The following is a 42,724-nucleotide window of genomic DNA, read 5'->3' as shown; positions in this document are numbered from 1 at the left end:
CCCAGCGCACGCCGGCGTCGCGCAGCCAGTCGCGCAGCAGCGGCAGGTCTTCGGCCTCGATGCCGGCGCGCCGCGCGATGGCCGGTTGCTCCAGCCAGGCCAGCACGTCCTCAGCGGCGAAGCGGCTTTCCGGCAGCGCGAGCAGTTCGAGGAAGGCTTCCAGCAGCGGCAGCTCGGCGCGCAGGCTGCGGTCGGCGAGGCTGAACGGAATGCGCGGGGAGGCCTGCCGCGACGCGCCGGTGCGCGAGGCGAACACCGCCTCGACGTAGGGCGCGTAGCGTTCGATGTCCGGGGTCAGCACCACCACCTGGTCCGGCGTCAGGCCGGGGTCGGCGGCGAAGCGCGCGAGCAACTGGTCGTGGAGGATTTCCACTTCGCGCAGCGGCGAATGGGCGACGTGCAGCTCCAGCGAACGGTCGTCCGCGCGCAGCGCGATGCGCTCGTCGGCCTGGCGCGTACGCAGGCGCAGGATGTCGTGCTGCAAAGCGTGCAGCAGGCTGTCGTCGACGAGATCGGCGTCTTCCGAATAGAGCCCGGTCTCCTGGCTGCCGTCGGCCGACGCCAGGCTGAACAGGCTGTCGAAGAAGTCCCTCCCTTGCTTGCCGAGGCTGGCCAGCAGCGGGTGGCCGACATCCAGATACCATTCATCCGGGCTCAGCTCCGGCTGTTTCGCCAGCTCGCGGATGTCGCGGATATCGCCCCAGGCCTCGCGGCACGGGTTGAGGGCGAACAGCACCACCTCGGTGTGCCGGCCCAGGGCCTCGAGCACGCGCAGGTGATGCGGCGGCAGCGAACTGATGCCGAACACCAGCAGGCGCTCGGGCAGGTCGGCGAGGGGCGCGGGGTCGTACAGGCGTTGCAGCAGGTCGTCGAGCAGACGCGCACGGTGCGGGTGGCCGTCGGCGGTCAGCTCGCGCCAGAGCAGCGCCTGCCAGGCTTCGTCGGGGCCGAGGTCGCACAACGCGCCGCGCTCCCAGGCCGCCAGCCAGTCGTCGCGATAGAGCAGGTACTGGTCGAACACGTCGGCGATCTTCGCCGCCAGCGACAATCGCCGGCGTTCGTCGCCACCCTCGAGGTAACGCTGCAGGCGCTCGGCGCGCTGCAGGTTGGCCGGCTCGCAGAGCCAGTCGTAGAGACGCCAGGTCAGCGTCACCGTGGTGAACGCCGACTGTTCCGGCAACTGGCCGAGCACCTGGCGCGAGAGGTCCCAGACGAACGCCGCCGGCAGCTTTACCTCCAGTTGCATGGCGATGCCCTGCTCGCGCGCCAGTTGCAGCGTCAGCCAGCGCCCGATGCCCTGGCTCGGCACCACCACGCGCGCCGGCGCGAAGGGGTCGCGTTGCGGCTGGGCGAGCAGGCGCGTGGCCAGGGCGCCGAGGGTTTCCAGATCGGGAGCGTGGTAGAGGTTGAGCATGGATGCGCGGTCTGCCGGGGGAATGCCTAGGTTATCAGTTCACCGCCGGTTCACGTCGCCGCGAGCCGATCAGGCCTGCCGCTGCGCCAGCCGCTCCAGCAGTTCGATCTGCTGCGCCTGCATCGCCACCAGTTCGCGCCACTGGGTTTCGCGCAGGGCGTCGACCTTCTCGTGTAGCAGCATGATTTCCAGCTCGGCCTTGAGGTTGACCTCGTAGTCGTGCTCGGCGTTGATGCGGTCCTTCTCCGCCTGGCGGTTCTGCGACATCAGGATCAGCGGCGCCTGTATCGAGGCCAGCATCGACAGGAACAGGTTGAGCAGGATGTACGGATAGGCGTCGAAGGCAGCGTCGTAGCGGACCAGGATCAGCGAGTTGAGCCCGACCCAGACCACGATCAGCCCGATGAACGAGAGGATGAACGCCCAGGAACCGCCGAAACTGGCGATGGCATCCGCGGCGCGCTGGCCAAAGCTGGCGGCATCCTCCTCTTCCTGCGCGGTGTTGCGCGCGATCGGCGTGTGCCTGGCGAGGTGACGGGCAACGCGCTGGGCGTTTTCGTCGAGTTCGCCATAGGGCGCGCCGAGCAGGTTGCGGGCGACTTCTTCGTACTTGTGCTGCATGGTTTCCTCGCGGTGCAACGATGGGGGCGGTGCGGCGCCTGCGTCGAATTGCGCCGCGGCGTCACCTGCACGATCATGCGCCTCCGATCCCCGGAAGCGCAGCAGGAGCAACGACGAAATGGACGATCACAGCGCCCCAGACCACGAGATCCACACCCTGCTGCGCCAACTGGCCGAGCGCGGCGGCTCGGACATGTTCTTCAGCGTCGGCGCGCCGCCGCACCTGAAGGTCGACGGCAATTCCGTGGCGCTGGAAGCCCCGGTTCTTGGGCCCGGAGCGGTGCGCCAACTGGCCTACGCGCTGATGAATCCGGCGCAGGTCGCCGAGTTCGAGCGCGAGTTGGAGCTCAACCTGGCGGTGAGCGTGCCGCAGGTCGGGCGCTTCCGCGCCAACGTCTACCTGCAGCGCGGCGAGGTCGGCATGGTCGTGCGCCATGTGAAGAGCGATATCCCGGCGCTCGCCACGCTGGGCCTGCCTGCACCGCTGGAGCGCCTAGCGCTGTTCGACCGCGGCCTGATCCTGGTGGTCGGCGCGGCCGGTTCCGGCAAGTCGACCACTCTCGCCTCCCTGCTCGACCACCGCAACGCGCGCAAGGGCGGGCACATCCTCTGCATCGAGGACCCCATCGAGTTCATCCACTCGCACAAGCGCTCGCTGGTCGACCAGCGCGAGGTCGGACTGGACACCCACAGCTTCGCCGCCGCACTGCGCAACGTGCTGCGCGAAGCGCCGGACGTGATCATGCTCGGCGAGGTACGTGACGCCGAATGCATGCAGCACGCCCTGCATTACGCCGAGACCGGCCACCTGTGCGTCGCCACGCTGCACGCCACCAGCAGCCTCCAGGCGATCGAGCGGGTGGTGCACTTCTTCCCCGAGGGTGCGCGCAAGCAGGTCCTCGCCGACCTCTCGCAGAACCTCCTGGCGATCGTCGCCCAGCGCTTGATTCCTGGGCTGCGGCAGCGCCGCGTGCTGGCCGTGGAGCTGCTCCTGGCGACCCCGCACCTGCGCGACCTGATCAAGCGCGACGAACTGGGCGAACTCAGGGACGCCATCGGCAGCGCGCCGGAAAGCGGCCTGCAGACCTTCGACCAGCACCTCTTCGCGTTGCAGCAATCCGGGGCGATCAGTCTCGAACAGGCGCTGAAGAATGCCGAGTCGCGCACCGACCTTGCGCTGCGCATCCGCCTGGATGGCAACGCGCCGGACGCCGATGGACTCGGCGGCTGAGCCGGCACGGCATCCAACGCACTGAAACTTTCCTGTAATAATCGCCCCGCCGGCCGTGCCATGAAGCGAACCCGGGAGTCGTTATCCTGTCCACCCAAAGGTATCCGCCGCGCCTGCTCGCTCAGGCGACCCGGCATTTCCGACGCACATCGATCGCTAGGGAGGCCGTCTTATGCTGACCTTGCTCAATCTGCTTTCCGCCATCGCGTTGCTGGTGTGGGGCACGCACATCGTGCGTACCGGCATCCTGCGCGTGTTCGGCTCGCAGTTGCGGCGCATCCTCAGCCACAGCATCAACCGCCTTCCGCTGGCCTTCGCCGCCGGCATCGGCGTCACCGCATTGGTGCAGAGCAGCAACGCCACCGCCCTTCTGGCGACCTCGTTCGTCAGCCAGGGCCTGATGGCGCTGGCGCCGGCGCTGACCATCATGCTCGGCGCCGACGTCGGCACGGCGCTGATGGCCCGGGTACTGACCTTCGATCTGTCCTGGCTGTCGCCGCTGCTGATCTTCGCCGGTGTCCTGCTGTTCCTCTCGCGCAAGCAGACCCGGATCGGCCAGCTCGGCCGCGCCTTCATCGGCCTCGGCCTGATCATCCTGGCGCTGCAGCTGATCGTCGCCGCCGCCCTGCCGATCACCGAATCGCGCGGGATCAAGGTGCTGTTCGCCTCGCTCACCGGCGACCTGCTGCTGGACGCGATGGTCGGCGCGCTGCTGGCGATGGCCACCTACTCCAGCCTGGCCGCCGTTCTGCTTACCGCGACCCTGGCCAGCGCAGGCCTGATCAGCCTGCCGGTGGCGATCGGCCTGGTGATCGGCGCCAACATCGGCAGCGGCGTGCTGGCGTTCCTCAACAGCAGCATGCAATCCGCCGCCGGCCGCCGCGTGGCGCTGGGCAGCCTGCTCTACAAGCTGCTCGGCCTGCTGCTGGTGTCGCCGCTGCTGCACCCGCTGGTGAACTGGATGAACGAGCAGCAGACCTTCGAGGCGGCGAATCTGGTGATCGGTTTCCACCTGGTCTACAACACCCTGCGCTGCCTGCTGATGCTGCCCACGGTGCGCTGGATGGCGCGCCTGTGCACGCTGCTGCTGCCGGAAAAACACCTCGACAACGGCGTCGCCCGGCCGCGCCACCTGGACCGCAGCGCGCTGGAAACGCCGAGCCTGGCGCTGTCCAACGCGGTGCGCGAAACCCTGCGCATCGGCGACCTGGTGGACCACATGCTGGTCCGCCTGCAAGAGGTGCTGCAGCGTGACGAGCAGGCCTCGGGCCAGGAAATCCGCCGCCTCGACGACGACGTCGACGCCCTCTACAACGCAGTCAAGCTGTACCTGGCGCAGATCCCCCGCGAAGCCATGGCCGATGCGGACGCCCGGCGCTGGGCGGAAATCATCGAGCTGGCGGTGAACCTCGAACACGCCGGCGACACCATCGAGCATATGCTCGGCAAACTGCAGCATCACAAGACGGCGCGGCGCCATTCGTTCTCCGAAAAGGGCCTGGAAGAACTTAACGAGATGCACGAGCAGCTGCTGGCCAATCTGCGCCTGGGGCTTTCCGTGTTCCTCTCCGGCGACCGCCAGGGCGCCCGCCAACTGCTGCGCGAGAAGCGCCGCTTCCGCGTGCGCGAACGGCGCCTGGCCCACGCCCACGTCGAACGCCTGAGCCAGCAGGTGGTGCAGAGCATCGAAACCAGCTCGCTGCACCTGGAGCTGATCGCCGACATGAAGCGCCTCAACTCGTTCTTCTGCAGCAGCGCCTACGCGGTGCTCGAGGATGGCGAAACCGGCGCCCTGCCGAGCGAGGGGGCGGACCCGTTCAGCCCGCCGCATCCCACGCAGGACGCGGCCGACGCGGCCGATATCGAGCCCCCGAAGGCAGGCGGCGAGCGGGGCTGACCGGGGTCAACGGGCGGGCGTACTGGAGGGATATTCTGTAATGGCCCTTCGCTATGGTCGCTACCAATGCCATGCCAACCCGCTGCACCCGTCCTGCTCGTCTGCGCCCATCCGGAAACGGAGCAGCGCCTTCGTTTGCTCCTGCGCTCGATGGACCTGGATGGCGAAGTGGTCTGCTCGCCGGTGGATTGCAGTCAGGCGCCGCTCTGCCGCTGGTTCGGCGATGCGGGCCTGAACCCGAACGGCGAACTGCACGCTGCCCTTGCCGAAACCGTGGCCGTGCTCGAACGCACCCGGCATTCCTTCAAGTCCCGCGAGCTCGGCGAACTGCGCCGGCAGCTCACGCGACTGCTGGCCGAGTTGTCCGAGACGCATCGAGTAGGTTAAAAGGGCGCCCTTGGTTCCGCATGAGCGGGAATCGGCTTTGCCGGGCAGGACATTCAGGGCCTGAAAGACAGAGTGCCGCGATGGCCACCTTCGAAAGAGGGTGGCCATCGCGGCGCTTTTTTTTTTGGGGCTCGAGTTTCCAGGAGAGGATGAAATGAGGCCGGAACAGGAACTTCAAGGCTTATTGAAACGCATCGGCCTGGATCGGCAGGAGATCGAAAACCGCTGCCGCTTCCTTGGCTGGAACGAACAGGACGCGGAGCGTCTGAGCCGCTCGGCAGGCCTGATGGAGGAGCCCCACGCGGCCTTCGTCGAGGCGCTGTACGCGCACATGGTCAAGTTCGACCCGCTGCAGCGGATTCTAAACGACGCGGAAACCCTCAGGCGTCTCAAGCGCAGCCAGTTGAACTACTACCGGCGCCTGTGGATGGGGCCGTACGACCGAGACTACGTGCGCGAGCGGCTGCAGATCGGCCTGGTCCACGAGCGCGTCGGCGTCGAACTCAAGTGGTACATGGGCGCCTATCGCATGTATCTGGACGGCATGACCGACGCACTGTTCGCCGACAGCCCCAACGCGGCGCTCTACCAGAGCATGCTCAAGGCCGTATTCTTCGACATGACGCTGGCGATCGACACCTACACCGCGGCCCAGCGCCAGGCCCTGGAAGACAGCGAGGCGCGCTTCGCCCGCGCGCTGCGTGGCGCCAACGACGGGCTATGGGACTGGGACGTGGTGAACGACCGGCTGTACCTCTCGGAGCGCTGGGCGAGCATGCTCGGCTATGGCCGCGACAGTTTCAGCGAAAGCAGCCAGGGCTGGTTCAGCCGCGTGCACCCGGACGACCTGCCCTCGCTGCGCCAGGCCATCGACGCCCACCTGCGCGACGAAACCGCGTTCCTGCACATGGAATACCGGATTCGTCGCGCCGACGGCGAGTTCGCCTGGGTGCTGGTCCGCGGCGTGGCCGAGCGGGACCGCCAGGGCGGCCTGCGGATGGCTGGTTCGCAAACCGACGTCAGCCAGCGCAAGGCGGTCGACAGCCAGCTCCGCCACGCCGCCCGGCACGACCCGCTGACCGGCCTGGCCAACCGTACCCGGCTCGACGAATTGCTGCACCAGGCGCTGCAACGCCAGCGCAAGGCCGGCGCCCGCCAAGCCGCACTGATGTTCATCGACCTCGACCGCTTCAAGCTCATCAACGACAGCCTCGGGCATGCCGCCGGCGACCACGTGCTGATCGAGGTCGCCCACCGGCTGAAACGCTGCCTGCGCCCTGGCGACCACCTCATCCGCTTCGGCGGCGACGAATTCGTGGTGCTGCTCGACGACATGGCCCTGCAGGCCGACGCCGAACAGGTCGCCCAGCGCATGCTGGAAAGCCTCCAGCATCCGCTGCACCTGCGCGAACACGCACTGGTGGTCAGCGCCAGCATCGGCATCGCCCCGCTGCGCGACGAGGGCCGCACGCTGGATGCGTTGCAGGCAGCCGACCTGGCCCTGTACCGCGCCAAGGCCGCCGGCAAATCGCAGTTCGCCCGCTACAGCGAGGAGCTGCAGGTCGCCGCCCAACATCAGCTGGAGCTGGAGAGCGCGCTCTCGCAGTCGCTGGCCAAGGGTCAGTTCGAGGTGCACTACCAGCCGATCTGCCGCATCGACCATGGCCACCCCTACCTGCAGACCGTCGAGGCGCTGGTGCGCTGGCGGCACAAGGGACGCCTGGTCGGGCCGCTGGAGTTCGTCCCGGCGCTGGAGGAGTCCGGCGAGATCGTCCGCGTCGGCGAGTGGGTGCTGCGCGAGGCGTGTCGCCAGGTGCGCCGCTGGCAACTGGACGGGCAGGCACACCTGCGCTGTTCGGTGAACCTGTCGAGCCGGCAACTGGGGCAGATGGATTTCGCCGCGCGGGTCGCCGACATCCTCCGCGAAACCGGCCTGCCGGCGCCCAGCCTGATTCTCGAGATCACCGAAAGCCTGCTGATGGAAGACAGCGCGGAGACCCTCGCCAGCCTGCGCGAGCTGGCCAGCCTGGGTATCCGCCTGGCGCTGGACGACTTCGGCACCGGCTATTCGTCGCTGGGCTACCTGAAGCGCTTCCCGCTGCACATCCTCAAGGTCGACAAGAGCTTCATCAGCGGCACCCCGCACGATCCCGAGCTCACCGCGATCAGCCGGGCGATCATCGGCCTGGGCGCCAGCCTCGGCCTGCAGGTGGTCGCCGAGGGCGTGGAACTGCAGGAACACCTGGACTTCCTCGCCCGCGAAGGCTGCCGCTATGCCCAGGGTTACTGGTTCAGCCGGCCGCAGCCGCCGCAGGAACTGCAGCGGCTGTTCGACAGTGGCGATTGCTTCGAGGGGCGCTGGTCCCTGTTGCCGAGCCCGTCCCAGGCGGCGGGCACCGACCTGTACTGAGCACTCGCCCACGACCCGTGCATCGGCTCAGCCGAAGAACCAGTAGCAGACCAGGATCGCCGCGATGACCCCGGTCAGGTCCGCCAGCAGTGCGCAGCCTACAGTGTGCCGCGCGCGCTGGATGCCTACCGCGCCTAAGTACACGGCGAGCACATAGAAGGTGGTTTCGGTGCTGCCCTGCACCGTCGCCGCGATCAGCGCCGGGAAGCTGTCGACGCCCTGGCTCTGCATCGTCTCGATCAGCATCGCCCGCGCCGCGCTGCCGGAGAACGGCTTGACCAGCGCGGTCGGCAGCGCATCGACGAAACGCCCATCCAGCCCCAGCGCGCCGACCAGCCAGCGGATCCCGTCCAGGCCGATGTCCAGCGCACCGGACGCCCGCAGCACGCCCACCGCGCAGAGCATTGCCACCAGATAGGGCAGCAGGCTCCTGGCGACGTCGAAGCCTTCCTTCGCGCCCTCGACGAAGCTCTCGTAGACCGGCACCCGCTTCAGCGCGCCGAGCAGCAAAAACAGCATGATCAAGCCGAACAGACAGAGGTTGCCGAGCAACGACGACAGCGCTGCCAGCGCGGTGGCCGAGAGCGTGGCGAGCACGCCCATGAAGCCGCCGAGGATCAGCGCGCCCGGCACCAGGTAGGCGAGTACCACAGGGTCCCAGAGCTTCAGGCGCTGCATGAAGGCCACCGAGAACAGCCCCACCAGGGTCGAGGCACTGGTCGCCAGGAGGATCGGCAGGAACACCAGGGTCGGGTCGGGCGCCCCCTGCTGCGCGCGGTACATGAAGATGTTCACCGGCAGCAGGGTCAGCGACGAAGCGTTGAGCACGAGGAACAGAATCTGCGCGTTGCTCGCCACGGTCTGGCTCGGATTGAGCTCCTGCAGCGCGCGCATCGCCTTCAGGCCGATCGGCGTGGCGGCATTGTCCAGGCCGAGGCCGTTGGCGGCGAAATTGAGGGTGATCAGCCCCAGCGCCGGGTGGCCGGGCGGCACCTCCGGCATCAGCCGGCTGAACAGCGGCCCGAGCATTCGCGCCAGCCAGTCGACCAGCCCGGCCTGCTCGGCGATACGCAGGAAGCCCAGCCACAGCGTCAGCGTGCCGAACAGCAGGATCATCACCTCGACCGACAGTTTGGCCATGGCGAACAGGCTTTCCACCAGCGCGGCGAACACCTCCGCATCGCCGCCGAGCAGCCAGCGCCCCAGCGCGGAAACGGCCGCCACCACGAAAAAGCCCAGCCATAAGCCGTTGAGCATGCAGACCTCCGCACAAACAGGAGGCTGGATGATAGCGGCGCGACACTCCGCGGTCACGGCATGGTCTACCTTGCGTTCTGCTGTCATCCATCACGCGAGGAACCGAAAGATGAAGAAAATCCTGGTGCTCTACTACTCCATGTACGGCCACATCGAGCGGATGGCCGAAGCCGTCGCGCAGGGCGCGCGCAGTGTCGAAGGCGTCGAGGTGACGCTCAAGCGGGTGGCGGAAACCATGCCAGAGGACCTCGCCCGGCAGGCCGGTGCCAAACTCGACCAGGCTGCGCCTCTCGCCACGCCGCAGGAGCTGGCCGACTACGACGCCATCCTGTTCGGCAGCCCGACGCGGTTCGGCAACATGGCCGGTCAGATGCGTACCTTCCTCGACCAGACCGGGGGGCTTTGGGCGAAGGGTGCGCTAATCGGCAAGATCGGCAGTGTCTTTACCTCGACCGGCACGGGCGCCGGCACCGAGACCACCATCACCTCGTTCTGGAACACGCTGGCGCACCACGGCATGCTGATCGTCGGTCTGCCCTACAGCGCGCCGGAGCTTTCCGACATCAGTGAAGTGCGCAGCGGCTCGCCCTACGGCGCGGCCACCATCGCGGGGCCGGACGGCTCGCGCAAGCCGAGCGAGAAGGAGCTCAGCCTGGCGAAATTCCAGGGCGCGCACGTGGCGAAGCTGGCGGTGCGGTTGCACTAAGAAGCTGGAAGCGGCCGAACGGCCAATAAACATGATTGAGCTGCCCACCGGAGTCGATTGACGACTCCGGTGCAGCTTCGCCTGATCCGGCCCGCGAACGGGAGTACTCGCTGTACCCCTAGGTCGCTCCGAACTCAAACATCCAGAGCAACCCGGCCCCCTGATCACATCCGCTGTCGGATGAGTGACGGCTGAAGGCCAGCCGTTTCGCTGATCGATGAATTCCCTTTCGCTCAGCGGGCGACTCCTTCCATGAGTCGCGATTCTCTCGATTGCCCCACTCGGCCGGGCAATCGGGCATTCCAGGGCCCGCTTAGCGCGGTCCGCGCATGCGCCCGAAGATGAACGAAGCCACGAACAACACCAGGAACAGGATGAACAGAATCTTGGCGATTCCAGTGGCAGTGCCGGCAATACCACCGAAGCCGAGAACACCAGCGATGATGGCGATGATCAGGAAGGTTATGGCCCAGCTCAACATAGGATTTTCCTCTTTCTCGTTTTTGATGTTGCTAGCGCTCAGACGACCTCGGGGGTGTGTCCGGACGCGGTTACGGTTTCTTCGCGGTCATTGACGTAATGACTCTCCAACAGCGCCTGGCCGACCACGAGTGCACAACTCATCATCAATCCCAGGAACAGCAGGGCAGTGATCACAAAAGCAAGAATCCACATGTCCATCTCCTTTTCGCCGCTCTGCCAGCGATGTCCGTCGGTTAGAAAACGTAGCTTTCCTGCTTCGGCAGTTCGTTCCAGATCTGCTGGCTTTCGCGAGCAGAAGGCTGCGTGGCGGGCTGCAGCGATTCCCGGGTGTACTGCTGGGCAACCTGAGCCTGCACTTGGAGGGACGGTTGCAGACGCTGCACCTGACCCCACTGCGTCTCGACCATGGCCAGACCTGGGGCCTGGGCGGCGGCGGTCTGTGGTTTTTCGGTCACTTGGATCAACACCAACGCGGCTACGGCGAACAGTCCTTTGGAGAGGGGCGACTTGAGCAGTTGGTTGTTCATCCTGATTCCTCCGAGCGACTGGTTTCCAGCGCGTTTCAATTTCGTATGTGACTAACATTGCAGCCGCCGTGCCATCTGCAATTCGTTTTTTTATCCTTTAAAATCAATAACTTATTTGGAGTATTCAAAGGCTTTCGGTGGCAATCTGCACGATGGTCCATTTTCCCTTCGTGCGTTTTGCAAGGTCTTACGGGCTAGGGCATCCGTGCCCGACTGTCGCAGTCACGCGAGGCTCTTCTTCAGCGCGCTCATGCGCGCGTGACAGGCCCGGATCTTCGGCAGTTCGAGGCCCAGCAGCGCCTGGACGTCGACGTCCGCGTCCTTGAGCGCGTCTTCGTAGGCCGCGAGGATGCGGTCCTCGGTGGCCTCGAGTTGGCCGACATAGGTCGCGTCCTTGTCGGAGGCCATGCCGGCACGCGCGTCGGCGTAGGCTTCGCGGAACCTGCCGAACAACGTACCGCCCTGCGCTGGGTGCTCTTCATTGGCCGACACCTTCACCGCCAGCGCCTGGATGACGGCGTTCTTCACCTGCGCCATCTCCTCGAACACTTGGCGCAGTTCGGGACTTTTCACTTCGCTCAGGGCGCGGCAGTAGAAGCGCTCGCCATCACGGGTAATCTCGATGAGCTCGTTGAGGGTGTGGGTCTTGTCGTTCATGGCCGTTCTCCGGAGAAAGCGCCAGGCAGGCGCGGAACAGGCCCGGATCGTCATGGGTCGCCGCAGCGGGCAGAGGGCGTCGCGTGACCGGGCCAGGTTGAGCGAAGGATAAATAGCTCCATTCGGCCTTGTGGTCGCAATCGACATGCCACGCCCAGCCAATTAAATCCCTTTACTATTCAATGGCTTGGAAATACAGAGGAAGTTATCTTCATGCACGCTGCAGGATAAGGCACTATCGACCGTGCAACTTGCACGGCAATTACGGGACTAAGCAAACGCCGAGCTGCAGAAAACGAGAAAAAGGCAGCCGCTGCGATGCGCATCGAGCGCATCCGGGACATAGCCGAGCGCGTTGAACGGGGAGTATGAAAGTGGAAAACAAGATCGAGGCCAGCGGCCGCATTCTCCTGGTGGATGACGAGGCGGCCATCCTGCGCACCTTCCGTTACTGCCTGGAAGACGAGGGCTACACCGTGGCCACCGCCAACAGCGCGGCGCAGGCCGACTCGCTGTTGCAACGGCAGGTATTCGACCTGTGCTTCCTCGACCTGCGCCTGGGCGAGGACAACGGCCTCGACGTGCTGCAACAGATGAAGGTGCAGGCGCCGTGGATGCGCGTGGTGATCGTCACCGCCCACTCGGCGATCGATACCGCGGTGGACGCCATGCAGCTGGGCGCGGCGGATTACCTGGTCAAGCCGTGTAGCCCCGACCAGTTGCGCCTCGCCGCGGCCAAGCAACTGGAAGTCCGCCAGCTCGCCGCCCGCCTGGAAGCACTGGAAGGCGAAGTGCGCCAGCGCAGCAACGGTCTGGGCTCGAACAGCCCGGCGATGATGAAAGTGCTGGAAACCGCGCGCCAGGTAGCCGATACCGACGCCAACATCCTGATCCTCGGCGAATCCGGCACCGGCAAGGGTGAACTGGCCCGCGCCATTCACGGCTGGAGCCGCCGGGCGAAGAAGACCTGCGTGACCATCAACTGCCCGTCGCTGTCCGCCGACCTGATGGAAAGCGAGCTGTTCGGTCACAACCGCGGCGCCTTCACCGGCGCCACCGAGAACACCTTAGGCCGGGTCAGCCAGGCTGACGGCGGCACGCTGTTCCTCGACGAGATCGGCGACTTCCCGCTGATCCTCCAACCCAAGCTGCTGCGCTTCATCCAGGACAAGGAATACGAGCGCGTCGGCGACCCGGTGACCCGCCGCGCCGATGTGCGCATCCTCGCCGCGACCAACCTGAACCTCGAGGACATGGTCCGCGAGGGACGCTTCCGCGAAGACCTGCTTTACCGCCTCAACGTCATCACCCTGAACCTGCCGCCGCTGCGCGAGCGCCCGGAAGACGTGCTGCAGCTGGCGGAGAGCTTCCTCTCGCAATTCGTCAAGAGCTACGGCCGCCCGGCGCGCGCCTTCAGCGCCGAAGCCAGCGAGGCGTTGACCAGCTATTCGTGGCCAGGCAACGTGCGCGAACTGCGCAACGTGATCGAGCGCGCCAGCATCATCTGCCCGCAGGAATACGTCGAAGTCAGCCACCTCGGCATGAGCACCCACAGCGGCGGCAACAGCGCGCCGCGCGTCGGTGAATCGCTGAGCCTGGAACAGTTGGAGAAAGCCCACATCGCCGCGGTGATGGCCACCAGCGAGACCCTCGACCAGGCCGCCAGAACCCTCGGAATCGACGCCTCGACGCTGTATCGGAAGCGCAAACAGTACGGTCTATGAAAGCCATCATGAATCTGCGTGCCCGGCTGTTCCTGGGCATTTCCTCGTTGATGACCCTGGCCCTGCTCGGCCTGTGCCTGGGCGTGTTCAGCGTGATCCAGATGGCGCAGTCGCAGGACCATCTGATCCGCAGCAATTTTGCCGTCATCGAAGTCGCCCAGCAGCTTCGCCAGAACCTGGGCAACCAGCTGGCGCTGTTGCTGGAGCGGCCGGTGCAGACGCAGCGGCTGGAGCAGATCCGCGGCGATTTCCAGCGCACCCTCGACGATGCCATCAAGCACAACGCCAAGGGCCCGGATGTCGAGCAATTGCAGCTCGCGCGCGACGAGTTCGACGCCTACAACGCCTTCCTCGACCAGCCTGGGCAACCGCTCCCGCTCCAGGGCTTCACCGGCAATCCGGCGTTCAGCAAGGCCTACACCCAGCTGCGCGATCACCTGGTGAAGATGCAGCAGGACGCGCTGGGCGACATGCGCAGCGAAGGCGCACACGCACGCAACCGCTCGATCCTGATCGCCATCCTGCTCGGCCTGATCGGCCTGGCCGTTCTGGTGCTCGGCTACATCACCGCACACAGCTTCGCGCGACGTTTCAGCGCGCCGATCGAGGGCCTGTCGAAAGCCGCCGACCAGATTGGCCAGGGCGACTTCAATGTGGTCCTGCCGGTGTCGCCGATCGCCGAGATGTCCACCCTGATCCGCCGCTTCGGCCTGATGACCGAAGCGCTTCGCGAGCTCAAGGAAACCAACGTCGAGGCCCTGCTGCGCGGTCAGCAGCGCCTGCAGGCCCTGCTCGACAGCATTGACGACGGTCTTCTGATCATCGACCAGCGCGGTCAGATCGAACACGCCAACCCGGTCTCCCAGCGCCAGCTGGCCTGGAGCAACGAGCACATCGGCCTCAGCCTGGGCGAGGCACTCAACCAGCCGGCCCTGGACGATGCCGTGCACAAGGTGCTCGGCGACCAGCCGCTGGAGGCACCGCAGGACGACCTGGTGATCGAGGCCGGCGGCGAGACCCGTCTGCTCGCCTGGCGCCTGTCGAACATCAGCGATGCCCAGGGCCGCACGGTGGGCGCGGTGCTGATCCTGCGCGACGTGACCAGCCAGCGTGCCTTCGAGCGGGTGCGCAACGAGTTCGTCCTGCGCGCCTCGCACGAATTGCGCACCCCGGTCACCGGCATGCACATGGCCTTCGGCCTGCTTCGCGAGCGCCTGAAATTCGGCCCGGAGAGCCGCGAGAGCGACCTGATCCAGACGGTCGACGAGGAGATGCGCCGACTGGTCCGCCTGATCAACGACCTGCTGAACTTCTCGCGCTACCAGAGCGGACAGCAGAAGCTGGAGCTACGCCCCTGCGATGTTGGCGAGCTGCTGGAAAACGTCCGTCTGCGCTTCGCCGGCCAGGCCGCCGAGCAGCAGGTGTCGCTGGAGCTGGACATGCAGTTGCCGCTTCCCACCGTGCAGATCGATCGTCCGCAGATGGAACGGGTATTCGACAATCTGCTCGACAACGCCCTGCGCTATACGCCTGCCGGCGGCAGCATTCGCCTGCAGGCGCGGCGCCATGGGGAGCGGGTGATTCTCAGCGTGGAGGACACCGGCGAGGGCATTCCCTACAGCCAGCAATCGCGGATTTTCGAGCCTTTCGTGCAGATCGGTCGCAAGCAGGGCGGTGCCGGTCTCGGCCTGGCGCTGTGCAAGGAAATCGCGCGGCTGCACGGCGGCCGCCTCGGCGTGCACTCGCGCCTCGGCCAGGGCACGGTGTTCTATCTGGCGCTGCCGATCTGAGGCCACTCAGGGCCGCGCGGTCACCTGGTTCAGGCTGAGCAGCAGCGCGGCGGTCTGCGCGTCCGGCTCGCCGTCGAAGCGGGTCGGCCGGTACTTCATCTGGAACGCACCGATCACCTTGCGCGTGGGGCCGTCCAGCACCCCGTGCTGGGGCACTTCGTAGCCCTGCACGGCGAGCTGTTGCTGCCACCAGAGCACCGACGGCAACGCCTGCGCGAACTGGGCCTGATAGCGCGCCACCAGGCCCGCGTCCGGCCAGGGCACCAGCCCGGCATCGGCCAGGCGCTTCCAGGGAAACATGGGCCCCGGGTCGGTCTTGCGCTGCGGCGCGATATCGCTGTGGCCGATGATGCTGCCCGGCGGCAGATCATGGCGCTTGACGATGTCCTTGAGCAGCACGATCAGCGCATCGATCTGCGCATCGTCGTAGGGAATCCAGCGCAAGGTGCCGTCCGGCTGCTCCTCGAAGCCCGGGTTCACCAGCTCGATGCCGATGCTGCTGGCGTTGAGCCAGGTACGCCCCTGCCACTGGCTCACACCGGCGTGCCAGGCGCGGCGGTTCTCATCCACCAGGCGATAGGTTATCACCGGGCTGGTGCTGATCAGGTAATGCGCGCTGACCTCGCCCTGGGTCAGCATGGCCAGCGAGCGCGGCAGATCGACGGAGGTGTAGTGGACCACCACGTACTGGATGCGGCTGTTCTGCCCTATCGAGGTGAACGAGGTGTCGAGGCGCGGGCCGCTGCTGCAACCGGCGAGAAGGAAAAGGACAAGCAAAACGGCTGAACACTTCATGGCGAAATGACGGCGACAGTATAAAGAGTGGAACAGCATAACCACTCTAAGGCGCCCCGGCAGCTTTCCGGGCGAACGTCGAAACGGCATCCCCGGCAAAAACCTCGACCTTTTGGCATTTCCACGTGCCGCTCGGCGGATGCGGTTGTTTGCCGCGGAACACCAGGCTGTTATAGAAGCTCTATTTAAGCGAAGCGGCGTTTGCGACGAACTCGCGCGCTGATCAGCTAAGGACGACGAACGTATGCGCCGCGCATTGCTTTGGTTCAAACAGGATCTCAGGCTCGATGACCATCCGGCATTGTGGGCGGGTATGGAGGCGGACGAACTGATCCCGGTGTTCATCCTGGACCCCAAGTGGGTCAGGAGCGGACCGCTGGGCGCGCGTCGCCTGGGCGTTCATCGGGCCCGTTTTCTTCTCGAAAGCATTACCGCCCTGGACAACTCGCTGCGCGCGCTGGGATCGCGGTTGCTGTTGCTGCCCGGCCATCCCGAAGACGTGATTCCCGATCTGGTCCAGCGCCTGGATATCCAGGAAGTGCTGACGCTGGAAGAGATCGCACCGGAAGAGCTCACCCAGCTGGCGGAGGTCCGTTCGCGCCTGGGCCATGTGCGCCTGCGTGAATTCCAGGGCAATTCGCTGTTCCGCATGGAAGAGCTGCTCAAAGGCCTTGAGCAGATGCCGCAGGTCTACAGCGAGTTCTGTCGGGTCGTAGAGCAGCGCCTGCCGGTGTTCCAGCCGCGCCCGGTGCCGCGCAGCCTGCCGGTCTTCCCGCAGGCTGCGCAGGACATGCTGCTGCCGATGCCCACGCTGTCGCAACTGGGCCTGGGCGAACCGCTCAGCGTGCCGAACAGCGCCTTCCCCTTCGCCGGTGGCGAGCCGGCGGCGCAATCGCGACTGCGCGACTACCTCTGGGAACGCCAGGGTGTGCGCAACTACATCGAAAACCGCCACGGGCTGATCGGCACCGAGTACTCCTCGAAGCTCTCGCCCTGGCTGGCCAACGGCAGCCTGTCGCCGAGAAGGGTCGCGGCCGAACTGCGTCGCCACGAGTCGCGCTACGGCCGCAACGAGTCCACCCACTGCCTGTGGCAGAAGCTGCTCTGGCGCGAATTCTTCCGCCTGACCCTCGAGCGCCACGGCCAGGCGTTGTTCGAGCCCGGCGGCGTGAAAGCGACCGCTCGCGCGCCGGACAAGATCGACGAACGCTTCCAGCAGTGGTGCCAGGGACGCACCGGGATGCCGATCGTCGATGCCAACATGCGCGAACTGGCCGATACCGGGTTCATGTCCTACTGCGGCCGGCAGATCGTCGCCAGCTACCTGGTTCACGACCTGAAGCAGGACTGGCGCCACGGCGCCGCCTGGTTCGAGGAACACCAGCTCGATTACGACCCGGCGAGCAGCTGGGGCAACTGGGCCTACGTCGCCGGTTACGCCAGCGATCCGAAGCGCAGCGACACCTTCAACGCCTTGCGCAAGGCGCGCGATCTCGATCCGGAGGGCACCTACGTCAGCCTCTGGCTGCCGGAATTGCGCGTGGTTTCGCCGCAGCTGCGGCACACGCCGTTCCTGCTGCCCTTGCTGCAACTGGAGATGATCGACTATCCACGCCTGTCGAAAGTCCCGGAATCCTGGACCGACTACCTGCCCAATGCCGAGGAGCAGTTCTACGGCGTACCCAATGAGGACAAGGAGTCGTTGCAGGCGTCATAGCGCTCACTCTCGATACGATTGCGCCCGCCACGCTTGGCGCGATACAGCGCCTGGTCTGCGCGCTCGAAGACCTGTTCGGCCACCTCGCCCGGGTGATACGCGGCAAGACCGCCGGACAGCGTGATCGTTACCGGTTGCCCCTTGAAGTGGAACGGACAGGCCTCGATGGCCGTGCGCAGCACGTCGAGCAGCTTGAGCCCGCCTTCCATCGGCGTGGAAGGCATCAGCAGCACGAACTCCTCACCGCCGAAGCGCGCGATGAAATCGGTCACCCGCACCCGCTTGGCCAACTCGCCCGCGATGATCTTCAGCACCTTGTCACCGGCGAGGTGGCCATACTCGTCGTTGATCCGCTTGAAGTGGTCGATATCCAGCACCGCCATCAGCAGCTCGCCGCCATAGCGTTGCCAGCGCGCGCCCTCGATTTCCAGACGCTCGTTCCACGCCGCCCGGTTGGGTAGACCGGTGAGCGCGTCGACCAGCGCCTTCTGCCGCTGCTCCTCGAGGTTCTCGCGAAAGCCCTTGGCTTCCTGCGCCATGCTGGCGACCCGCTCGACCAGCGTCTGCAGCCGGCCGGCGATCTGCTCCTCGCGCTGGTCGCGCTGGCGCTGGTACTCGTCCATGGTATGGAGCAGCCCTTCGAGGCGGCTTTCGATCACCTGCTTAAGGCCGGACAGATCATTCGCTTCCTGCACGCTGCTGTGCAGCCCGGTGACCTGCTGGCGCAAGTCGCTGTCCAGCTCGCGCGCCGACGCCAGGCCATCGACGTAGCCCTCCTGGGCGTCCACCAGGCTGCCCTGGAAACTCGCCAGGCGCTCGTTGAGCTGTCGGAGATACACCTCGAACTCGTGCTGCCCGCTGCCGACCACGGCCTGCATCAGCACGGCCAGGTCCTCCAGCACCGGAACCAGCTCATACCAGTTTAGGCCGCCGCGAATCCGCTCGGCGAGCGCCGCGGACTGCGCGTGATGGCTCTCGGGCAACGGCAATTCGTCGAGCATGCCCAGCAGGATCGCCTCGACCCGGGCCGCGATGACGATGTAGGCCGGCTCGCTCTGCGCCGGCAGCGCATAGGCGGGATCGGCCGGCTCGAGTATCGCGGCGGCCATCGGCAGGCTGTCGAGGTGCATGCGCGGAAGGCCGACTCCCGCGGTCACTTTCGGCTGGGCCGGCAGCGCCTGGGCGACCGCCTCGGCATCCGGTTCGACCAGCGGCAAGGACTCTTCGGCAGGCGGCGCCGCAACGTCATCCGCGAGCGCCTCGCCCCCGGCGGAAATCGGCGGCGGCGCGACAGCGGCCTCGGCGGCAGGCTCGCCAAGAGCGCGCGGCGGACTCTCGACCGGCCCTTCATCGGTATCGGCCGCATCGACGGGGTCACGCGTGCCGAACAACCGCTGCAATAGGCCGGGACGCTCCTTCTCGTCGTTTTCCAGCTGGGTAAGCGCCTGGCGTTGCAGGTCGCTGAGCTCGATCATCAGCGCCGGCAATTCGCGTGTCTGCCCGGCGCGCTCTTCGATGCCGCGGGCGAACCGCTTCAACGCCTTGCGCACGTCGCGGGGCAACGGCAGCTGCTGCAACTGGGTGACCAGCGAGGCAAGCGCGCCGTTGAGCTGGCCGACGCGTTCCCCGCGGCGGCGCTCGGAATCGAGCACGGCCTTTTCCAGGCGTGGAATCAGCGCCGACAGGCTGGCGTCGAAGTCGTCGCGACGAACGATCTCGCGCAGCTCCTGCATGCACTGGTCGACGCCGCGGTCGCTGCCCTCGGCGGCGAGGCTGCTGCGCACCAGGCCGCGGCGCAGCAGATCGAGGCGAACCGCCCAGCGCTTCTCGAGCCGCTCCTGCTGCTCGAGGCTTTTCAGGTACTTGTCTTTCCAGCGCTGAAGATCGTCGCTCATGGCTCCACCGGTGTGAACGGGCGCGGCACCAGCGCAGAATCGCCACCGAGGCTGCTCGGCAGGCGGATTTCGACGGCGACCGGCAAGTGGTCGGAAATGGCCTGGCTCAGCACTTCCACTCGTTCGAGAGCGAGACCGGGGCTGAGCAGGATGTGGTCCAGGCAACGCACCGGGCGCCAGCTCGGGAAGGTCGCCTCCACCTGTGGCGCCAGCAGCCCGAGATCACGCAGCGGCGAATGTTCGATCAGGTCGGCGGCGAGGGTGTTCATGTCACCCATGAGGATCTGGTGGCGATAGCCGCCGATCAATTCGCGGATGTAGGCGAGTTGGCGGGATCGCGTCTTCGGCCCCAACGACAGGTGCATCATCACCACGACCAACGCGTCCTCGCCTTCGCCGAAGCGCATGAGAATCGCGCCGCGACCGGGCGGGCCGGGCAGCGGGTGGTCTTCGAGCTGGCTGGGGTTCAGCCGGCTGAGCAACCCGTTGCTGTGCTGGGCGAATCGTCCGAGGTTGCGGTTGAGCTGCTGGTACCAGTAGGGAAACTTGCCCAGCCGGGCCAGGTGTTCGACCTGGTTGACGTAGCCCGAGCGCAGGCTGCCGCCATCGACTTCCTGCAGGGCCACTAGGTCGTAACCGTCGAGCAGCGCGCCGATGCGCTGCAGGTTCAGCGACCGTCCGCCGTGCGGCAGCAGGTGCTGCCAGCTGCGGGTCAGGTAGTGGTGATAACGGGCGGTGCTGATTCCGACCTGGATATTGAAGCTGAGCAGGCGCAGGCGTCCGTCAGCCGGCAGGCCGTTGGACAAGAGAAAATGCGGGTTGACCTGCGCATTGCACAGGCTGACCGCGCGTTCAGAACTCCAGCGCCGCAACATGCCACGCTCCCGCGCGCGCCGCTCAACGTGCGGCACGCTCCTTCTCGATCAGGAAGTCGGCCAGTTTCAGCGTTTGCTCCGGGCCGCCGGCGGTGCCCAGGTCGAAACGGTACTTGCCATTCACGACCATGGTCGGCACACCGGTAATCTGGTAGGCCATGGCCAGCTTCTTGTCCTTCTCCATCTGGCTCTTCACGCCGAAGGAGTTGAAGGTCTTCAGGAAGGCTTCCTTGTCGACACCCTGGTCGGCGAGGAAGTCGGCCATCTCGTCTTCGTCGGCGAGCTTCTTGCCTTCCTTGTGGATCGCTGCGAAAACGGCGTCATGCACCTTGGCTTCCACGCCCATGGCTTCCAGGGTGATGAACAGCTGGCCGTGCACGTTCCACACGCCGCCGAACATGGCGGGTACACGAACGAAGTTCACGTCATCCGGCAGCTTCTTGGCCCACGGGGTGATCGTAGGCTCGAACTGGTAGCAGTGCGGGCAGCCGTACCAGAACAGCTCGACCACTTCGATCTTGCCGGGCTTGGATACCGGTACCGGGTTGCTCAGCTCGATGTACTGCTTGCCAGCCTCCGGATCGGCGGCCTGGGCGAGCCCGCCGATCAGACCCGCGGTGGCGAAAACGGCGCTGAGGATCAGGTTACGCATGCATGACTCCTTGGGTTTCATAGCCGCCCACGGCGGGCCTGGCTTCGACCGAGGCAAACGGTTCGGGTTCGAGCTATTGTAGCGGCGCCGGAAACGAAAAAGGGTGGCCATCGCCACCCTTTTTCCTACCCTTCGGCCGGCTTCAGTGCAGACCCTGGATGTAGCTGGATACCGCTTCGATATCCTTGTTGCTGAGCTTGGCGGCGATACCGCGCATGATCATGGTGTCGCCGTCGTTGGTGCGATTGCCTTCGCGGAAGTCGGTCAACTGCTTGGCGACGTAGGCGGCATGCTGGCCGCCGAGATGCGGGAAGCCGGCGGCGAAGTTGCCGCTGCCGTCGGGCGAATGGCAACCGGTGCAAGCTGGCATGCCGTCAGCTACCTTGCCACCCCGGAACAGCGCCTCGCCCTGCTTGACCAGCGCCGGATCGGCAGCGCCGATGGCGATTTTCTGGCTGGAGAAATAGGCGGCGATGTCGGCCAGATCCTGATCGTTGAAGCCCTCCAGCAACCCGGTCATCTCCAGCACCTTGCGGCCGGTACCCGGTTCGGCGGTCGGCGAGGTGCCGGCCTTGATGTCTTTCAACTGCTTCAGCAGGTAGCGCTCACCCTGGCCAGCCAGCTTCGGGAAGTTGGGCGCAGGGCTGTTGCCGTCCGCACCATGGCAGGCACCACAGACAGCGGCCTTGCCCTGGCCGGCAGCGGCATCACCCGCAGCGTGGGCCATACCGGTGATGCCCAGGGTCAACAGCAGACTCACGAGTACTTTGTTCATCAGCTAATCCAATTACGGCTAAGGTTGAAAGAGTTATGGACCGGGCTCATGGCGCACAAATGGGACCAGACAAGCCTCGGCTTTGCAGTCCATGCACAACCCGCGAGGCGGCATACAGCGAGACCGCCATGAGGTTCGCGTCTTGTCGCGCGAATCCATGGATCGACGTGAACTCACCCCCGTGCAACAGGATGAAAGCGCACACAAAATCTGCGGCATTATATACTGGCGTCGCCGAAACGGAAACGAAACCGCCTCCTGCGACACCCGGTCGCACTCTGGAAAACCCATGTCATTCAAGAACCCGATTCTCGGTCTGTGCCAACAGGCCGCCTTCCTCATCAGCGCAGCAAAAGTCGACCAATGTCCTGCGGACGAAGGTCTGGAAGTGGCGTTCGCCGGGCGCTCCAATGCCGGCAAGTCGAGCGCGCTGAACACCCTCACCCATGCCAGCCTGGCGCGCACCTCGAAGACGCCGGGGCGCACCCAGTTGCTGAACTTCTTCAGCCTCGACGAGCATCGGCGCCTGGTCGACTTGCCCGGCTACGGCTACGCCAAGGTACCGATCCCGCTCAAGCAGCACTGGCAGAAACACCTGGAAGCCTACCTGAGCAGCCGCAACAGCCTGGCCGGGCTGATCCTGATGATGGACATCCGCCATCCGCTCACCGACTTCGACCGGATGATGCTCGACTGGGCCACCGCCAGCCGCATGCCGATGCACATTCTGCTGACCAAGGCCGACAAGCTCGCCTACGGCGCGGCAAAGAACGCTCTGCTCAAGGTGCAGCGCGATATCCAGCAGGGCTGGGGCAAGGACGTGGTGAGCATCCAACTGTTCTCGGCGCCCAAACGCCAGGGCATCGAGGAGGCGCAGCTGGTGCTCGCGCAATGGCTGGGACTACTGGACGACGAGGAAAAGGAAGACCAGCCTGAGGAATAGGCCCTGGTCGAAATGCGCGCGAAAAAAAACCTCGAACTTCGTATGGGGAGGGAGAAGTTCGAGGTTTAAGTCCGGACCGCTAGGGCGGGGTCCAGATATCTGCCAACACTAAAACACAACAAGGAGCATTGAACGGCTTCACCCATTCAGAATCTGTGACCGGCCAGCTCCGGAAAAAGTTCCCGCCCGGGGCGCGGACCCGGGCCTGGAATCAGTGCGCTTCGTCCCAGTTGGCGCCGACGCCGGCCTCCACCAGCAGCGGCACGTCAAGCGTCGCGGCGCCGCTCATCAGCGCGCGGACCTTCTCGCGAATCGGGTCGACCAGGCCCTCGCGCACTTCCAGCACCAGTTCATCGTGCACCTGAAGGATCACCCGGGCGTCCAGTTCGGATTCGTCCAGCCAGGCCTGCACCGCCACCATCGCGCGCTTCATGATGTCCGCCGCCGTGCCCTGCATCGGCGCGTTGATCGCCGTGCGTTCGGCCGCCTTTCGCAGGCCCTGGTTTTTCGCGTGGATTTCCGGCAGGTACAGGCGCCGGCCGAACAGCGTCTCCACGTAGCCCTGATCGCTGGCCTGCTCGCGAGTGCGTTCCATGTAGGCGAGCACGCCCGGATAACGGGTGAAGTAGCGGTCGATATAGGCCTGCGACTGCTTGCGGTCGACGCCGATCTGCTTGGCCAGGCCGAAAGCGCTCATGCCGTAGATCAGCCCGAAGTTGATCGCCTTGGCGCTGCGCCGCTGCTCGTGGGTCACTTCTTCCAGGCTCACGCCCATGACTTCGGCGGCCGTCGCGCGGTGCACGTCGAGGTCGTTGCGGAAGGCATGCAGCAACCCTTCGTCCTGCGCCAGGTGGGCCATGATGCGCAGCTCAATCTGCGAGTAGTCCGCCGCCAGCAGCCGGTAGCCGGGCGCGGCGATGAACGCCTGGCGGATGCGCCGCCCCTCGGCGGTGCGGATCGGGATGTTCTGCAGGTTCGGGTCCGACGAGGACAGCCGCCCGGTGGCGGTGACCGCCTGGTGGTAGGAGGTATGGATGCGCCCGGTGCGCGGGTTGATCTGTTCCGGCAGGCGGTCGGTGTAGGTGCTCTTGAGCTTGCTCAGGGTGCGGTACTGCATGATCACCTTGGGCAGCGGGTAATCCTGCTCGGCCAGTTCGGCGAGCACCGCTTCGGCGGTCGACGGCTGGCCGGTGGCGGTCTTGCTGATCACCGGCAGGCCGAGCTTTTCATAGAGGATGGCGCCGAGCTGCTTGGGCGAGCCGAGGTTGAACTCCTCGCCCGCCAGCTCGAAGGCTTCGCGTTGCAGCGCGACCATCTTCTCGCCCAGCTCCAGGCTGTGACGACCCAGCAGGTTGGCGTCGACCAGCGCACCGTTGCGCTCGATGCGCGCCAGCACCGGCACCAGCGGCATCTCGATGTCGCGCAGCACGCCCGCCAGCGAAGGCGTGGCCTGCAGCTTCTCCCAGAGCGTCTGGTGCAGGCGCAGGGTGACGTCGGCGTCCTCGGCCGCGTAGGGGCCGGCCTGCTCGAGGGAAATCTGGTCGAAGGTCAGCTGCTTGGCGCCCTTGCCGGCGATGTCCTCGAAACGGATGGTTTCGTGCTCGAGGTAGCGCTGCGCCAGGCTGTCCATGTCGTGACGGGTCGCCGTGGCGTCCAGCGCATAGGACTCGAGCATGGTGTCGAAGGCCACGCCGCGCACCTCGATCGGCACCGAAGCGTTGGCCAGCACGTTGATGTCGTACTTGGCGTGCTGGCCGACCTTGGCCTTGTTCGGGTCTTCGAGCAGCGGCTTGAGCGCGCGCAGCACGGCGTCGCGGTCGAGCTGTGCCGGCACGCCCATGTAGGAATGCGCCAGCGGCACGTAGGCGGCCTCGAACGGCGTCACCGCGAAGGACACTCCGACCAGCTCGGCGACCTGCGCATTGATGCTGGTGGTCTCGGTGTCGAAGGCGAACAGCTCGGCGGCCTCGAGCTTCTTCAGCCAGGCGTCGAACCGCGCCTGGTCGAGGATGGTTTCGTACTGCTGCGACACTTCCGCCTGCAGGTGATCGCTGCCTGGCGGCGGCACGTCCGGCGCGTCGAACAGGCCACCGCTGGCGGGCTGTTCGAGCTTCCTGGCCTTCGCTTCGCGCTGCAGGTCTTCCAGCCAGCTCTTGAACTCCAGTGCGCCGTAGAGCGCGGCGAGCGCCTCGCGGTCGGGCTCGCCGGGGTGCAGCGAGTCGATCTCGATGTTCAGCGGCACGTCCAGCTTGATGGTCGCCAGCTCGTAGGAGAGGTAGGCCATCTCCTTGTGCTCTTCGAGCTTGGCGGCCAGCGACTTGGCTCCGCGCAGCGGCAGCTCGGCGACCTTGCCGAGGTTGGCGTAGATCACGTCCAGCCCGCCGCCGATGCCGGCCAGCAGGCCCACCGCGGTTTTTTCGCCGACGCCGGGCACGCCGGGGATGTTGTCGATCTTGTCGCCCATCAGCGCCAGGTAGTCGATGATCAGCTCGGGGCCGATACCGAACTTCTCGACCACGCCGGCCGGGTCCATCACCAGCCCGGTCATGGTGTTGACCAGAGTGACGTGCGGGCAGACCAGTTGCGCCATGTCCTTGTCGCCGGTGGAAATCACCACGTCGCGTTTTTCGCCCGCGGCCTGGCGCGCCAGCGTGCCGATCACGTCGTCGGCTTCGACGCCTTCGACGCACAGCAGCGGGAAGCCCAGCGCGCGAACGCTGGCGTGCAGCGGCTCGACCTGGTCGCGCAGGTCATCGGGCATCGGCGGCCGGTTGGCCTTGTAGTCGGCGAAGATGGCGTCGCGGAAGGTGCCGCCCTTGGCATCGAAAACCACGGCGAAGGGGCTTTCCGGATACTGTTTGCGCAGGCTCTTGAGCATGTTCAGCACGCCCTTCACCGCGCCGGTCTGCATGCCTTTGGAGGTGGCCAGCGGCGGCAGGGCGTGGAAGGCGCGGTACAGGTAGGAAGAGCCGTCCACCAGGACGAGGGGGGCTTGGGACATGCGTGGGACCAACCTTTTGCATAGGGCCGGGTTAGAATGACCGGACCGTTGACGTTAAAGAAGGAAGGTTAACATGCGCGCACCCACCTACCTGCTGACTGGCCTGCTGGCTTGTCTGCCCTTGGCGGCGATCGCCCAGGAACGGCCCGATGCCGACCCCGAGGTGACCATTCGCCAGGACGGCGACAAGACTGTGCAGGAATACCGCCAGAACGGCTTTCTCTACGCGATCAAGATCACCCCCAAGCATGGCAAGCCGTACTTCCTGGTGCGCGCCGACGGCAGCGACGGCAACTTCATCCGCTCGGACCAGCCCGACATGCTGATTCCGGCCTGGGAAATCTTCAAATGGTAGGACGCTGATGTCGGTATTCACGCCGCTCGAACAGCCGCAGCTGGAAACCTTCCTCGCGCCCTACGGACTCGGGCACCTGAGAAGTTTCCAGGGTATCGCTGCGGGTAGCGAGAACAGCAATTTCTTTGTCAGCCTGGAGCACGGCGAGTTCGTCCTCACGCTGATCGAGCGCGGCCCTTCGCAGGATCTGCCGTTCTTCATCGAACTGCTCGACGTGCTGCACGGTGCCGAGCTGCCAGTGCCCTATGCGCTGCGCAGCGCCAACGGCGACGCCCTGCGCAGCCTGGCTGGCAAGCCGGCACTGCTGCAGCCACGACTGCCGGGCAAGCACGTCGCCCAGCCGAACGCGCACCATTGCGTGGAGGTCGGCACCCTGCTGGGCAAGCTGCACAAGGCGACCTGCGAGAAGCCGCTGCAGCGGCGCAGCGACCGCGGCCTGGACTGGATGCTCGGTGAGGGACGGCGTCTCGGTACGCAACTGCCCGCCTCCGCCGCCAACCTGCTGCAGCCGGTACTGGACGAGATCGAGGCGCAGCGCGCGGCGATCCTCTCGCTACCGCAGGCCAACCTGCATGCCGACCTGTTTCGCGACAACGTCCTGTTCGACGGCCCGCACCTGTCCGGGGTGATCGACTTCTACAACGCCTGCAGCGGGCCGATGCTCTACGACGTGGCGATCACCCTGAACGACTGGTGCTCCAGCGCCGACGGCGCCCTCGACCTGCCCCGCGCCCGTGCTCTGCTCGGCGCCTATGCCAGCCAGCGGCGCTTCGGCCCGGCCGAGGCGGAACTCTGGCCGGTGCTGCTGCGCGTTGCCTGCGTGCGCTTCTGGCTGTCCCGGCTGATCGCCGCCGATGCCAACGCCGGGCAGGAAGTGCTGATCCACGACCCCGCCGAATTCGAGCATCGCCTGGCGCAGCGCCAGCGGATCGACCTGGCCCTGCCGATCGCGCTGTAGGGCATCGGACCGGCGCACCGCGACCGGGCATTGCCGATGGGCTTCCGTCCACGCGATACGGTGAGGCGCTGGTGGGCAATGGTGGGCTGAAGCCCACCCTACTACTGCGCGTTGTAGGGCGTGCGAAACCCGCGATCGAGGCACATTCGAGATAGGGACACGTGCCTACGTGATGGCGCGGCTACGTAGGGTGGGCTTTAGCCCGCGCGATACTGCACGGCCCCGGCCGGGCTGAAGCCCACCCTACGGGTACTGCGCGATCTGCCGGCTCAGAGCCCTTCCAGGCAGCCGGCCAGGTTGTTCGCCAGGTCGTCCAGCAGCCGCTCGTAGCCGTTCGCGTCGGCATTCAGCGTGGCGCCCAGCGCGTCGAGTTCGGCCATTTTCACCGGCAGCCCTTCGGCCAGGGTTTCGGTGAGCTTCGGCCGCCACGGCGGCTCGCTGAACACGCAGGCGGGGCCGGCCTGCTGCAGCTTCTCGCGCATCTCGGCGACGTGTCGCGCGCCCGGCTGCACCTCGGTCGCGGCGCTGAACACGCCGCTGTGCTGCAGGCCGTAGGCTGCCTCGAAGTAGTCGAATCCCTCATGGAACACGAAGTAGGGCTTGCCGGCGACGCCGGCGACGCGCTGGCGCAGGCGCTGGTCGAGCGCACCCAGGCGGCGCTCGAAGGCCTGCAGGTTGGCCTGGTAGCGCGCCGCGTTGTCCGGATCGGCCGCGCTCAGGTCGGCGGCCATGCGCGCGGCGATCACCCGCGCGTTGTCCGGCAGCAGCCAGAGGTGCGCGTCCAGCGTGCCGGGGCGATGTTCATGGTCGTGCTCGCCGTCATCGTCATGCGCCTCGCCTTCGCCGAAATGGCGCAGGTGCAGGCCGGGAAGCGTCTGCACCGTCACCGTGGGCGCGCTGCGGCCCTGCAATACGCGGGGGATGAAAGTCTCCAGATCCGGGCCGATCCAGTAGAACAGCTCGACCTCGCGCAGCTTGCGAACGTCCGACGGGCGCAGCGCATAGTGGTGCGGCGAGGCGCCGGGCGGCAGCAGCACGTCGGGCGTTCCGACGCCGTCCTGCACGGCGGCGGCGATCAGTTGCAGGGGTTTGATGCTGGTCAGCAGGCGCACGTCGGCGTGCGCGTAACCGGCCAGAAGCAGCAGCGGGAGCAGAAGAAAACGAAACACGGAAGGACACCTGAGCTTTCTAAAGTTATAGAATAACGTCTCTCCAGCCGAACGTCGCCGCCCATGAAAACGCCCCTGGCCTGCCTGCCCCACGATCACAGTCACTGCGTGCATACCGCACTGGCCGACGCCGAAGCGCTGTGCGAGCGCCAAGGTGCGCGGCTCACCGCCCTGCGCAAGCGGGTGCTGGAGCTGGTCTGGCAGAGCCACAAGCCGCTCGGCGCCTACGACATCCTCGGCGTACTGAGCGAGACCGACGGTCGCCGCGCGGCGCCGCCGACGGTCTACCGGGCGCTGGATTTCCTCCTGGAAAACGGCCTGGTGCACCGCATCGCCTCGCTCAACGCCTTCGTGGGCTGCAACCATCCCGGCGACGTGCACCAGGGCCAGTTCCTCATCTGCCGCCGTTGCCATACCGCCATCGAGCTGCAGCAACCGGCGATCGGCGCGACGATTTCCGCCGCCGCCGAGGGCGTCGGGTTCAGCGCCGAGGGGCAGACCGTCGAGGTGGTGGGGCTCTGCGCCAGCTGCCGGGAGGCGGCATGAGCGATGAACTGATCCGTCTGAGCGGCGTGGGCGTCGAGTTCAACGCCAAGGCGGTGCTGCAGGACGTGCAGCTGACCGTGAAGCCAGGCGAGATCGTCACCCTGATCGGCCCCAACGGCGCCGGCAAGACCACCCTGGTACGGATCGCCCTGGGCCTGCTCAAACCCGCGCGGGGTGAGGTCTGGCGCCTGCCGAAGCTGCGCATCGGCTACATGCCGCAGAAGCTGCAGATCGAGGCAACGCTGCCGCTCAGCGTGCTGCGCTTCCTGCGCCTGGTGCCGGGGGTGACGCGTTACTCGGCGCTGGCGGCGCTGGCCGAGGTCGGCGCCGAGCAGGTCATCGACAGCCCGCTGCGGAGCATCTCCGGCGGCGAGCTGCAACGCGTGCTGCTGGCGCGCGCGCTGCTGCGCAAGCCGCAGCTGCTGGTGCTCGACGAGCCGGTGCAGGGCGTCGACGTTGCCGGCCAGGCCGAGCTGTACCGGCTGATCACCCGCCTGCGCGACCGCTACGGCTGCGGCGTGCTGATGGTCTCTCACGACCTGCACCTGGTGATGAGCACCACCGACCAGGTGGTCTGCCTCAATCATCACGTGTGCTGCTCTGGCCATCCCGAGCAGGTCAGTGGCGACCCGGCGTTCATCGAGCTGTTCGGCCAGGACGCCAAGAGCCTGGCGATCTATCACCACCGCCACGATCACGACCACGCCCTGCATGGCGGCGTGGTCAAGGCGCACGTACACGGACCGGACTGCAACCACGACCATGCCTGACTTCCTGCTCAACGCCCTGCTCTCCGGCCTTGCCCTGGCGCTGGTCGCCGGCCCGCTGGGCTCCTTCGTGGTCTGGCGGCGCATGGCCTATTTCGGCGACACCCTGTCCCACGCCGCGCTGCTTGGCGTCGCCCTGGGCTTTCTCCTCGACGTCAGCCCGACGCTGGCGGTGACCGTCGGCTGCGTGCTGCTCGCCGTGCTGTTGGTGACGCTGCAACAGCGACAGCCGCTGGCTTCGGACACCCTGCTCGGCATCCTCGCCCACAGCACCCTGTCACTCGGCCTGGTGGTGCTGAGTTTCATGCACGACGTGCGCATCGACCTGATGGGCTACCTGTTCGGCGATCTGCTGGCGGTCGGCCCGGCGGACCTGGCGTGGATTCTCGGCGGGAGCGCGCTGGTCCTGGCGGTGCTGGTGCCGCTGTGGCGACCGCTGCTGGCGATCACCGTGCACGAGGAGCTGGCCAAGGTCGAAGGCCTGCCGGTGGCGGCGATCCGCCTGGCGCTGATGCTGCTGATCGCCATCGTCATCGCGGTGGCAATGAAGATCGTCGGCGTGCTGCTGATCACCTCGCTGCTGATCATTCCCGCTGCCGCCGCGCAACGCCACGCGCGCACCCCGGAGCAGATGGCCGGTGGCGCCAGCGCGCTGGGGCTGGTCGCGGTGTGCGCCGGGCTCGGCCTGTCCTGGTTCAAGGACACCCCGGCCGGGCCGTCCATCGTGGTCAGCGCCGCGCTGCTGTTCCTGCTCAGCTTCGCCTGGCCGAAGCGCGCCTGACGAACGTCCCGGTGCGCATGGCGCACCCTACGAAGCCGGGTTGTACCGCGGCCGTAGGGTGCGCCGCGCGCACCGTGGGGGCTCAGATCCAGCCGAGCCAGTGCCACCAGGTGGCGGCGAACAGCAGCATGCTGAGGTAGCCGAGCACCGTCACCAGCAGGCCGACCTTGGCGAACTGGCGCGCGTTGAAGGTCTCGGTGCCCAGGCAGACCATGTTCTGCGGCGCGTTGATCGGCAGGATGAAGCCGTAGCTGACGACGAAACCGAGCAGCATGCTCAGCCCCAGCCGGTTGAATTCGCCGGGCAGGTTGAGCAGCACCGCGATGAGGATCGGCAGCAGCGCCGCGGTCAGCGCGGTGGCGCTGGCGAAGCCCAGGTGGACGACGATCAGGAAGGCCCCGAGCACCGCGAAGATGGCCAGCGGGCCGAGTCCGTCGAGGCCGGTGTAGGCGACCACCTGCACCGCCAGCCACTGCCCGGCCTGGGTGGTCAGCAGCACGCTGCCGAGGCTGATGCCGACGCCGAAGACGATCACCGTGCCCCAGGGAATCCGCGCCTGCACGTCCTTCCAGGTCATCACCCCGAAGCGCGGCAGCATCAGCAGCACCAGCCCGGCGTAGGTCGTGGTAGTGGTGTCGAAGGGATGCAGCTTGCCCTCGGTCGCCCAGCACAGCAGCAACAGCACCGAGACCATCAGCAGGCGCTTCTGCGCGCCGGTCATCGGGCCCAGCTCGCGCAGCTCGCGGGCGACCGCCTCCTTGCCGCCGGCCACCGAATCGGTTTCCGGCGGCATCAGCTTGATGACGATGAACAGCAGCACGACGGACATCAGCATCGCCCAGGGCGCGCCGGCGACCAGCCATTCGATCCAGCTCACCCGCGCCCCGAGCAGCTTGTCCATGAAGCCGACCAGCAGCAGGTTCTGCGCAGCGGCGGTCTGGATGCCGATGTTCCAGATGCTGGTGCCCTGGGCGACGATGATCATCATCCCGGCGGCGAAGTTGGAGCGCTTGTCGACGCCGAACGCGGCGATGATGCCCATCATGATCGGCACCACGCAGGCGCTGCGCGCGGTGGCGCTCGGCACCACCAGGCTGAGCAGGATGGTCACCAGGATGGTTCCGGCGAGGATGTGCCGGGTGCTGGTGCCGACCTTCGACAGGGTGACCAGGGCGATGCGGCGGTCGAGCCCGGTGTGGGTCATCGCGGCGGCGATGAACAGCGCACCGGCGACCAGCGCCAGCGCCGGATTGGAGAAGCCGGCCAGGGCCATGCCGATCGCCGCCGTGCTGCCGTAGACCACCCCGGGGTTGGCCAGGGTCGGCGCGGTGCCGACCAGCACCGCCAGCAGCGCGGTGATCATGATCGCGCTGGCCTCGTAGGACACCGCCTCGGTGATCCACACGATCACTGCGAAGACCAGGATCGCCAGCACCCGGTGGCCCGCTACGGGCAGGTCGGCGGAGAGCGGCAGCAGCAGCACCACGACCATCGCCAGGATGCCGGCCAGCAGACCGACGGGAAGGGGAAAACGCGAGCGTGTTTCGGGTGTCGCGGCCGGGACGTTCATGGCTGTGCTCCGCCGGTGGATGTGCCACGAGTATGCGAAATTGTCGCACCCAGGTTACTGACCTGCGTCTAGCATGGGCCTTGGCGCCCGATTGCGACGATCGGGGGAATGCCTCGGCGTCCGCCGTGGTCAGATGCCCACACCCGTTGAAACGCTCCGATGGAGGACCCTACCCCGTGAGCAGCATTCCCGATATCACCCTGAACGACGGTACGCAGATTCCCCAGTTCGGCCTCGGCACCTGGCAGATCCCCGACAGCGAGGCCGCCGACGCCGTGCGCCATGCACTGGAGCTGGGCTACCGCCACATCGACACCGCGGCGATCTACAAGAACGAGCGCGGCGTCGGCGCCGGCATCGCCGCTGCCGGGCTGCCGCGCGAGCAGCTCTACGTGACCACCAAGCTGTGGAACCAGGACCAGGGCTACGACTCGGCGCTGCGCGCCTGCGAGGAGAGCCTGAAGCGCCTCGGCCTGGATCACGTCAACCTCTACCTGATCCACTGGCCGTGCCCGGACCAGGGCAAGTTCCTCGACGCCTGGAAAGCCATGATTCGCCTGCGCGAGGAAGGCCTGGTGACCTCCATCGGCGTCTCCAACTTCCGCCCGGACGACGCCGAGGTGCTGATCATGGAGACTGGCGTGGTGCCGGCGGTGAACCAGATCGAGGTGCACCCGTTCTTCCAGCAGAAGGAAATGCGCGACTTCAACCGCTACAAGGGCATCGCCACCCAGGCCTGGAGCCCGTTGGCGCGTGGCGGTGACCTGCTGCCGCACCCGACGATCCAGGCGCTGGCGCAGAAGCACGGCAAGACGCCGGCCCAGGTGGTGCTGCGCTGGCACATCGAGCTGGGCTCGATCGTGTTCCCGAAATCGGTGCACCCCGAACGCATCCGCGAGAACCTCGATGTGTTCGACTTCCGCCTCGATGCAGACGACCTGCTGCGCATCGCTGAACTGGAAGAAGGACGCCGCACCGGGCCCGACCCGTCCACCTTCAGCTGAGCCTTCGAAGCACATGAAAAAGCCCGGCATTTGCCGGGCTTCCGGTTTATATCGGCAGATCGACGGTGCGCACGGCGCACCCTACGGAGAGCCTCGCGCCCATCGCATCACCGTAGGGTGCGCCGCGCGCACCAGGCAGCGCGGCCTCACTCACGGATCAGGCCGGAACGCTCTTCGCCTTCGGCTCGCGCGCCCACACGCGGTGCTTGGCGATGGCGGCGATGAAGTCCTTCTGCACCGCGCCCGCATCGGCACCGGTGAGCAGGCCTTCGTCCTCCTCGAGGTTGACCACCTTGAGCAGGTCCTTCGCTTCGCCGGCCAGGGCGATCGCCTTGAGGTGCTTGTAGGCCTCCATCAGGTAGTGCTTGGCGACGCCATCGGCCGACAACGCCTCGACGCTCTTCGCGCCGCCCGGTACGAACACCGCATCCAGCGCCACCGACGGCATGCCTTCGGCGGAACCGTCCACCGGCAGCACGGAGCCGTCCGCCGCAGTGACCGGCGCCGCGTTTGGGCCGAGCACCTTGACGTGCGCGCCCTCGGCCAGCAAGGCGCTCTTGATCGCCTTGACGTCGTCGCCATTCACGCCATCGGCCACAAGCACGGCGATCTTGGTGCCCTTGATGTTGCCGGACAGCAGGTTGAGCTGGCTGAGCGCCGGGGATTTCTCCAGCGACAGCTTCTTCGGCTTCACCGTGGGCGCGCTGGGCGGCTCGACGCCGATGTTCTTCGCCACCTTCTGCGCCAGGCCCAGGTCGATGTTGGCGAGGATCTCGTTGACCTGGCGTTCGCGGATCCATTGCCGCTCGACCTTGCCCAGCTCGAAGCTGTACGCCGCGATGACGTGCTCCTGCTCGGGTGCCGAGAGGCTGTTGAAGAACAGCGTGGCCTGGGAGAAGTGGTCGCCGAACGACTCGCTGCGCTCGCGCACCTTGTGTGCGTCGACGCGCTCGTAGTAGCTCTCGAAGCCACCGTCCACCGGGCCGGCAGGGGTTTCCTTCGGCCAGCCGCCGTCGATGGAATTCGGCTCGTAGGACGCGCGGCCCTTGTCGATGGTGGTGCGGTGCTGGGCATCGCGCTGACCGTTGTGATTCGGCGCCAGCGGACGGTTGATCGGGATTTCATGGAAGTTCGGCCCGCCGAGGCGGCTGATCTGCGTGTCGGTGTAGGAGAACAGCCGGCCCTGCAGTAGCGGGTCGTTGGAGAAATCGATGCCCGGCACGACGTGGGAAGGGCAGAAGGCGACCTGCTCGGTCTCGGCGAAGAAATTGTCCGGGTTGCGGTTGAGCACCATCTTGCCCAGCAGCGTCACCGGCACCAGTTCCTCGGGGATGATCTTGGTCGGGTCCAGCAGGTCGAAGTCGAACTTGTGCTCGTCCTCTTCCTCGACGATCTGCACGCCCAGCTCCCACTCCGGGTAGTCACCCGACTCGATGGCTTCCCAGAGGTCGCGGCGATGCGCGTCGGTGTCCTTGCCCGCCAGCTTTTGCGCCTCGTCCCAGAGCAGCGAACGCACACCCTGGGCCGGCTTCCAGTGGAACTTGACGAAGCGCGACTTGCCGGCAACGTCGATCATCCGGAACGTGTGGATACCGAAGCCCTGCATGCTGCGCAGGTTCACCGGAATGGCGCGGTCGGTCATGGTCCAGAGCACCATGTGCGCGGACTCGGGCACCAGCGAGACGAAGTCCCAGAAGGTGTCATGGGCGCTGCCACCGGTGGGAATCTCGTTGTGCGGCTCGGGCTTCACCGCGTGGACGAAGTCGGGAAACTTGATAGCGTCCTGGATGAAGAACACCGGCATGTTGTTGCCGACCAGGTCGAAGTTGCCCTCGTCGGTGTAGAACTTCACGGCGAAACCGCGCACGTCGCGCACCGTGTCGCCGGAGCCACGCGGGCCCTGCACGGTGGAAAATCGCACGAACACCGGGGTTTTCTTCGCCGGGTCCTGCAGGAAACCGGCCTTCGACAGCTTCTTGCCCTGGGCTTCGTACACCTGGAAATAGCCGTGGGCGGCGGTGCCGCGGGCGTGCACGATGCGCTCTGGGATGCGCTCGTGGTCGAAGTGCGTGATCTTCTCACGCATGATGAAGTCTTCCAGCAGCGACGGCCCGCGCGCGCCGGCCTTCAGCGTGTTCTGGTTGTCCGCGATCTTTACGCCCTGATTGGTGCGCAGGGCGGCACCGGTAGCGTCGGAGCGGAAGTCTTCCAGCTGCTCCAGCTTGGCGTTGCTGTTGGCGCGGTCGAGGGTATCGGTGCCGGCGACTTCGCTGGCATTCGCGGCAGGCTTTTTGGTGGCCATCGGCGGTTTATCTCCTTATCGGGTCGGTTCGGGTTGCCGCCGGTCTGCAAGTGCCGGCTCAAGGGCTTCCCGTTAGTGACCGGAACCGTGGCGCGCCCGTTCCCTCCAACCGACCAGCAGCCACTGCGGCTCCCACAGCCCGCCGGCTTATGCCTTTGCATGCGCTACGCTCGACAAGAAATGCTAAGCGGGCCTAAGCAAACCCGCTAAAATGCGCGCCCCCTGGCCACCCCAGGCCGATCAGGCCCACGCCCAAAAGGTTCGTTTCCCGTGATCGAGTTTCACCAGGTCCACAAGACATACCGCGTCGCCGGCAAGCGCGCAGGCCGTGAAATCCCGGCCCTGCAGCCCACCGACCTGCGCATCGAGAGCGGCCAGATCTTCGGTCTGATCGGGCACTCCGGCGCCGGCAAGAGCACCCTGCTGCGCCTGATCAACCGCCTCGAAGAGCCCAGCGGCGGACGCATCCAGGTCGACGGCGAAGACGTCACCGCGCTGGACGCCGACGGCCTGCGGCAATTCCGCCAGCGCGTCGGGATGATCTTCCAGCACTTCAACCTGCTCGCCTCGAAAACCGTCGCCGACAATGTCGCGCTGCCGCTGAAACTGGCCGGCGTGCGTTCGCGTGCAGAGATCGATGCCCGCGTCGCCGAACTGCTGGCCCGCGTCGGCCTCGGCGATCACGCGAAGAAATACCCGGCGCAGCTTTCCGGCGGGCAGAAACAGCGCGTCGGCATCGCCCGCGCGCTGGCCACCGGGCCGACCATCCTGCTCTGCGACGAGGCCACCAGCGCACTCGACCCGCAGACCACCGCCTCGGTGCTGCAACTGCTGGCCCAGATCAACCGCGAGTTGCGCCTGACCATCGTCCTGATCACCCACGAAATGGACGTCATCCGTCGCGTCTGCGACCGCGTCGCGGTGATGGACGCCGGCGCGATCGTCGAACAGGGCGCGGTGGCGGACGTCTTCCTCCACCCGCAGCACCCGACCACCCGGCGTTTCGTGCTGGAGGCCGAGCAGGTCGACGAGGACGAACGCCGCGACGATTTCGCCCAGGTGCCGGGACGCATCCTGCGCCTGACCTTCCACGGCGAGTCGACCTACGCGCCGCTGCTGGGCAAGGTCGCGCGCGAGACCGGCGTGGACTACAGCATCCTCGCCGGCCGCATCGACCGCATTCGCGAGACACCCTACGGCCAGCTCACCCTGTCGCTGGTCGGCGGCGACATCGACGCCGCGCTGGCGCGGTTCCGCGCCGCCGATGTGCACCTGGAGGTATTGCGCTGATGGAGACTCTCGCCGCGCTGTTCGTCAACGTGGATTGGTACGAGATCTGGCAGGCGACCCTCGACACCCTGCTGATGCTCGGCGGTTCGCTGCTGTTCACCGTGCTGCTGGGCCTGCCGCTGGGCGTGCTGCTGTTCCTCAGCGGCCCGCGCCAGCTGTTCGACAACCGCCCGCTCTACGCGCTGCTGTCGCTGGTGGTCAACGTGCTGCGCTCGCTGCCGTTCATCATCCTGCTGATCGTGATGATTCCCTTCACCGTGCTGCTCACCGGCACCTCGCTGGGCGTCGCCGGGGCGATTCCGCCGCTGGTGGTGGGCGCCACGCCGTTCTTCGCGCGCCTGGTGGAAACCGCGCTGCGCGAGGTGGACCGCGGGATCATCGAGGCGACCCAGGCGATGGGCGCGACGACCCGCCAGATCATCCTCGACGCGCTGCTGCCGGAGGCGCGGCCGGGCATCTTCGCGGCGATCACCGTCACCGCGATCACCCTGGTGTCCTACACCGCGATGGCCGGCGTGGTCGGCGCCGGTGGCCTCGGCGACCTGGCGATCCGCTTCGGCTACCAGCGCTTCCAGACCGACGTGATGGTGGTCACCGTGATTCTCCTGCTGGTGCTGGTGCAGGTGCTGCAAAGCATCGGCGACCGCCTGGTGGTGCATTTCTCGCGCAAGTGACGCAACGCCCCGAATAACCGAAAAGCGGCGACCCGCCTGATGCGGGACCCGCAGAACTCTCCCACAAGGAACCTTACGATGAAAAAACTGCTCACTGCCCTCGCCGTCTTCGCGGCCTTCTCCGCCCAGGCCGCGGACAAGATCACCGTCGCGGCGACCGCCGTACCGCACGCGGAAATCCTCGAATTCGTCAAACCGGCGCTGGCCAAGGAAGGCGTCGAGCTGAACGTCAAGGTCTTCACCGACTACGTGCAGCCGAACGTGCAGGTCGCCGAGAAGCGCCTGGACGCCAACTTCTTCCAGCACCAGCCGTACCTGGATGAGTTCAACAAGGGCAAGGGCACCGACCTGGTCAGCGTCGCCGGCGTGCACGTCGAACCCTTCGGCGCCTACTCCAGTAAGATCAAGAACATCGACGCGCTGCCCGAAGGCGCCAACGTGGTCATTCCCAACGATGCCACCAACGGCGGCCGCGCGCTCCTGCTGCTGGCCAAGGCCGGCGTGATCACCCTGAAAGACGGCAGCGGCATCCTCGCCACGCCGAAGGACATCGCGAGCAACCCCAAGCACATCAAGGTGCGCGAGCTGGAAGCCGCGACCCTGCCGCGCGTGCTCAACCAGGTCGACCTCGCACTGATCAACACCAACTACGCGCTGGAAGCCGGCCTCAACCCGACCAAGGACGCGCTGATCATCGAAGGCAGCGACTCGCCCTACGTGAACATCCTCGTCGCCCGCCAGGACAACAAGGACAGCCCGGCCATCCAGAAACTGGCCAAGGCGCTGAACAGCCCCGAGGTGAAGCAATTCATCCAGAACAAGTACAACGGCGCCGTGGTGCCGGCGTTCTGATCACGGTCGCAGAAAACGCTTGCCCGATGCAGAAAGCCGCTCGCTCAAACTAGGGCGCACTCCGCTCCCCTCTCCCATTCATGGGAGAGGGGCCGGGGGAGAGGGATCGCAACGCGGCGAACCCTGGTGAACGAAAAAGCCCGCTCGATGCGGGCTTTTTCATGCGCGACGTTCCGGCCTGGACCATATCCAGATGACGCCGCAGAGCATGCCCAGGCCGATGCACAGCAGCGACGGCCAATGCCGGAGCGTGGTCGTCAGTACGGCGAAGGCCAGCGCCATGCTCAGGCTGGCCAACCATTTGCGCCGCCGCGCGATCACCCCGCCGTTGCGCCAGTCGCGCAGCGTCGGGCCGAGCAGGCGGTGATTCTCCAGCCACCGGCTCAACCGTGGCGAGCTGCGCGAGGCAGCCCAAGCGGCGAGCAGGACGAATTCGGTGGTCGGCAGGCCCGGCAGGAACACGCCGAGCAGCGCCAGGCCCAGGGAAGCGTGCGCCAGCGCCAGCCAGAGCCAGCGCAGACGACCGGGCACAACCAGCGCCGCTTCAGGCAAAGCAGCGTTCCAGATGCACGACGAAGCGTTCGAAGGCCTCGATCGCCGCGGCTTCCGCCTCGCGCTCCTGCTCGGCATCCAGCTCGATGCCATCGAGCACCTTTACGAAGCGCTTCCAGCCCTGCGCCCGACCGCCGGCCGGCTCGGCCAGGTGACGCGCGCCGAAGGTTTCATCGAGCTGCAGCGCGGCGGCCTTCTTGAACAGGAACTCGGCGCCCAGCTTGGAGCCCTCGGAAACGAAGATCCAGGCCAGCGCAGCGCCGACGCCCAGGGTGCGTCCGCGAATGCTTTCATCGCCCTCGGGCAGCGGCACACCGAAATCGACCAGGTCCAGACGCGCCGCCTCGACCCGGCAACGCGCCGGTAGATCGTCGACCAGCTGCGCCAGGCGCGGGTCGTTGTAGAGGTTCTGCAGGTCGTACTGGAACAGGTACTGGGCGGCGACGAAGCGCGCGAAGTTCTCGCGGCTGGCGAACGGTTCGTGCGACTTGACCAGCGTCTCGAGCCGATCGTGCGGCTGATGGGTGAGCTGGTTGAGGCGCTGCGAACGCAGCGGGTGGGACAGCTGGGAGTGCGATGCGGTCATTGCGGATGTCCTCGTTGAGATCGATGACGGGCAGGTCCGCCCGTTGAGAATAAAGACGAATCAGCAGCGCTGGCTCAGTAAAAAACCTCAGCCATCGACGAAAAACCCCCGCAGCGTCTGCAGATCGCCTTCGTCCAACGTGCCGGCGAGGAAACGCAGCTGCAGCCAGGCGCGCAGGTAGCCGTGGCGCGCTTCGGCGAGATCGCGACGTGCACCGTAGAGCTGCTGCTCGGCATTGAGCACGTCGAGGTTGACCCGTTCGCCGCCGGCCACACTCTTCTGCGTCGCTTCGATCAGTCGCGTGGCGGAGTCCACCGCCAGGTCGTAGGCCCGCACTCTGGCGACGCTGCTGGCGCAGAGGTTGAACTGCCGGCGCAGCTCGTTGAGCACGCCGCTGCGCTGCGCATCCAGCTCGTAGCGGGCCTGCTCGTAGGTCGCCGCGGCCTTGCGTGACGCGGCACTGACGCCTCCGCCGGCGAACAGCGGCAGGCTGATCTGCAGGCCGATGCTGTCGGTGTCGTACTGCTGGTTGTAGCTGCTCTCCGAGTCCGAGCGGGTCTTGCGCGAACTGGCGTACAGACCGAGGGTCGGCAGGTGGCCCGCTCGCTGGCGCTGCACGTCCTGCTCGGCCACTTCCAGCCCGCGCCGCTGGCTGGCCAGCTCGGCGTTGTTGGCCAGTGCCAGGTCGCGCCAGTTGTCGAAGCGCGACGGCTGCAGGGGAAGAACCTGGAAATCGCCTGCCAGCGGCGCCAGGTCCTGCAACACCAGTGGCTCGCCGATGATCGCCTGCAGTTCCTGCAGGGCCACATCGAGGTTGTCGCGCGCCTCGATCTCCTCGACCTCGGCCAGTTCATAGCGCGCGCGGGTTTCCAGCAGATCCGTGCGGGTGCCCTCGCCGGCTTCGAACAGCCGCTGGTTGAGCTGCATCTGCTCGGTCAGCGCGCGCCGCTGCGCCTGAGCAAGGGATATCTGCTCGCCGGAGAACAGGGCCTGGCTGTAGGCCTCGAACAAACGCACGACGAGCGCCTGGCTGTGCCCACGGAAGCGCTCGTCGGCCAGTGTCGCCCTGGCCACGCCCTGGCGGTATTCGATCCAGGCGGCATAGTCGAACAGCGGTTGCTGCAGGGTCAGCGCAGAGGAGTAACTGCGGTAGTCGCGGTCGCTGGTGGTGTCGCCGAATGCCGTCGCCTGGGTCACCTCGGACTGGTTGCGAGCATTGCTGTAGCTGTAGGACAGCTTCGGCAGCAGACCGGCGCGCCCGATGGCGAGGTCCTCGCGGCCGGCGTCGCGCTCCTTCAGCGCAGCCTGGAAAGTCGGGTCGTTGCGCAGCGCCAGAGCGTAGGCATCCAGCACGCCTAGCGCCTGGGCACGCTCGGATGCCAGCAGTAACGCGACGCAGAAGAGCAGCCGACGCCGCATCATTCTTCCGCCAGCGCGACGTGGCTGCGGTCCAGCAGCGGCTTGAACAGATAACTGAGCAACGAGCGCTCGCCCGTGCGAACGAACGCTTCCACCGGCATGCCCGGACGGATTACCTGCCCCTGCAACCGGCGCATGCCGGCCTCATCGACCTGAGCGCGCAACTGGTAGTAGGGCTGCCCGGTTTGCGGATCGAGCAGGCGGTCCGCCGAGACCAGGGTGACCTTGCCATTCACCCGCGGCGTGCGGCTCTGGTTGAAGGCGGAGAACAGCAACTCGACGTCGAGCCCCGCCTGTACCTTGTCCACCAGCTCCACCGGCAGTTGTGCATCGACCAGCAGCGGCGCATCCTGCGGCACGATCTCCATCAGCTGCTGGCCGGGCGAAATCACGCCGCCCTCGGTGAACACCGCGAGACCGACCACCACCCCGTCGCTGGGCGCGCGGACCTGGGTGTGGGCGAGTTCGAGATCGGCGCTGCGCAACCGTCCAGACAGTTCCTCGGCATTCAATCGTGCGTCGGCGAGCTGTTCGCGGACCTGCTGCTGATATTCCTCGCGGCGTTGGCTGCCCCGCAGACGCAGCTCGAGAATCTGCCGCTGGGTTCGACCGATGTTGCCCAGGTCGGTGGAAATCTCGCCGTTGAGCTGAGCATAGAGACGTTCGCTTTCCAGCAGCCGATTACGCGCCACATAACCTTCGCGGGCCAGCTCGCGCAGGCCCTGCAACTGCTCGTGCAGGTTGGCGCGCTGCGCCTCCTTGTGCCCCCTTGCGCTGCGCAGGCCGTCCAGCAGGGCCTGGCTCCCGGCGATATTCTCGTCGAGCCCGGCCAGTTCCATGCGCAAGGCCTCGCGGCGGTTGCCCAGCAATTGACGCTGCAGTTCGAGGACGTCGCCAACGCGCGGGTCGACGTGGCGTTGCAAGCCCTGGGGAAACGCGATCAGCTCGCGGCCATCGCGCTCGGCGAGCAGGCGCGCCTCGCTGGCTCGCGCCTCCACATACTGCGCAAGCAGCGCTTCACGCTGTGCGCTGGCCTGGGTGGAATCCATCTGCAGCAATACCTGCCCGGCCACTACGCGGTCGCCATCACGCACGAGCAGGTGCTCGACCACGCCGCCCGTGGGGTGCTGAACCGCCTGGCGATTACCGGCAACGACGACCGTGCCGCTGACACCGACGCCCTTGTCCAGCGGTGCCAGCGCGGCCCAGAGCAGGAAGCTGCCAAAGCCGAGCAACAACAGCCACCAGCCGAGACGGCTGTAGCGGCGCGCATCGAGGGGCAGTACTTCAGCGAGCGGTGGAGGCGATTGCACAGCGGAGGAAGGCATCGGATTTCCCGTAGCGAAAGAGGATGAAAGCATCAGGACGCCGGCGTGCCGTAGCTCATGCTCAGGCTCGGCGTGGCACGCAACGGCGCCAGCGCCGGCGTGGGAGCAGCCTTGGGTTGCAGGTCCTGGAGCACCCGCGCGGTGGGACCGAAGGCCTGCATCTGGCCGTTGCGCAGGATCAGCAGCTTGTCGCTGCCAGCCAGCAAGGCGGGCTTATGGGTGATCAGCAACAACGTGCGGCCCTCGCGGTTGATCTCGGCGACGGCGGCAAGCAGCGCCTGCTCACCGACGTCATCGAGATGCGCGTTGGGTTCGTCGAGGACGATCAGCGCCGGCAGCCGGTACAGCGCACGGGCAAGCCCGACGCGCTGCTTCTGTCCGCCGGACAGCCCCGCACCGCCCTCACCAAGCAGCGTGTCGTAGCCGTTCGGCAGACGCAGCACCAACTCGTGCACGCCGGCGCGCTGGGCGGCAAGTACCACCTGTTCGGCGTCCACCTCGGCGAAGCGCGCGATGTTCTCGGCGATGCTGCCGGCGAACAGCTGTACGTCCTGCGGCAGGTAGCCGATGTGCGGGCCGAGCGCGGTCCTGTCCCAACTACTCAGCTCGGCGCCGTCCAGGCGCACCTTGCCGGTCTGCGGCACGCCGACGCCGACCAGCAGGCGCGCCAGCGACGACTTGCCCGAGCCGGAGGCGCCGAGCACGCCGAGCATCTCGCCGGGCTCGAGGCTGAAGCCGATATTGGCCAGGCAGGGCGTCCGCGTACCGGGCGCGAAGGCGCCGAGCTGCTCGACCTGCAACGCCCCGCGAGATC

Annotated in this window: 39 protein-coding genes; 18 read left to right on the top strand and 21 right to left on the bottom strand. The window is 66.5% G+C overall.

What is annotated here, in order from left to right; all coding sequences use genetic code 11:
* Together B2X67_RS13580 and B2X67_RS13575 are read right to left on the bottom strand one after the other, a co-directional pair.
* The coding region (locus tag B2X67_RS13580) for an exodeoxyribonuclease V subunit gamma (protein ID WP_286785819.1) at positions 1-1,414 on the bottom strand (1,414 nt) is incomplete at its 3' end.
* A gap of 69 nt (positions 1,415-1,483) precedes the next feature.
* Positions 1,484-2,035 (bottom strand): DUF1003 domain-containing protein, encoded by a 552-nt coding sequence (locus B2X67_RS13575; protein ID WP_273231084.1) that lies wholly within the window; start codon positions 2,033-2,035, stop codon positions 1,484-1,486.
* 118 nt (positions 2,036-2,153) lie between these two features.
* Here B2X67_RS13575 and B2X67_RS13570 point away from each other — a divergent pair, with 118 nt between their 5' ends.
* The 4 genes from B2X67_RS13570 to B2X67_RS13555 all read left to right on the top strand — a co-directional run bounded on the left by B2X67_RS13570 (position 2,154) and on the right by B2X67_RS13555 (position 7,960).
* Positions 2,154-3,266, top strand: coding sequence for a PilT/PilU family type 4a pilus ATPase (locus B2X67_RS13570; protein WP_286785818.1), 1,113 nt, complete (start codon positions 2,154-2,156; stop codon positions 3,264-3,266).
* A gap of 172 nt (positions 3,267-3,438) precedes the next feature.
* Positions 3,439-5,163, top strand: a complete 1,725-nt coding sequence (locus B2X67_RS13565; protein ID WP_286785817.1) for a Na/Pi cotransporter family protein — start codon at positions 3,439-3,441, stop codon at positions 5,161-5,163.
* A gap of 135 nt (positions 5,164-5,298) precedes the next feature.
* The gene (locus B2X67_RS13560) at positions 5,299-5,550 is read left to right on the top strand and encodes a hypothetical protein (RefSeq protein WP_286785816.1); all 252 of its coding nucleotides are present in this window, start codon (positions 5,299-5,301) and stop codon (positions 5,548-5,550) included.
* A 154-nt stretch (positions 5,551-5,704) separates the two neighbouring features.
* Positions 5,705-7,960, top strand: a complete 2,256-nt coding sequence (locus B2X67_RS13555) for an EAL domain-containing protein (protein WP_286785815.1) — start codon at positions 5,705-5,707, stop codon at positions 7,958-7,960.
* 27 nt (positions 7,961-7,987) lie between these two features.
* Here the strand turns inward: B2X67_RS13555 and B2X67_RS13550 are convergent, their stop codons facing one another.
* Positions 7,988-9,217: a nucleoside recognition domain-containing protein gene (locus B2X67_RS13550; protein ID WP_286785814.1), complete on the bottom strand. Its 1,230-nt coding sequence runs from the start codon at positions 9,215-9,217 to the stop codon at positions 7,988-7,990.
* 109 nt (positions 9,218-9,326) lie between these two features.
* On the opposite strand from B2X67_RS13550, the gene wrbA reads away from it, so the two are divergent.
* Positions 9,327-9,923 (top strand): NAD(P)H:quinone oxidoreductase, encoded by a 597-nt coding sequence (wrbA, locus tag B2X67_RS13545; protein ID WP_286785813.1) that lies wholly within the window; start codon positions 9,327-9,329, stop codon positions 9,921-9,923.
* Between the two features lie 313 nt (positions 9,924-10,236).
* Here the strand turns inward: wrbA and B2X67_RS13540 are convergent, their stop codons facing one another.
* From B2X67_RS13540 to B2X67_RS13525, 4 genes are all read right to left on the bottom strand, one after another.
* Positions 10,237-10,404, bottom strand: a complete 168-nt coding sequence (locus B2X67_RS13540) for a DUF1328 domain-containing protein (protein WP_090224448.1) — start codon at positions 10,402-10,404, stop codon at positions 10,237-10,239.
* A 38-nt stretch (positions 10,405-10,442) separates the two neighbouring features.
* Positions 10,443-10,598: a hypothetical protein gene (locus B2X67_RS13535; RefSeq protein WP_175534273.1), complete on the bottom strand. Its 156-nt coding sequence runs from the start codon at positions 10,596-10,598 to the stop codon at positions 10,443-10,445.
* 41 nt (positions 10,599-10,639) lie between these two features.
* Complete coding sequence (locus B2X67_RS13530; RefSeq protein WP_282344643.1) at positions 10,640-10,933, bottom strand: hypothetical protein; 294 nt, start codon at positions 10,931-10,933, stop codon at positions 10,640-10,642.
* A 222-nt stretch (positions 10,934-11,155) separates the two neighbouring features.
* Positions 11,156-11,590 (bottom strand): ferritin-like domain-containing protein, encoded by a 435-nt coding sequence (locus tag B2X67_RS13525; protein ID WP_286785812.1) that lies wholly within the window; start codon positions 11,588-11,590, stop codon positions 11,156-11,158.
* Positions 11,591-11,964: 374 nt separating this feature from the next.
* Between B2X67_RS13525 and algB the strand changes: the two genes are divergently transcribed.
* On the top strand, positions 11,965-13,314 hold the full coding sequence (algB, locus tag B2X67_RS13520) for a sigma-54-dependent response regulator transcription factor AlgB (RefSeq protein WP_286785811.1): 1,350 nt from the start codon (positions 11,965-11,967) through the stop codon (positions 13,312-13,314).
* Complete coding sequence (locus B2X67_RS13515; protein ID WP_282344649.1) at positions 13,311-15,104, top strand: ATP-binding protein; 1,794 nt, start codon at positions 13,311-13,313, stop codon at positions 15,102-15,104. The genes algB and B2X67_RS13515 overlap by 4 nt, the downstream gene beginning before the upstream one ends.
* 6 nt (positions 15,105-15,110) lie before the next feature.
* Here the strand turns inward: B2X67_RS13515 and B2X67_RS13510 are convergent, their stop codons facing one another.
* Complete coding sequence (locus B2X67_RS13510; RefSeq protein WP_282344651.1) at positions 15,111-15,899, bottom strand: N-acetylmuramoyl-L-alanine amidase; 789 nt, start codon at positions 15,897-15,899, stop codon at positions 15,111-15,113.
* A gap of 244 nt (positions 15,900-16,143) precedes the next feature.
* On the opposite strand from B2X67_RS13510, the gene B2X67_RS13505 reads away from it, so the two are divergent.
* On the top strand, positions 16,144-17,616 hold the full coding sequence (locus B2X67_RS13505; protein WP_090224459.1) for a DASH family cryptochrome: 1,473 nt from the start codon (positions 16,144-16,146) through the stop codon (positions 17,614-17,616).
* Here B2X67_RS13505 and B2X67_RS13500 read toward each other — a convergent pair.
* From B2X67_RS13500 to B2X67_RS13485, 4 genes are all read right to left on the bottom strand, one after another.
* The gene (locus tag B2X67_RS13500; protein ID WP_286785810.1) at positions 17,571-19,511 is read right to left on the bottom strand and encodes a GGDEF domain-containing protein; all 1,941 of its coding nucleotides are present in this window, start codon (positions 19,509-19,511) and stop codon (positions 17,571-17,573) included. The two genes, B2X67_RS13505 and B2X67_RS13500, sit on opposite strands and share 46 nt — an antisense overlap.
* Positions 19,508-20,386, bottom strand: a complete 879-nt coding sequence (locus B2X67_RS13495; protein ID WP_286785809.1) for an endonuclease/exonuclease/phosphatase family protein — start codon at positions 20,384-20,386, stop codon at positions 19,508-19,510. Before B2X67_RS13495 ends, B2X67_RS13500 begins: the two co-directional genes overlap by 4 nt.
* Before the next feature lie 22 nt (positions 20,387-20,408).
* Positions 20,409-21,038, bottom strand: coding sequence for a thiol:disulfide interchange protein DsbA/DsbL (locus tag B2X67_RS13490; RefSeq protein ID WP_282341351.1), 630 nt, complete (start codon positions 21,036-21,038; stop codon positions 20,409-20,411).
* Between the two features lie 142 nt (positions 21,039-21,180).
* The gene (locus B2X67_RS13485) at positions 21,181-21,813 is read right to left on the bottom strand and encodes a c-type cytochrome (protein WP_273231044.1); all 633 of its coding nucleotides are present in this window, start codon (positions 21,811-21,813) and stop codon (positions 21,181-21,183) included.
* A 289-nt stretch (positions 21,814-22,102) separates the two neighbouring features.
* Between B2X67_RS13485 and yihA the strand changes: the two genes are divergently transcribed.
* Positions 22,103-22,756: a ribosome biogenesis GTP-binding protein YihA/YsxC gene (yihA, locus tag B2X67_RS13480; protein ID WP_282341354.1), complete on the top strand. Its 654-nt coding sequence runs from the start codon at positions 22,103-22,105 to the stop codon at positions 22,754-22,756.
* A gap of 211 nt (positions 22,757-22,967) precedes the next feature.
* On the opposite strand, the gene polA is transcribed toward yihA, so the two are convergent.
* Positions 22,968-25,757, bottom strand: coding sequence for a DNA polymerase I (gene polA, locus B2X67_RS13475; RefSeq protein WP_286785808.1), 2,790 nt, complete (start codon positions 25,755-25,757; stop codon positions 22,968-22,970).
* Between the two features lie 73 nt (positions 25,758-25,830).
* On the opposite strand from polA, the gene B2X67_RS13470 reads away from it, so the two are divergent.
* Both B2X67_RS13470 and B2X67_RS13465 read left to right on the top strand, forming a co-directional pair.
* Entirely contained in the window at positions 25,831-26,112 is a 282-nt protein-coding gene (locus B2X67_RS13470) for a DUF2782 domain-containing protein (protein WP_090224468.1), read from the top strand.
* A gap of 7 nt (positions 26,113-26,119) precedes the next feature.
* Entirely contained in the window at positions 26,120-27,070 is a 951-nt protein-coding gene (locus B2X67_RS13465) for a homoserine kinase (RefSeq protein WP_286785807.1), read from the top strand.
* Positions 27,071-27,339: 269 nt separating this feature from the next.
* Here the strand turns inward: B2X67_RS13465 and B2X67_RS13460 are convergent, their stop codons facing one another.
* A complete protein-coding gene (locus B2X67_RS13460) occupies positions 27,340-28,239 on the bottom strand; it encodes a zinc ABC transporter substrate-binding protein (RefSeq protein ID WP_282341360.1) in 900 nt (299 codons plus the stop codon).
* 63 nt (positions 28,240-28,302) lie between these two features.
* Here B2X67_RS13460 and zur point away from each other — a divergent pair, with 63 nt between their 5' ends.
* Genes zur through znuB form a run of 3 tightly spaced genes read left to right on the top strand, consistent with a single transcriptional unit; the run spans position 28,303 to position 30,333 of the window.
* Positions 28,303-28,785 (top strand): zinc uptake transcriptional repressor Zur, encoded by a 483-nt coding sequence (gene zur / locus B2X67_RS13455; protein WP_286785806.1) that lies wholly within the window; start codon positions 28,303-28,305, stop codon positions 28,783-28,785.
* A complete protein-coding gene (gene znuC, locus B2X67_RS13450; RefSeq protein WP_286785805.1) occupies positions 28,782-29,555 on the top strand; it encodes a zinc ABC transporter ATP-binding protein ZnuC in 774 nt (257 codons plus the stop codon). Before zur ends, znuC begins: the two co-directional genes overlap by 4 nt.
* Complete coding sequence (gene znuB / locus B2X67_RS13445; RefSeq protein WP_282341366.1) at positions 29,548-30,333, top strand: zinc ABC transporter permease subunit ZnuB; 786 nt, start codon at positions 29,548-29,550, stop codon at positions 30,331-30,333. Before znuC ends, znuB begins: the two co-directional genes overlap by 8 nt.
* Positions 30,334-30,415: 82 nt before the next feature.
* On the opposite strand, the gene B2X67_RS13440 is transcribed toward znuB, so the two are convergent.
* The gene (locus B2X67_RS13440; protein WP_286785804.1) at positions 30,416-31,903 is read right to left on the bottom strand and encodes a DASS family sodium-coupled anion symporter; all 1,488 of its coding nucleotides are present in this window, start codon (positions 31,901-31,903) and stop codon (positions 30,416-30,418) included.
* 176 nt (positions 31,904-32,079) lie between these two features.
* Between B2X67_RS13440 and B2X67_RS13435 the strand changes: the two genes are divergently transcribed.
* Positions 32,080-32,907 carry an aldo/keto reductase gene (locus B2X67_RS13435; RefSeq protein WP_286785803.1) on the top strand — a complete coding sequence of 276 codons (828 nt, stop codon included), beginning with the start codon at positions 32,080-32,082 and terminating at the stop codon, positions 32,905-32,907.
* 157 nt (positions 32,908-33,064) lie between these two features.
* Here B2X67_RS13435 and katE read toward each other — a convergent pair whose 3' ends face one another.
* The gene (gene katE / locus B2X67_RS13430; protein WP_286785802.1) at positions 33,065-35,209 is read right to left on the bottom strand and encodes a catalase HPII; all 2,145 of its coding nucleotides are present in this window, start codon (positions 35,207-35,209) and stop codon (positions 33,065-33,067) included.
* A gap of 270 nt (positions 35,210-35,479) precedes the next feature.
* On the opposite strand from katE, the gene B2X67_RS13425 reads away from it, so the two are divergent.
* The 3 genes from B2X67_RS13425 (at position 35,480) to B2X67_RS13415 (ending at position 38,025) form a co-directional block, all read left to right on the top strand.
* Positions 35,480-36,499, top strand: a complete 1,020-nt coding sequence (locus B2X67_RS13425; protein WP_282341374.1) for a methionine ABC transporter ATP-binding protein — start codon at positions 35,480-35,482, stop codon at positions 36,497-36,499.
* Positions 36,499-37,173: a methionine ABC transporter permease gene (locus B2X67_RS13420; RefSeq protein ID WP_376747812.1), complete on the top strand. Its 675-nt coding sequence runs from the start codon at positions 36,499-36,501 to the stop codon at positions 37,171-37,173. The genes B2X67_RS13425 and B2X67_RS13420 overlap by 1 nt, the downstream gene beginning before the upstream one ends.
* A gap of 78 nt (positions 37,174-37,251) precedes the next feature.
* Complete coding sequence (locus tag B2X67_RS13415) at positions 37,252-38,025, top strand: MetQ/NlpA family ABC transporter substrate-binding protein (protein WP_286785801.1); 774 nt, start codon at positions 37,252-37,254, stop codon at positions 38,023-38,025.
* Positions 38,026-38,184: 159 nt separating this feature from the next.
* Here the strand turns inward: B2X67_RS13415 and B2X67_RS13410 are convergent, their stop codons facing one another.
* The 5 genes from B2X67_RS13410 to B2X67_RS13390 all read right to left on the bottom strand — a co-directional run.
* Positions 38,185-38,562 carry a YbaN family protein gene (locus tag B2X67_RS13410; protein ID WP_414704008.1) on the bottom strand — a complete coding sequence of 126 codons (378 nt, stop codon included), beginning with the start codon at positions 38,560-38,562 and terminating at the stop codon, positions 38,185-38,187.
* Between the two features lie 7 nt (positions 38,563-38,569).
* A complete protein-coding gene (locus B2X67_RS13405; protein WP_286785799.1) occupies positions 38,570-39,163 on the bottom strand; it encodes a biliverdin-producing heme oxygenase in 594 nt (197 codons plus the stop codon).
* Between the two features lie 87 nt (positions 39,164-39,250).
* Positions 39,251-40,585, bottom strand: a complete 1,335-nt coding sequence (locus B2X67_RS13400) for a TolC family outer membrane protein (RefSeq protein WP_286785798.1) — start codon at positions 40,583-40,585, stop codon at positions 39,251-39,253.
* Entirely contained in the window at positions 40,582-41,910 is a 1,329-nt protein-coding gene (locus B2X67_RS13395; protein ID WP_286785797.1) for an HlyD family type I secretion periplasmic adaptor subunit, read from the bottom strand. Before B2X67_RS13395 ends, B2X67_RS13400 begins: the two co-directional genes overlap by 4 nt.
* A 32-nt stretch (positions 41,911-41,942) precedes the next feature.
* Positions 41,943-42,724: ATP-binding cassette domain-containing protein (locus B2X67_RS13390; protein ID WP_286785796.1), on the bottom strand; the 782-nt coding region annotated here is incomplete at its 5' end.

The organism is Pseudomonas sp. UBA3153, assembly GCF_002364635.1.
Classification (GTDB): Bacteria; Pseudomonadota; Gammaproteobacteria; order Pseudomonadales; family Pseudomonadaceae; genus Pseudomonas_O; species Pseudomonas_O kuykendallii.
Note: the sequence above shows the minus strand (reverse complement) of the source record. Positions and strands in the feature narration are given on the sequence as shown.

Coding starts and splice junctions, on each gene's coding strand:
- B2X67_RS13575 (WP_273231084.1), bottom strand. CDS start 2,035: ATGCAGCACAAGTACGAAGAAGTCGCCCGCAACCTGCTCGGCGCGCCC.
- B2X67_RS13570 (WP_286785818.1), top strand. CDS start 2,154: ATGGACGATCACAGCGCCCCAGACCACGAGATCCACACCCTGCTGCGC.
- B2X67_RS13565 (WP_286785817.1), top strand. CDS start 3,439: ATGCTGACCTTGCTCAATCTGCTTTCCGCCATCGCGTTGCTGGTGTGG.
- B2X67_RS13555 (WP_286785815.1), top strand. CDS start 5,705: ATGAGGCCGGAACAGGAACTTCAAGGCTTATTGAAACGCATCGGCCTG.
- B2X67_RS13550 (WP_286785814.1), bottom strand. CDS start 9,217: ATGCTCAACGGCTTATGGCTGGGCTTTTTCGTGGTGGCGGCCGTTTCC.
- wrbA (WP_286785813.1), top strand. CDS start 9,327: ATGAAGAAAATCCTGGTGCTCTACTACTCCATGTACGGCCACATCGAG.
- B2X67_RS13540 (WP_090224448.1), bottom strand. CDS start 10,404: ATGTTGAGCTGGGCCATAACCTTCCTGATCATCGCCATCATCGCTGGT.
- B2X67_RS13535 (WP_175534273.1), bottom strand. CDS start 10,598: ATGTGGATTCTTGCTTTTGTGATCACTGCCCTGCTGTTCCTGGGATTG.
- B2X67_RS13530 (WP_282344643.1), bottom strand. CDS start 10,933: ATGAACAACCAACTGCTCAAGTCGCCCCTCTCCAAAGGACTGTTCGCC.
- B2X67_RS13525 (WP_286785812.1), bottom strand. CDS start 11,590: ATGAACGACAAGACCCACACCCTCAACGAGCTCATCGAGATTACCCGT.
- B2X67_RS13515 (WP_282344649.1), top strand. CDS start 13,311: ATGAAAGCCATCATGAATCTGCGTGCCCGGCTGTTCCTGGGCATTTCC.
- B2X67_RS13510 (WP_282344651.1), bottom strand. CDS start 15,899: ATGAAGTGTTCAGCCGTTTTGCTTGTCCTTTTCCTTCTCGCCGGTTGC.
- B2X67_RS13505 (WP_090224459.1), top strand. CDS start 16,144: ATGCGCCGCGCATTGCTTTGGTTCAAACAGGATCTCAGGCTCGATGAC.
- B2X67_RS13500 (WP_286785810.1), bottom strand. CDS start 19,511: ATGAGCGACGATCTTCAGCGCTGGAAAGACAAGTACCTGAAAAGCCTC.
- B2X67_RS13495 (WP_286785809.1), bottom strand. CDS start 20,386: ATGTTGCGGCGCTGGAGTTCTGAACGCGCGGTCAGCCTGTGCAATGCG.
- B2X67_RS13490 (WP_282341351.1), bottom strand. CDS start 21,038: ATGCGTAACCTGATCCTCAGCGCCGTTTTCGCCACCGCGGGTCTGATC.
- B2X67_RS13485 (WP_273231044.1), bottom strand. CDS start 21,813: ATGAACAAAGTACTCGTGAGTCTGCTGTTGACCCTGGGCATCACCGGT.
- yihA (WP_282341354.1), top strand. CDS start 22,103: ATGTCATTCAAGAACCCGATTCTCGGTCTGTGCCAACAGGCCGCCTTC.
- polA (WP_286785808.1), bottom strand. CDS start 25,757: ATGTCCCAAGCCCCCCTCGTCCTGGTGGACGGCTCTTCCTACCTGTAC.
- B2X67_RS13470 (WP_090224468.1), top strand. CDS start 25,831: ATGCGCGCACCCACCTACCTGCTGACTGGCCTGCTGGCTTGTCTGCCC.
- B2X67_RS13465 (WP_286785807.1), top strand. CDS start 26,120: ATGTCGGTATTCACGCCGCTCGAACAGCCGCAGCTGGAAACCTTCCTC.
- zur (WP_286785806.1), top strand. CDS start 28,303: ATGAAAACGCCCCTGGCCTGCCTGCCCCACGATCACAGTCACTGCGTG.
- znuC (WP_286785805.1), top strand. CDS start 28,782: ATGAGCGATGAACTGATCCGTCTGAGCGGCGTGGGCGTCGAGTTCAAC.
- znuB (WP_282341366.1), top strand. CDS start 29,548: ATGCCTGACTTCCTGCTCAACGCCCTGCTCTCCGGCCTTGCCCTGGCG.
- B2X67_RS13440 (WP_286785804.1), bottom strand. CDS start 31,903: ATGAACGTCCCGGCCGCGACACCCGAAACACGCTCGCGTTTTCCCCTT.
- katE (WP_286785802.1), bottom strand. CDS start 35,209: ATGGCCACCAAAAAGCCTGCCGCGAATGCCAGCGAAGTCGCCGGCACC.
- B2X67_RS13420 (WP_376747812.1), top strand. CDS start 36,499: ATGGAGACTCTCGCCGCGCTGTTCGTCAACGTGGATTGGTACGAGATC.
- B2X67_RS13415 (WP_286785801.1), top strand. CDS start 37,252: ATGAAAAAACTGCTCACTGCCCTCGCCGTCTTCGCGGCCTTCTCCGCC.
- B2X67_RS13405 (WP_286785799.1), bottom strand. CDS start 39,163: ATGACCGCATCGCACTCCCAGCTGTCCCACCCGCTGCGTTCGCAGCGC.
- B2X67_RS13400 (WP_286785798.1), bottom strand. CDS start 40,585: ATGATGCGGCGTCGGCTGCTCTTCTGCGTCGCGTTACTGCTGGCATCC.
- B2X67_RS13395 (WP_286785797.1), bottom strand. CDS start 41,910: ATGCCTTCCTCCGCTGTGCAATCGCCTCCACCGCTCGCTGAAGTACTG.